This window comes from Streptosporangium sp. NBC_01755 (assembly GCF_035917995.1).
In the GTDB taxonomy this organism is placed as follows: domain Bacteria; phylum Actinomycetota; class Actinomycetes; order Streptosporangiales; family Streptosporangiaceae; genus Streptosporangium.
In genome coordinates this window covers 5,117,018-5,172,073 of record NZ_CP109131.1, presented here as the reverse complement: position 1 = coordinate 5,172,073, position 55,056 = coordinate 5,117,018, and the positions used below count along the sequence as shown (strand labels likewise).

Genomic DNA, 55,056 nt, shown 5'->3' with positions numbered 1-55,056 from the left:
GGCCTCCCGCTGCAGGCGGGTGAGCTCGGCGCAGCCGGCCGCGCCGAGGTCGAGCAGCTCGTCGAGGGCGGCACGGTTGAACGGCTTGCCCTCGGCGGTGCCCTGGACCTCGACGAACTCGCCGGAGCCGGTCATCACCACGTTCATGTCCGTCTCGGCGGCGACGTCCTCGGTGTAGCAGAGGTCGAGCAGCGGCGTGGAGCCGACGATGCCGACGGAGACGGCCGCGACCGAGTCGATCAGCGGGTCGGCGCCGCACATCTTCCGCTCGCGCATCCAGGCGATCGCGTCGGCCAGCGCCACGTACGCGCCGGTGATGGCGGCGGTGCGGGTGCCGCCGTCCGCCTGGAGCACGTCGCAGTCGATGACGATCGAGTTCTCGCCCAGGACCTTGTAGTCGACGCAGGCGCGCAGCGAGCGGCCGATCAGGCGGGAGATCTCGTGGGTACGACCGCCGATCTTGCCGCGTACCGACTCGCGGTCGTTGCGGGTGTTCGTGGCGCGCGGCAGCATGGCGTACTCGGCGGTGATCCAGCCCTGACCGCTGCCCCGGCGCCAGCGCGGCACGCTGTCCTGCACGGAGGCGGCACAGAGCACCCTGGTGCCGCCGAACTCGACGAGCACCGAACCCTCTGCGTGGGTGATCCAGTCGCGGGTGATGGTGACAGGGCGGAGCTGATCGGGAGAACGTCCATCTGCACGAGCCATGAAGTTCACCCTAGGTCATACCGGAGCCCGCTTCGTGCGAGTTCCATGCGCCCGCCGAACCCACCGCGGGAGGCGTCCTCCCTGACGCGGTCGTGATCGTTCCAGGGCACCAGGTGGGTCAGCACCAGGGTGTCCACCTCCGCCCTGGCCGCGTGCTCGGCCGCCTGGCGGCCGCTCAGGTGCAGGCCGGCGGGGAGTTCGGGCCGATCGAGGTGTGACGCCTCACACAGGAACACGTCCGCCCCGGAGGCGAGCTTGACCAGCTCGGCGCTCTCGCCGGTGTCGCCCGAGTAGGCCACCGAGCGCCCGCCGTGGGAGACCCTGAACCCGTAGGTCTCCACCGGGTGGTTCATCAGCGCGGTCGTCACCTCGAACGGGCCGACCTCGAACGTTCCCGGCATCAGTTCCACGAAGTCGAAGGCCGTGTCGAGCGACGGTTCGTCCGGCATCGCGTAGGCCGAGTTCAGGCGCCGGCGCGCGTCGGCGGGCGCGTACACCGGCACCCTGGGCAGCGGGCCCTCGGGCGAGTAGGTGCGGACCACGTGGTACGGGCACATGTCGAGGCAGTGGTCGGCGTGCAGGTGCGACAGGCAGATCGCGTCCACGTCGTACAGGCCGAGGTGCCTCTGGAGCGCGCCGAGCGCGCCGTTCCCGAAGTCCAGCAGCATGCGGAACCCCTCCGCCTCCAGCAGATAGCAGGAGGAAGGGCTGTCAGGGCCGGGAAAGCTTCCCGAGCACCCGATGATCGTCAATCTCACGGCGGCCTCCTACGGTTCACAGTGCGGCGCCGCGCCGCGCGGCACGGCGCGGGCGCCGGTGGCCGCCCCGCCCTTTCCGGCGCTCCCCCTACGGAACGCCGGAACACCGTCACGCGCGATGCCCGTTGTTCGAAACATCACCCACCACCGCCACCTCGACCGCATCGATCTCCGGTCCGAGGAAGCGTCGTCCGAGGTCAGCGAAGAGGCCCGCGTCACCGGTGGCGCGGAAACGGTGTCTGGGCGCACCCCCTACGGCGGCCAGACCCCGGTCGTGCAGGATGCGGTACACGTCCTTGGCCGTCTCGTCGGCGCTGGACACCAGCGTGACGCCGTCTCCCACCACGTAGGAGATCGGCCCGATGAGGAGCGGGTAGTGCGTGCATCCCAGGATCAACGTGTCGCACCGGTCGGCGAGCACCGGCTCCAGGTATTCGCGGATGACGTCGATGAGCTCCTCGCTCATGGTCTCCCCGCGCTCGACGAACTCCACCAGGCGCGGCGCCGCCACTCCGGTCAGCCGGACGTCGGGGGCCGCGGCGAACGCGTCGTGGTACGCCATCGACTCGATGGTGGCCCTGGTCCCGATCACCCCGACCCTGCCGTTACGGGTGGCACGTACGGCACGGCGGGTGGCCGGCTGGATCACCTCGACGACCGGCACGTCGTAGCGCTCGCGGGCATCGCGGAGCACTGCCGCGCTGGCGCTGTTGCACGCGATCACCAGCATCTTCACGTCGTGCTCGACAAGGTGATCCATCACCTCCAGCGCGTAGGCGCGGACCTGCGCGATGGTCTTGGGGCCGTACGGCTGCCTCGCCGTGTCCGCCACGTAGAGGATCGACTCGTTGGGCAACTGGTCGATGATCGCCCGAGCCACCGTGAGGCCGCCGACACCGCTGTCAAAGATTCCAACACTCGCTTGCGACACAGTTCCCAAGGCTAGGCGACCTGGGACGATCGAACACGGTAAGAATCCTCACAACGCCTATTACCGATTCGGCCTTGTGTTTTCCCGCTCTGCGGGGCCGCTCACCCGGCCGGCCCCGCGGGTGTCAGATGGCGTAGTCGACATGGAAAGTCGCGCGATAGGCGCGGGGCCGCTCGCCCGACCGGCCCTGCGGGTGTCAGCCCCGCCCGACGCGAGCCAGCTGGCGGGACTGGGCGACCAGGCGGCCCGCGGAGTCCCAGACCTCGACGTCCTCGTCGAACCAGCCGTCGTTGATCAGCCTGCCTCCGGCGATGAGGGTCAGCCAACCGGGGGCGGGCAGGGCGCGCAGGTGCCAGGTGAGGTCGACGGTGGGGGCCCAGCCACGCTTTCCGGCGGAGAAGACCACCGGCGGCAGGCAGTCCACGGCCAGTGCCAGCACGTACGGGTCGGGGTCCTGTGGCTCGGCCATCCGGAAGTAGGCGCGGGCCTCGGGGCGGCCGCTGGGCTTGCCGTCGAGCCACCCGATGGTGGGAGGGTCGAACGCCAGGTCCATCTGGGCGTTGAGCGTCATGTTCGACTCGGTCTTGGGAGCGGGCAGCCGGAGGCACCGCTCCATCGGCGGCATCGCCGCCGATGGTCCGTCCGTCCAGTCGGGGGCGGCGCCGTCGAGGGTCGCGGTCGTGACGAGGGACTCGATGATGGAGTCGCCGTCCCTGACCAGGCTGGCCCGGGTCATCGTGACGGTGCGGCCGGTCTTGATCTGCTCCAGGCGCACCTGCGCGGGGCCTGGGACGGCGGCGCGCAGGAACTGGGCGCCGGTGGTCACCGGGTGCTCATGGGGGGAGGCGTCCACGACCGCGCGCAGCAGCACGGCCATCAGGTAGCCGCCGTTGAGGGGCCCGCCGACTGAGTATCCGGGGTCGAGGCACACGTCGTAGGTGGTCTCGTCCACCCGGATCGCCTCTGTCGCCTCGTCGAACTTCGTCATCCACACTCCCGAACCTTGTTCTAGAGAGCTCACTTTACCTACCCCCCGCGACCTCCGTTTCCCCGCCCCCCTGACGCTTCACCAGCCGAGCCGCACCCGAGCCGAATCCGAGCCGTACCCAAGCCGCACCCGAGCCGCACCCGAGCCGCACCCGAGCCTGACCCCGAGACCGATCCGAATCCAAACCGAGCCCGAAACGGGTCTGAAGGCAACCGGGTCGCGAGATTCCCCACGGTTTCCGGAGCCGCCCGAGCCCCAGGAAAGGTCAGAGCCGGCCGGAAGAAGGCCTGGCGACCACCTGCGGAAATAGCATGACAAAGCCCATAAGGCCGAATGAAGCCCCAGAGAGCGGGCTCGATCCCGCTTAGACGTACCAATCACATGGTTAGTTCAATGCAAGCGGGTTGCTAGCAATGTGCACTAGCTTCTTTATATCCACGAAGTCCACATTGTGAGTGATCATGCCTGCCAACAATCCCCCCGACCAGTCGCCCACCCCGGATCAGCAACCCGACAGGACGATCGCCTACCGCTGGAATGAGGGCGCGCAGCGAAGCGACCAACCGCACACGCAGGCCTATCCTCAGAACGGCCAGCCCGGATACCCCCAGCCCCAGCAGGGCTACCAGCAGGGGCAGCCCTACCCGCAGCAGGGCCAGCCCCAGTACAACCCCCAGCAGAACTACGGCCAGCAGAACTACGGCCAGCAGGCCGGCCAGCCCTACGGCCAGCAGCAGCAGAACTATGGCCAGCAGGCCTACCAGCAGCAGGCGGGGAACTGGCAGCAGGGCCCCGACTTCCTGGGCTCGGGGCAGCCGACCGGAACTCCCCCGCGCAAGGGCGGTAAGGGCTGGCTGCTCGCGGCGATCGCCGCGCTGGTCGTGGTCCTGGTGGGCGGCGGCGGCGTCTTCGCGGTCAACCTGCTCAGCGGCGGCGGCACGCAGCCGCACGACGTGCTGCCCGCCAACGCCATCGGCTACGTACGCCTTGACCTCGACCCGGCCGCGAACCAGAAGCTGGCGCTGTTCGACATCGCCAGGAAGTTCACCACCACCAAGGACTCCTTCAGCGGCGACGACCCGCGCCAGGCCATCTTCGACCTGCTGAAGAAGGAGTCCGACAGCCTCAGCAAGGTTAACTACGCCACCGACATCGAGCCGTGGCTCGGCGTTCGCGTCGGCGTGGCCGCGACTCCGGCCGCCAAGGGCGCCAAGGAGCCCGGCGCCGTGGTGGCCGTCCAGGTCACCGACCAGGACAAGGCCAAGGCGGGCATCGCCAAGCTGATGGGCGAGGAGAAGTACGGCATCGCCTTCCGCGACGACTACGCGCTGCTCAGCCCCACCCAGGCGGAGGCCGACCAGGCCGCGGCCGCCGCGCCGCTGTCGGAGAACGCCACCTTCTCCGAGGACCTGAGCGCCCTCGGCGAGACCGGCGTCCTCTCCTTCTGGGCGGACGCCGGCAAGATCGCCCAACTGGCTCCCGAGCTGACGACCCAGGACCCCACCGCCCTCGCCCAGATCAAGAACGTCCGGGTAGCCGGTGCCCTCCGCTTCGACAGCGGGTACGTCGAGCTCGCGGGCATCAGCCGCGGCGCCCAGGACCTGGACATGGGCACCCTCGAAGCCTCCCGGATCAGCGCGCTTCCGGCCTCCACCGCCGGCGCGGCCTCGTTCTCCGGTCTCGGCGAGATGATCGGCAAGCAGTGGACGCAGCTCATGAAGTCGGCCGACACGGCCGGCGGCGGTGGCGTGCAGCAGCTCGTCGACCAGGCCCAGCAGCAGTCCGGGCTGGCGCTTCCCGACGATCTGGTGACGCTGCTCGGCAAGAACATCACCCTCGCGCTGGACGCCAACGGCCTCGACGGCGACCAGCCGAAGTTCGGCGCGAAGATCGTCACCGACCCGGCCAAGGCGCAGGAGATCGTCGGCAAGATCGAGAAGTACCTTGCCGGCACCGGGACGACCGTCCCGCAGCTCGCCAAGGTCCCCGGTGACGGCACCTTCGTCCTGGCCAGCTCGCAGGAGTACGCCGCCGAGCTCGACAAGGACGGCACCCTGGGCGACAGCGAGACCTTCCAGCTCGCGATCCCCAACGCCGACGAGGCGACCTTCGCCGTCTACGTCGACCTGGACAAGGTGGAGAAGCTCTATCTCAACGGCCTGCAGGGCGACGAGAAGGCCAACCTCCAGGTGCTGCGCGGCATGGGCATGAGCGGCACCCAGTCGGGCAGCGAGGCGACCTTCTCGCTGAGGCTCCTGTTCAACGACTAGCTCTCCGAGGCTCCTGACCGATCAGACCTCCCCCGATCCCCGGCCGGGCTTCCGCCCGCCGGGGATCGGTCCCCATCGTGAACGGCGAAGGGCGGGCGTCCCACCGGGACGCCCGCCCTTCGCCGTTCACCTGCCATTCGCCGCCCGGCCCCATGCCCACCGATCCCGGCTCCGCTTCCCACGACGGGCCTCACGGATCCGGCCGCTCCGGTCGTCCGCCGCGGAACTCGCGTCAGGCCCAGAGCTGGCCTTCGAGCCGCTCCTCGGCCTCCTCCAGCGTCCCCTCGTAGGCGCCGGTGGACAGGTACTTCCAGCCGCCGTCCGCGACCACGAAGACGATGTCGGCCCGTTCCCCCGCCTTGACGGCCTTGGCCGCCATGCCGAGCGCGGCGTGCAGCGCGGCCCCGGTGGAGACCCCGGCGAAGATGCCCTCGGCGGCCAGCAGTTCCCGGGTGCGCCGGAGCGCGTCGGCGGAGGAGACGGAGAAACGCGTGGTCAGGACCTCGGCGTCGTACAGCTCGGGGATGAAGCCCTCGTCGACGTTGCGCAGGCCGTACACCAGCTCGCCGTAGCGCGGCTCGGCGGCGACGATCCGCACGTCGGGGACCTGCTCGCGCAGGAACCGGCCGACGCCCATCAGGGTGCCCGTGGTGCCCAGACCGGCCACGAAGTGGGTGACGGACGGCAGGTCCGCCAGGATCTCCGGCCCGGTCGACTCGTAGTGCGAGCGCCAGTTGGCCGGGTTGCCGTACTGGTAGAGCATCACCCAGTCGGGGTTCTCGGCGGCCAGGCCCTTGGCGACCCTGACCGCCTCGTTGGAGCCACCCGCCGCGGGCGAGGAGATGATCCGCGCCCCCCACATGCGCAGCAGCTGGCGGCGTTCCTCGGAGGTGTTCTCCGGCATCACGCAGATCAGCTTGTAACCCTTGAGCCGGGCGGACATCGCCAGCGAGATGCCGGTGTTGCCGCTCGTGGGTTCAAGAATGGTGCAGCCCGGCTGGAGGAGCCCGTCCTTCTCCGCCTGCTCGATCATCCACAGCGCCGGACGGTCCTTGATCGAACCTGTCGGGTTGCGGTCTTCGAGCTTGGCCCAGATCCGCACGTCCTCCGAGGGCGAGAGCCTGGGCAGGCCGACCATCGGGGTCCGGCCGACCGAGTCGATCAGTGAGTCAAAACGCATGGTGTACGGCTTCCGCCTCTGTAGTCCTACCAACGACAGCGAGGTGCGCCGCCCGCCTCTCGCGGGACCCTTCGAGGTCCCGCGAGAGGCGGGCGGCGCCGCGCGGCTAGCGGGGCGTCTCCGAACCTTGACCGGGCTTTTCCGGGCCGGAACGTCTGTTCCCCGCTGCGGGTTTCCCGGTCAACGTTCGGTGTGGGGCCACTAGCGGGAGCCGCCGGCCACGGCGGGCAGAACGGTGACCGTGTCGCCGTCGGCGACCGGGGTCTCCAGCCCGCCCAGGAAGCGGACGTCCTCGTCGTTCAGGTAGACGTTCACGAAGCGGCGCAGCGCGCCCTTGTCGACCAGGCGCTCCTTCAGCCCGGGGTGCCGGGCCTCCAGGTCGCCGATCAGCTCCTCAAGCGTGGCGCCCTTGGCGTCAACGGCCTTGGCACCGTCGGTGTAGGGGCGCAGGATCGTCGGAATGCGAACCTCAATGGCCATCGCGGGTCAATCTCCTTGTGTCGTCATGGGAGTAAGGCCCACCGGTTTCAGAACACCGGCGAGCACCGGAGGATTCCAGAAAAGCCGGTCAGCGACAGTCGTAGACGACGACGAAGGGCGTGTGCGCGAACAGGAAGTTCTGCACGGGCGCGACGTCCGCGTGCCGTGCCCATAGGCCGGGACGCGAGAGCACGACGTCCTCCTGGCTCGGGGCGGCGGTCAGCATGCCCACCAGCTTACCCAAAGGGACAATCCACCTCACGGCCGTACACCCGGGACGGTCACCCGGAGGTGATCGTCACCTTCTCCTCGCTCACGACACCGTCGACGATCCGGTACGAGCGGAACTCGGCCTCCTCACCCAGTTCCTCGCGGGTGGAGACCAGCACGTAGTGGGCTCCTGGTTCGGAGGCGTAGGAGATGTCGGTGCGGGAGGGGTACGCCTCGGTGGCGGTGTGGGAGTGGTAGATGACCACCGGCTCCTCGTCGCGGTCGTCCATCTCCCGCCAGACGCGCAACTGCTCCAGAGAGTCGAACCGGTAGAACGTCGGCGACCGCTCGGCGTTCTCCATCGCGATGAAGCGTTCGGGGGAGTCGGAACCGACGGGCCCGGCGATCACGCCGCAGGCCTCGTCGGGGTGGTCCGCCCGAGCGTGCGTGATGATCTTGTCAACCAGTTCCCGAGAGATCGTGAGCATGTCTGAAAGCTACCAAAGGGCTCGGACCAGGGTGTCTTGGAGGTAGGTCAGCCAGTCGTAGATGACGTACGCCGGGTAGCGGGGGTCGTGCTCCGACATGTCGGCGATCTCGTCGTGCACCTCCTCGGTCACCTCCAGCCGGGTGCCGAGCGCGAGCCGCACGTCGTTCAGCGCGCGCATCCACGCCTGCGCCTGCTCCCTGGTCAGCTCGACCTGGCCGGGCTCGGCGCTGTCGAGCATCGCCTTGGCGTCGGCCCGCTTGCCCTCGCGCAGCGTCACCTCGGTGTACCGGCGAAACTCCGCGGCCGCCTCACCGTCCTCGTACGCGGAGGGAAACAGCCTGGCCAGCACCGGATCGTTGGACTGTTCGGACGTGCCGATGCCGAGCGCCTTCTCCAGAGGGTCGTCGCCGGTCTCCCCCGGCTCTATCAGGCCCAGGATCTGGGTGACCAGCGAGCGCAGGATCGACACCTCGGCGGCGTCGAAGCCCGTGATCACACCGCCCTCGCGCCCTGGCTTGAACCCCGAACTCATCTCTCGCCCACCATTCCTCGTGGATTCCGCCCAAGACCCGCCCGTCGCCCAGAACCGGCCCGCTGCCCGCCACCGCACGGCGCCGGGTGGGGGCGGACCGCCCGCCCGCTCACGAATCCCGCTGGACCGTGGCCCACAGCCCATAGGAGTGCATGATCTGCGCGTCGCGCTCCATCTCCTCACGGGTGCCGCTGGAGACCACGGCTTTACCCTTGTGGTGCACGTCGAGCATCAACTTCTCCGCCTTCTCCTTGGAATATCCGAAGACGGTTCGGAAGACGTACGTCACGTAGGACATCAGGTTGACCGGGTCGTTCCAGACGATCGTCAACCATGGCAGATCGGGCCTTACGTCGATTGACGGACGCTCGACCTCTGTTGGAGCGGTGCTACCCACATTCACCAGTCTGCCCTACCCCGGGATTAGTCTTCGACTCGTGACAAAGAGCATGAGCACCGCGTTGCTTACCGATCACTATGAGCTGACGATGCTGGAGGCGGCGCTGAGAAGCGGCGCCGCCTCCAGGCGTGCGGTCTTCGAGGTGTTCGCGAGGCAACTGCCCGGTGGACGGCGCTACGGGGTCGTCGCGGGCACCGGACGGGTGCTGGAGGCGCTGGAGTCCTTCCGCTTCGACGAGGAGTCGCTGGCGTTCCTCGAAGACAATCAGGTTGTCGACGAGCCCACCCTGGCCTTCCTCGCCGGGTACCGGTTCTCGGGGGACGTGGACGGCTACGCCGAGGGCGAGTGCTACTTCCCCGGTTCCCCGATCATGACGGTGGAGGGCACGTTCGCCGAGTCGGTGCTGCTGGAGACCGTGATCCTCTCGGTGCTCAACCACGACTGCGCGATCGCCGCCGCCGCCGCCCGCATGGTCGGCGCCGCCGGGACCAGGCCGATCATCGAGATGGGCTCGCGACGCACCCACGAGGCGGCCGCTGTGGCCGCCGCGCGAGCCGCCTACCTCTGCGGGTTCTCCTCCACCTCCAACCTCATGGCGGGCCGCGTGTACGGCGTGCCGACGGCCGGGACCGCGGCCCACGCGTTCACCCTGCTCCACGACTCCGAGGAGCAGGCTTTCCAAGCCCAGATCACCTCCCTCGGTACCGGCACCACGCTGCTGGTCGACACCTACGACGTGGCCCAGGCCGTACGGACCGCGGTGGAGCTGGCCGGCCCCTCCCTCGGCGCCGTCCGCCTCGATTCCGGCGATCTCGTCCAGGTGGCCCACGAGGTACGCGAGCAGCTCGACGCGCTCGGCGCGCACAAGACCCGGATCATCGTCACCAGCGACCTCGACGAGTACGCCATCGCGGCGCTGTCGGCAGCGCCCGTGGACGGCTACGGCGTCGGCACGTCGCTGGTCACCGGCTCCGGCTCGCCCACCGCCGCCCTGGTCTACAAGCTCGTCGCCCGCCAGGACGCCGACGGGGTCATGCGGCCGGTGGCCAAGAAGTCGGTGGGCAAGCCCAGCAGGGGCGGCCGCAAGAACGCCTTCCGCAGGCTCGACCCGGCGGGCACGGCGGTCGCCGAGCTGGTCACCACCTCCGGTGACCTTCCCCCCGACGCCCGTCCGCTGCAGGTCCCGCTGGTCAGGGAGGGCGAGGTCGTCGGCCGCGAGAAGCTGGACGCGGCCCGCGCCCGGCACCGCGTAGTCCTCGCCGAGTTGCCCGCCAACGCCCACCAGCTGTCCCGGGGCTACGCCGCGCTCCCCACCGTGTTTGACTGACCACATGCCAACCGCACTGATCATCGTTGATGTCCAGAACGACTTCTGCGAGGGCGGCAGCCTTCCGGTCGGCGGCGGCGCCGAGGTGGCCGCCGCCATCTCCCGGCACACCGCATCGCACGGCTACGACCACGTCGTGGCCACCCGCGACCACCATGTGGACCCCGGCTCCCACTTCGCCGCCGAACCCGACTACGTGAACTCCTGGCCCGTCCACTGCGTCGCCGGGACGTCCGGCTCCGACTTCCATCCCGCCCTCGACACCGGACGGGTGGAGGAGGTGTTCAGCAAGGGCGCCCACGCCGCCGCCTACAGTGGCTTCGAGGGCGTCACCTCCGACGGTACGAGCCTGGCCGACTGGCTCGGTGAGCGCGGCGTGGAGGCGGTGGACGTCGTCGGCATCGCCACCGACCACTGTGTGCGGGCCACCGCCCTGGACGCGCTCGCGCACGGCCTCTCCGTCCAGGTGCTGCTGGACCTCACCGCCGGGGTGGCGGCCCCGACCACCGAGGCCGCCCTCGCCGAGCTCGGCTCCGCCGGGGCCCGTCTCACCGGCACCCCCGTGGTCCGCCCGGCCTGACGGCTCCCCACCCGAGCACCGTAGCCGCGTACCCACCGCGATCTCGGTACGGATCACCCCGGCCGGCACCCGTCCCGGATGAGCCCTGAGCATTCGAACGACTACCGGACCGGCATGGGTGGGTAAACACAACCACCACCCGCCGCGACAGGAGTATCACGGAGAGCTGAGACCTCTTACTCCCGGTGGTGACCTCATATGTTCGTGCTCGGTGTCTCCTGGCTGGTCCTGACCCCGCTGTGCCTGTGGAACCTTTTTCGCGGCGGGACGCTGGTGCGGCTGACGAGCGTGCTGGCGCTGGTCTCGCTGGAGGTGGCCACGATCTGGACCACCAGCACAGTCCAGATCCCGCCGCGGACCCTCATCGCCGCGCCCCCGCAGCCGGCGGCCCGAACACCGGCCCCGGCCCCATCCCCGGCCCCATCCCCGGCACCGTCCCCGTCCGCGCAGGCGGCTCAGCGGGGTGCGCGGGCAGAGCCTGCCGGTCAGGACCGGCAAAGCGCATCCTGCCCGGGCAGGATGCCCGCTCCCGAGCGGGTGCGTCTGGCCCGCCGCCAGGGCGCGCTGCGGGGCGTGACGCTCTTCTGGACGGCCAGGACCGACGAGTGTGACACCGCGACCGTGGTCCTGCGTCACCGGAACCGCACGATCAGGGTCTGGATGCGCGAGGGCGAGGCGGAGAGTCGCACCTCGGGCGCCACTACGCGGCCGGTGAGCGTCACCGGCGGCGTCGCCTCCCTGCAGGTACCACTCGCACAACCGGTGCGCGCCGAGGGAGGGTTCCGGGCGATCGACGGCCGGACCGGCAGGCCGATCGCCCTCGGCTGACCCGATCGCCTTCGGCTAACCGGTCGCGCATGGCTGACCGGTCGCGCACGGCTGACCGGTCGCGCACGGCGCCGGCGCCGTGCGCGACCCGGTGGCCGGGTCAGTGGGAGCGCTGGGTGGCCCAGTGGCGGATCTTGTCGATCCGCTCCTGGATCTGCTCGGCGGAGGCCTGCGCGATGGCGGGGCCACCGCAGGACCTGCGGAGCTCGGCGTGGATGACGCCGTGGGGCTGGCCGGTGCGATGGTTCCAGGCGCCGACGAGGCCGTTGAGCTCCTTGCGCAGGTTGGCGATCAGCTCGTGCGGGGCAAGCTGAGGCTCCTTGGGCTCGGGCCTGGTCCGCCTGGCCTTCAGCTGGTCGGACTGGCGCTTGCTCAGCAGGGTCCGGACCTGGTCCGGCTCCAGCAGGCCCGGCAGGCCGAGGAAGTCCTCCTCCTCGGGGGAGCCGGTCTCTGCGGCGCTGCCGAACTCGCCGCCGTCGAAGAGCACCCGGTCGAAGGTGGCGACCGCTTCCAGGGTCTCGAACGGCAGCTCGTCGCCCAGCACGTCGGGGTTGTCCTTCTTGCGCTGGGCGTCCTCCAGGAGGAGGTCGTCCAGTCCCTCCTCGGGGGGTTTGCGGTCGAGCACATGGTCGCGCTCGGCCTCCAGCTCCGCCGCCAGCCCCATCAGGGTCGGCACGGAGGGCACGAAGACGGACGCGGTCTCGCCTCTTTTACGGGCCCGGACGAAGCGGCCGACGGCCTGGGCGAAGAACAGCGGGGTCGAGATGCTCGTGGCGTAGACGCCGACGGCCAGGCGCGGGATGTCGACGCCCTCGGAGACCATCCGGACGGCGACCAGCCAGCGTTGCCCGGAGGCGGAGAACTCCTTGATCTTCTTGGAGGCCGCCGGGTCGTCGGAGAGCACGACCGTGGCGCCCTCACCGGTGATGGTCCTGATGTGGCGGGCGTAGGCGCGGGCGGTCTCGTGGTCGGTGGCGATGACCAGGGCCCCGGCGTCCGGTACGCCCCTGCGCACCTCGGTCAGGCGCCGGTCGGCCGCCCGGAGGACCTGGCGAATCCACTCGCCCTTCGGGTCGAGCGCGGCCCGCCAGGCCTGGCCGAGCTGGTCCTTGGTGAGCGGGGTGCCGAGGGTCGCGGCGATCTCGTCGCCGGCGCGGGTCCGCCAGCGCATCTCACCGGCGTAGGCGAGGAAGATGACCGGGCGGACGACACCGTCGGCGAGCGCGGGACCGTACCCGTAGGAGTAGTCGGAGACGCTGCGCCGGATCCCGTCGCCGTCCTCGGCGTAGGTGACGAAGGGGATCGGGTTGATGTCGGACCTGAAGGGGGTGCCGGTCAGGGCGAGGCGCCGGGCGGCGGGCTCGAACGCCTCCCGTACGCCGTCGCCCCAGGACTTCGCGTCGCCCGCGTGGTGGATCTCGTCGAAGATCACGAGTGTCTTGCGCGCCTCGGTGCGGGCGCGGTGCAGCGCCGGATGCATGGACACCTGAGCGTAGGTGATGGCCACCCCGATGTAGTCGCGGGAGGTCGCGCCCTGGCTGTTCTTGAACTCGGGGTCGATCGCGATGCCGACCCTGCCCGCGGCGTCCGCCCACTGCTGTTTGAGATGCTCCGTCGGTGTGACGATCGTCACAGCCCGGATCATCCCTCTCGACAGAAGGTCGCCGGCGATGCGGAGCGCGAAGGTCGTCTTGCCCGCGCCCGGCGTGGCGACCGCGAGGAAGTCGCGTGGCTCACGGCTGGAGTACAGGTCAAGGGCCTCCTGCTGCCACGCGCGAAGCTTCGGCGCGGTGCCCCAGGCGGCACGGTCCGGATATGAGGGCGAGAGGTGGGATGCGGCGAAAGTGCTCACAGTGTCCCCAGGGTAATCTGCGTCGCCGACAAGACGTGCCGATCGGCCGAGATCCTCGCCAAGGTCGTCTCCACGTGCTAGGCCCTGTCCTGCAGATCTTTTGCCTACTGTGGTCGGTCAGGCGGCGGCTCGCGGAGGCCGGGCGTCAGCGCAGGCCCCCGATCACCGTATCGATCTCGGCCCGCGACACGGGGTCGTCCGGCTGGGTCATCGCGACCACGACCACCGGGCGCACTCCGGCACCTGTGAGGAAGACCACGCGAAGGTAGGCCGGCCGGTTCACCACATCCAGGTACTCGGCGCGCAGGGAGCGGGCGTGCCCGGTGCGCGCGCCCACGGTGATCTCCGTGTCGTCCACGACCTTCACCTTGTCTCCGTGGAGCAGGAGCCTCTCGTACAGGTCACTGAGCTCGGCCACGGTGGCGCGCACGTCGGCCGCGGGCTCCGCCGGCATGACCATCACCGTCGTGTTGACACCGTCGCCCGCGGCCGAGCTGAACGCCGTGACAGGCGGTGCCGTGCCCACGCGCCAGCCGTCGGGCAGCGGGTAGCCGACCCCCGCGACCGGATCGATCACCTGTCCCGGCGGCGGGGCGGGCACCGATCGCAACGCCACCGCGACCGCGCCGGCGACGACGCCGCCGCCGACGGCCAGGGTGAGCAGTACGAGCAGCAGGCTGCGCAGACGCCCCGGGCGGGGCCGGGGCGGGGCGATGGGCGTGCCGTACCAGCGGGCCGAGGGTGGGAGGTCGTCGCCGGGCTCGGGTATCCGGGGAGGCCAGGTGAGGTGGGAGCGGTCATCGGACGGCTCGGACTCCGGCGGCGGCCAGGGGCGGCGCTCGTCGTCGAGGTCCGGATCTCCGGGCGGCCAACCCTGGTCCTCGGCTTCCCGTGCGGCCTTCCGTGCGGCCTTCTGGGCGGCCTTCTGGGCGGCCTTCTGTTCGGCCTTCTGTTCGGCCTTTCTGGCCCGCCGGGACCGGTGCTCCCCGTCATGGCCGGGCTCGTCCAACGGGTCCGACCGGCGAGGTCGTTCGTGCACTGGGCCTCCTCCCGGCGGTCACGGTCCTACCGTCCTACCATGCATCCCGCGGCGTGGTCCGGCTATGGGTGATCGCTGTTACAGGAGTGACCAATGAGTCATGAGATGTCACGCATGCGCCGTGCCGCGATCACCCCGAAGAGCCCCAGGGAGGCCATCAGGACGACGATCGTGGTGTAGCCGGTGGCGATGTCGTCATGGCCGATCAGGTTGATCAGAACCCCGCCGAAACCGATGGTGAGCGCGCCGCCCAGGGTGTCGACGACCTGAAGCGCGGCGGAGTTGGCGCCCTGCTCCGCATCGGGCGACTGGCGCATCGCGGTGATGTTGACGCTGGTCGTGCCGATGCCCATGCCGAACCCGGCGACGACCCAGGCGGGCACGGTGACCCAGCCGGTGATACCGGGTACGAGCGCGAGCAGGGTCAGCAGGATGCCCGCGGTGATCGCCGCGGAGCCGACCCCGACCAGCAGGGGACGATCGTATGAGCGGCGGCTCTGCAGGTAGGAACCGGTGGTCCAGCCCAGGGCACCGGTGGTGAGCGCGACCCCCGCCTCGGCGACGGAGAAGCCTCGCACCTCGGTCAGGAGCAGCGGGATGAAGGAGTTGACCGCGAAGAAGGCCGAGGCGAGCACCCCGCGCATCATGATCGTGGTGGGCAGACCGCGGCCGAATCCGAGTGCCCTGGGCGGCAGCAGCCTGGGCAGCCCCACGGCGAGGAACACCAGCCCGGCCACGACGGCGACCCCGGCGGGCACCGGGGTGTCCTGCAGGCGGTCCACGCCGTACAGTAGCGCCCCGCCACCGCCCGCTGTGGCGACTGCGGCCAGGGTCATTGCCAGCGGCCTGGACCGGGGTCCGGTGGAGGGCTCGGGTGTCCGGCCCTCCCGGGTACGCAGCGCGGGCAGCAGCATCACGAGGGCGGGGACGACGAGCGGCACGATGCCGTAGAAGACCCACCGCCAGCCGACCGTCTCGGCGATGATCCCGCTGAGGGCCGGCCCGAGCAGGGCGGGGAGCACCCAGGCGGCCGACAGCGCGGCGAACACCCGAGGCCTGGTCTCGGGGACGTAGACCCGCGCGATCATCACGTAGATCGCCACGATGACGGCGCCGCCACCGAGGCCCTGCACCGCCCGCGCCACGATGAACAGTTCCTTGGTCCCGGCTGCTCCGGCCAGGACCATACCTGCGGTGAACAGTCCCACGCCGAGCAGGAACGGCCAGGCGTGTCCCCGCCGGTCGGACCAGAGGCCGGCCACGACGTTGGCGAGCAGGCCGGAGATGAGAAAGGCCGAGAAGCTCATTCCGTACAGGCCCAGGGCGTCGAGATCCGCCGAGACGGCGGGCATGACCGTGCCCACGGACATGCCCTCAAAAGCGATCAGCGTGACGACGAGCAGGATGCCGAGGGAGGCGGTGCGGTACTCGGGGCCGAAGAGCCGAGGGGATTCGTATGGAGCGTCAAGTGCCTTCGGTACTGTCACCTGTCAAGGGTAGTGTCCGCCCCGCATCTCGGTGGACGACCCACATCTCCTGCATCCTGAGAGCCTGACCGGGCGTGAACCCGGACATGCAGCGGTCGTCGGAGTAGTCCATGAAGTTGTGGATCGGATCCGGCCCACCCCCCTCACAGGTGTCCTTGACCAGCGGACAGCCCTCGGTGGGCTGCCCCTCGGGCGAGGTGTCGGCGACGCCGTCGCCCGCGGCCTCGCAGCCCTTCTCGAAGGTGTGCAGCAGTCCGAGCCAGTGGCCGATCTCGTGGACCCCGGTGAATCCCTTGTCGAAGCTGCGCATCGCCCCGCCGGGCAGGCTGCGCCAGTCGACGACCACGCCGTCGAGAGCGGGCGCCTTCCGGTATCCGTGGGGGTAGGTGGAGTAGCCGAGCACCAGCTCGCTGAGCTGGGCGAGGTAGAGGTTGAGGGTCTCGGGGCCGCCCCTGCGCATCTGTTTGATCGACCGCTCGTGGGTGACGGGGGCGCGGAACCAGGTCGCGTTGACGGTGCGGGTGATGCCCTCCAGCCTGAACCGGATCCCGGTGTCCGCCCCGCCGAGCCGCCCGGAGTAGGCGGCGTTGAGCGTGGCGACCTGGTCGCGTACGGCGGCGTCGGACGCACCGAGGCGACCGTCGGTGATGACGTGCACCCAGGTGGGCACCGTGATGGGAAGCACGAGCGGGAGCGGTCTCGACCGGGACCCTCCGTCGACGGGCACATGGGCGAACGGCACCGGAGACGGCTCGGGAGACGGCACGGGCCGGGCCGCCCCCCGCACCATGACGTGAGCGGCTCTGGAGGCGAGGACGCACCCGGGCGCGGCGGGTTCCCTGCCGGGGGTGGGCGCCGTCAACAGGCATGCGGAAACAACGGCGATCGCACGCCGAAACATGGATTCCCCCGACAGATCCCAGCCACTGGTCGCTCGCCGCCCCCCGGCGACATCCCGACCGTAGCCTCATCGGTGGCGATCACCCACGAGCAACACTCACTCCTTGTTGCCGTCTTCACCCTTCGGCAGACCCGAGTAGATCTCCTTGCACTCCGGGCAGACAGGGAACTTCTGGGGGTCGCGGTTGGGCACCCAGACCTTCCCGCAGAGCGCGCGGACCGGGGTCCCGCTCAGCGCACTCTCCATGATCTTGTTTTTCTCGACGTAGTGGGCGAAGCGCTCGTGGTCGCCGTCGCCGTGCGACAGGTCCGGCCGGACGTCGCTCTCAGGGAGAATCTTCGTACTCACCCTGGTGATTTTATGCCCGCACCGCCGCGCCCCGGTCATCGGCGCGACATCCCGGGCCCGGCGATCGAGCGCCGGGCCCGGGATGTGAGCCGTGTTCGAGGGCCTTCAGCCCATGTGGATCGCGGCACCCTCGCTCTTGCGGCCCGCCCTGACGAAGAGCGCGAGCAGCGCCGCGAGGACGGCCACCCCGGTGCTGACCGTGAAACCGAGGTGCATGCCCTCCAGGAAGGACGAGTGCACGACGCCGGTGATGGCCTGCACGATCGGCTCGGGCGTGCCGGGGGCCGCGCCGGCCTGAGCGTAGGAGGCACCCTGCTTGACCAGCTCCATCTGCTCGGCGGGGAGTTCCGGGAGCTTGGCGGCCGTCCAGTAGCCGGGAAGCACGTCGGCCACCTTGGCCGCGACGATCGCGCCGAGCACCGCGGTGCCCATCGAGCCTCCGACCTGCATCGCCGACTGCTGCACGCCGCCCGCCACGCCGCTGAGCTCCTCCGGCGCGTTGCCCACGATGATCTCGGTGGCGCCGACCATCACCGGGGAGAGTCCGAAGGCGAGCAACACGAACGGGATCGCGCTGTCGACGTAGCCCGCGTCCATGCCCAGGCGGGAGAGGAGGAACATGGCCACGGCCGTGATCAGCATGCCCGCCGAGATCGTGATCTTCGGGCCGAGTCTGCCGATCGCCAGACCCGCCAGCGGTGAGGCGACGATCATGCCCGCGCTCATCGGGAGCATCCGCATCCCCGAGTCGAGCGGTGACAGGCCGTGCACGCCCTGGAAGTAGAAGGTGAGGAAGAACATCGCGCCGAACATCGAGAACGCCACCAGCACCATCAGCACGGTGCCGATCGCGACCGAGGCGTTGCCGAACAGGCTGAGCGGGATGAGCGGCTCGGCGGCCTTGGTCTGCCAGTAGACGAACGCGGCGCCGAGCACCACGGCACCGGCCAGGAAGCCGAGCGTCCTGGTGTCGCCCCAGCCGTACTCGGGGGCCTTGATGATCGCCCAGACCATGCAGAACATGGCGCCGGAGAGCAGGACCACGCCGAGCCAGTCGATCCTGGACAGGGAGGCCGCCTTGCTCTCCTTGATCACCAGGAACCCGACGGCCAGGGCGACGATGCCGACCGGGACGTTGATGAAGAAGACCGACTGCCAGTTGACGTGCTCCACCAGCAGGCCGCCGACGATGGGACCGGCGGCGCTGGACAGGCCGATCACCGCGCCCCAGACCCCGATCGCCATGTTCAGCTTCTCGGCGGGGAAGGCCGCGCGGAGCAGGGCCAGGGCCGCGGGCTGCAGCAGGGCACCGAAGAGCCCCTGCAGGACGCGGAAGGCGATCAGCCAGGTGATGGAGTCGGACAGGCCGATGGCCAGGGAGGTGAGCGCGAAGCCCGCGATGCCGATCACGAAGATCCGCTTGTGCCCGAACAGGTCACCGAGCTTGCCGGCGGTGATCAGGAACACGGCGAGCGCGAGGAGATAACCGCTGGTCACCCACTGCAGGTCGGCGAGGGAGGCGTTGAGCTCCTTACCGATCACCGGATTGGCGATGGCGACGACGGTGCCGTCGAGCATCACCATCATCACGCCGAGGGAGACCGCCAGCAGCGTCAGCCACGGGTGCCCCTGCCTGGATGATCTGCCCGGATCCGGTGGTGGTGTCGCGGCCACCGTCTTGGCCTGTGCCATGGAAGGGTCCCCCTCGATCTTTCGTCCGCCCCCGCGTGGGACGTCAACCCGGGGTAATTTATGACAGTCACTGACAAATGACAAATTCTTTCAAAGGGCAGACCACGACTTATGGCAGACTATGAACTATACGTTTCGAGAGGATGGCGAGTATGGGTCGGCTCGGCCTACGCGAGCGCAAGAAGCAGAAGACCCGGCTGGCACTCATCGACGCCGCCCTCTCCCTGTTCCTTGAGCAGGGGTACGAGGCGACGACCGTCGACCAGATCGCCGCGGCCGTGGACGTCTCACCGCGCACGTTCTTCCGCTACTTCGCCACCAAGGAGGCCGTCGCCCTCTCCCTGCCCGCCGACGGACAGGAGATCGTGCTCGCCGAGCTGACCGCCCGCCCGGACGACGAGTCCCCGTTCACCGCGCTCTCACACGCCGCACGCGCAGTGGTCACCATGCTGGAGAAGGGGGACCTCGACGACACCGCCAGGTTCCTCAGAGCCCGCGAAGTGATCGACGGCACCCCCGCGCTCTTCGCCGGAAGCGTGCGCCAGATGATGGAGAACGAGCAGCGGCTGATCGCCGAGATCGCCCGGCGCCAGGAAGCCAGCCCCGACGACCTGCTGCCCCACTTCGTGGTGGCACTCTTCACCACCGTCACCCGGGTCGGTTTCGAACTCTGCGATCCCGCCGACATCAACAACATCACCGCCCTGTCCGCCCGCCTGGAGACGACACTCGCTCTCGCCGAGCGCTCCCTGCGCCCCGGTTGGGACCGCCCCGGGCACCCGGCGGGCTAGGTGTACCCGCCCAGGCGGGTCAGTGACGCGGCCTGCGAGTGGAAGTCCCTGCGAGACACCACCTGACCGATCCTCGCCACGGCGAGATCCGCCAGGCAGGGCCTAGTTCATCGACGGGTCGTCGGGGCAGGTGGCCACGTAGGCGAGCTCGCCCCGCTGGCGGCGGAGCACGGCCCGCCAGAGCGACTCGGGCTCGTGGTGGAAGGTGTCGCCGGGCTCCGAGTCCACGACGTACCAGGCGCCCTCGCCGATCTCACTCTCCAGTTGCCCGGCCGACCAGCCGGCGTACCCCGCGAAGATGCGCATCTCGGCGATCTCTCCGGCGAGGATCTCCGGCGGCGCGTCGAGATCGACGGTGCCGAGCCTGGAGACCGCCGCGGTGCCCGCGTGCAGCCGCCGCCAGCCGAGCGGCTCCTGCCCGCTCGGAACCGCGGCCAGCGCCAGGGCACTGTCGGTCTGGACAGGCCCCCCCTGGAACAGCACGGACGGACCGGTGACCATGGTGTCCCAGGTCGGGAGCACCTGGGTCACCGAGATGTCACTCGGTCTGTTGAGCACCACGCCCAGGGTGCCGCCATCGAGGTCGTGTTCCAGCACCAGGACCACGCTGCGCCGGAAGTTGGGATCCTCCAGCTGCGGCGTCGCCACCAGAAGCCCACCGACGTAGATCGCCTCCGCCATACCTCCATCATGGGGGGTGAACACCCCTTCGCGCTGCTCCCCCCGCTCTTCCAATGACCCGGACCTCACGTGCTCGTCACGCGACGCGCACGTGAGAGAACTCCTTGGAGCGAGGGTCGCGGAACGGGGCGGGAACGACGGCCTCAGGCCTCCGTCATGCCGGTACGCGCACGGCCGCCGGCCGACTCACGCACGGCCGCCGCGACGGCACCCGACACGTCCGGGTGGAACACGCTGGGGACGATGTAGTTGGGGCCGAGCTCCTCGGTGGTCACCACGTCGGCCAGCGCCTTGGCCGCGGCCAGCAGCATCTCCTGGCTGACCACGGTGGCCTGCGCGTCGAGCAGACCGCGGAAGACGCCGGGGAAGGCCAGCACGTTGTTGATCTGGTTCGGGTAGTCGGAGCGGCCGGTGGCGACCACGGCGGCGTACTCGCGAGCGATGTCGGGCGAGATCTCGGGCTCGGGGTTGGCGAGCGCGAAGACCACGGCGTCCTTGGCCATCGTGGCGATGTCGTCGCCGTTGAGGATGCCGGGTGCGGACACACCGATGAACACGTCGGCGCCCTTGACCGCGCCGCGCAGGTCACCCGCGTAGCCGGCGGCGTTGGTGTGGTCGGCGATCCACCGGAGCGAGTCGTCCAGGTCCTGGCGCCCGCGGTGCACCGCGCCCAGATAGTCGCAGACGACCACGTTACGGGCGCCCGCCGCGAGCAGCAGTCGCAGCACCGCCGTCCCGGCCGCGCCCGCGCCCGCGAGGGTGATGCGGACCTCGCCCAGATCCTTGCCGACCACGCGCAGCGCGTTGGTGAGCGCGGCCAGCACGCAGATCGCGGTGCCGTGCTGGTCGTCGTGGAAGACCGGGATGTCCAGCAGCTCGCGCAGCCGCCGCTCCACCTCGAAGCAGCGCGGCGCCGAGATGTCCTCCAGGTTGATGCCGCCGAAACCGGGAGCGATGATCTGCACGGTCCGCACGATCTCGTCGACGTCCTGGGTGTCCAGGCAGATCGGCCAGGCGTCGATGTCGGCGAACCGCTTGAACAGCGCGGCCTTGCCCTCCATGACGGGGAGCCCGGCGGCCGGACCGATGTTGCCCAGGCCGAGCACCGCCGAGCCGTCGGTGACGACGGCGACGGTGTTGCGCTTGATGGTCAGGCGGCGGGCGTCCTCGGGGTTGCGGGCGATGGCCATGGAGACCCGGGCGACACCGGGCGTGTAGGCCATGGAGAGCTCGTCACGGTTGCGCAGCGGCACCTTCGAGCGCATCTCGATCTTTCCACCGAGGTGCATGAGGAAGGTCCGGTCGGAGACCTTGTGGATGACGACGCCCTCGACGCCCTCCAGCTTGTCGACGATCGCCTGCGCGTGATCGGTGTCACGCGCGGCGCAGGTGACGTCGATGCGCAGCGTCTCATGCCCGGCCGTGGTCACGTCGAGCGCGGTGACCACACCTCCGGCGGACTCTACGGCGTGGGTGAGCTGGCTGACGGCCTTGCCGCCGGCGGGCACCTCCAGGCGCACGGTGATGGAGTACGACACACTCGGCACGGTGGCCACAGCCAATCCGCTCCTTTGCGACTGACTTTGGATGGGATGCCTCCATCGTGCCATCACCGGGGGAGTATATGCACCGGAGGTGGCGGACCCGCACGTGTGGATACGGCCACAGAGCCGCGCTCATCCTCCGGGGACGGTTCCGGTGGACGGCGCCCGCCCCGCCCCACGGCCGGCAGGCCGCCGGGCCGGGTGCTCAGAACAGGGCGCTGGCCAGATTCCTGCGGGCCCTGGCGATGGACGGGTCGTCCCCGGGGAGCGTGTCGAACAGGCCGAGCAGGTGCACCCTGGCCCTGTCCCGCTCGGCCCCCGAGGTGCGGCGCACCACGTCGACGAGCCGGTCGAAGGCCCTGTCCACGTCGCCGGAGAGCGTCTCGAAGTCGGCGGCCAGGAGCTGGGCCTCGATGTCGGCGGGATCGGCCAGCCGGCTCTGCAGGTCGGCCGGATCGACGTCCTGCGTCCGGCGGATCAGACCGAGCCCGGCCAGGCCCAGCTTCGCGTCCTGGTTGTTCGGCGAGCGAGCCAGCAGCCGCTCGTACGCGGCCACCGCGCCGTCGAGGTCGCCGGCGTCGACGGCCTGCTCGGCGGCGAGCACGTCCGGGTCGACCGGGGGCTCCTGCGGCTGCTCCTGCTGGTCCTGCTGGTCCTGGGCCTCCTCGCCCGGGGGCGGGAGATACTGCGCCAGTGCCTCCATGAGCTGCGACAGCCAGTCACGGAGTTGCGGCTCCGTGGCGATGCCCGGGACGACGGCCACCGGCTGTCCCTGGAAGATGGCGTACAGGGCGGGCACGTTCTGCACCCGGAGCGCCTGTGCGATCTGCTGGTTGACCTCGACGTCGACCCTGGCCAGGACCCACCGGCCGGCGTTCTCGGCGGCCAGTTTCTCCAGCAGCCGGCTGTACTGCTTGGCCTGCTCGGCACGGGTGACGGTGAGCTCCAACAGCACGAGGCCGTTCATGGAGCGTTCTACGACCTCGGTCGCGAAGTTGGCGTCGTCGACGTCGATGACCGGCGCCGGAACACCGCCGGTTTCCTGCGCGGCGCTCTCCCGCCGCGCCTGCGCCTCCAGTGCCTGCTTACGAGCGCCGAGATCGACGGCGCCGTAGAGCGATCCGGGTCGAGTGAAGTCCGCTGGGCTCATACCCCAATCCTGCCGTATCCCGGTCGGTGCCCCGACGCGCCCTCGCTAGAAACGGGCCGGTTCCGTGTAGACGCCCCACTCGTCGCGCAGCGCGTCGCAGATCTCGCCCAGCGTGGCCTCGGCCCTGGCCGCGTCGAGCATGGCGGGGATCATGTTGCCCTCACCCCTGGCCACCTGCGTCATCGTGGCCAGGGCGGCGTCCACGGCCGTCTGGTCACGGGCGGCGCGGCGCTCGGCGAGCACGCGGTTCTGCTCGCGCTCGACCTCGTGGCCGACCCGGAGAATTTCCAGCGGCTCGTCGATGGACGCCGTGTGGCAGTTCACCCCGATGATCCTCTTCTCACCCTTCTCCAGCTTGCGCTGGTAGTCGAAGGCGGCCTCGGCGATCTCGGACACGAACCAGCCGTCCTCGATGCCACGCAGGATGCCCGAGGTCATCGTGCCGTCGGCGCCCATGTCCCGGATCCTCGTGAAGATCGCCTCGGCCTCGGCCTCCAGCCGGTCGGTCAGCGCCTCCACATACCAGGATCCGCCGAGCGGGTCGGCGACGTTGACGACCTCGGTCTCCTCCATGAGCACCTGCTGGGTGCGCAGCGCGATCTCCGCCGCCCTCGTCGAGGGCAGCGCGAGGACCTCGTCCAGCGCGTTGGTGTGCAGCGAGTTGGTGCCGCCGAGCACCGCCGCGAGCGCCTCGACCGCGGTGCGCACCACGTTGTTGTACGGCTGCTGCGCGGTCAGTGACACGCCCGCCGTCTGGGTGTGGAAGCGCAGCCACTGGGCCTTCTCCGTAGTGGCCCCGTAGACGTCTCGCAGCCACCGCGCCCAGATCCGTCGGGCGGCCCTGAACTTGGCGATCTCCTCGAAGAAGTCGATGTGCGCGTCGAAGAAGAAGGACAGGCCGGGGGCGAAGACGTCGACGTCCAGGCCGCGCGACAGGCCGAGCTCCACGTAGCCGAACCCGTCGGCCAAGGTGAAGGCCAGCTCCTGGGCGGCCGTGGACCCGGCCTCGCGGATGTGGTAGCCGGAGACGCTGAGCGGCTTGTACGCGGGGACGTCCGCCGCACAGAACTCCATCAGGTCGCCGATCAGCCGCAGGTGCGGCTCGGGGGCGAACAGCCACTCCTTCTGCGCTATGTACTCCTTGAAGATGTCGGTCTGCAGGGTGCCGTTGAGGTCGGCGGCCGGCACCCCCTGCCGCTCGGCGGCCACGACGTACATGCAGAAGATCGGGACGGCCGGACCGCTGATCGTCATCGAGGTGGTGATCTCGCCGAGCGGGATTCCATCGAAGAGCAGATCCATGTCCAGCGCGGAGTCGATCGCCACGCCGCAGTGGCCGACCTCGCCGAGCGAGCGCGGGTCGTCGGAGTCGCGGCCCATCAGCGTCGGCATGTCGAAGGCCACGCTCAACCCGTCGCCGCCGGCGGCGAGGATCATCTTGTAGCGCTCGTTGGTCTGCCGTGCGTTGCCGAACCCGGCGAACTGCCGGATGGTCCATGTCTTGCCCCGGTAGCCGGTGGGATGCAGACCGCGGGTGAAGGGATACTCCCCCGGCCAGCCGATGCGCTCCATGCGCGGGTCACCGCCACCTGGCCCGTAGACCGGCTCGACGTCGAGCCCCGACAGGGTGCGGAACTCGGACTCACGCCTGCGAGCCCTGTCGAACCGCGCCTGCCAGCGCGCACGCCCCGCCTCGACCTGCTCGGCGTCCATGGCCAACCCCCTTGTACGGCAGCGGCTCACACCCGGCTTGTGGCCTCCCTCAAATACTAGGACGCCCTACTAATTCTTGGCCGACGTGAGGCCGCACAACTCGCCATCAGCACTTACTGGAAATCGCCGGCGGCGACGCGGAGGGTTCTGAGGAGGCCGAACATCTGCTCCAGGTCCTCCTCGCCGTACATGGGCATGGCGAAGTCGGCCTCCATCAGGTCGGCGGTCGCCCCGCGGGCGACCTCCCGGCCCCGGTCGGTGATCTCGGCGAGCACCCCCCGGCCGTCCTGGGGGTTGGGCATGCGGCGTACCAGACCGGCACGTTCCAGGCGGCTCACGGTGTTGGTCACGCTCGTGGGATGGACCATCAGACGCTCACCGATCCTGGAAAGCGGCAGCGCTCCAGTCCTGCTGAAGGTCAGCAGCACCAGGGCCTCGTACCGGGCGAAGGTCAAGTCATGCGGTTTGAGCAGCGTGTCCAGTTGCGACAGCAGGATCTGATGCGCTCTCATGATCGATGTGACGGCGGCCATGGCCGAGGAGGGCCCGAAGTGAACGCGCCACGTCTCCGCGGCACGTTCGATGGGGTCAAACGGGAGATTCAGCCGACCTGTAACCACAGGGCTACGGTAGCGCGACCTCATCCCGGTTCGCCCATATACGTAGAGTCACCAGACTGATGGCTTCACCAAGAACCCGGACGCCAAACGTCACGCTCCGTTATGGTTCCCACATCGAATGGTGAGGCCGTGGCCAAGTGGCCACGCTGACTCAGTCCGGCCTGCGGGGGACGCGAGCCGGACCGGTGCCGAGGGGACCGGCATCCGCACATTCACGGCACGGGGGGTGCTTGATGAACGACAACTTGACGGCGTTCGAACGCCGGACGCACTTCGGCTACACCGGCTCGGCGTGGGTTCTCACCACGCCCACCGGTGCGTGAGCACAGGGGCGTTTCACGCGAGGAACTCCAGCAGAGTGGGTTGATGGCGGTCGCCATCCTGCTCGTGCTCGGGGTGGTCGCGGCGTGGAGCGTCCTGGTTCCCGGTGTCAGCGCGTGGGAGAACATCGTCGTCGCGGTGATCGGCTCGCTCCGGTTGACCGGCCCGGTGGCGGCCGCGTTCGCCGCGTGGGTGGCGGTGCGCAGGCGGCGTGGAACGGGCGGCCGATCGCTGACCCCGTGGCAGGCGGTGCGTGCGCCGCTGGCGATCCTGGTGGTGACGGGAGGCGCGTTCACCGCCACCGTCATGGTCCTGGCGGTCAGAACCATGATCACCGAGCAGGCCGGGCGGCTGCTGCCCAGCGGCCTGGTGATGGGCGTGGCCGGGCTGGCACTGTACGTCGTCATCGGCTGGGTCACCGGCTGGCTGATGCCGTGGACGATCACGCCGGTCCTGGCCGGGCTCGGCTGCTACAGCCTGTTCACCTGGCTGTGCCACGGCCCGACCTGGGGTGACCGGCTCGCCCCCGCCACCCGGGAGCCGTACGACCCGTTTCAGGGGCTGAACGCGGCGGCGTTCACAGACCAGACGCTCTGGCTGGTGGGGATCAGCGCGGCTCTCCTACTCGGCTGGGCCGCGGTCGTGACACGCCAGGCGCTGGTGCTGGCCGCCGCGCTGATCGCGGTGCTGGCGGCGGGGACCGGCATGGCCCGCCTGTTCACCGAGGAGCAGCCGGTCTCGGCCCAGCAGATCGTCTACAGCTGCCAGGAATGGCCGATCATGGTCTGCGTGCACCCGGGGATGCGCGCCGGACTACCCGATCTGGGCTCGGAGTTCATCAAGATCGCCTCCCGGCTGGCCGGGACCCCCGGGGAGTTCTCCCGGGTGGAGCAGCACCCCAGGCGTGACGCTGCCGCCCCCTCCGCGGGCGTGATCTCGATCCACGTGGACGATCTGGCCACGGGGTTCGCCGAGAAGGCGGCCGACGAGTTCGTCGACGGCCTGGCCGCGCGGTGCGACGCCACTCCGGCGGCGGGCTACCGCGACATCGTGGCCGCGTGGCTGCGGGGCGAGCCGCTTCCCGGTGGGCCGCTCGCGGAGCACCGATACGCCGCGGCGTGGTTCTCGGGGCTCACAGACGTCCAGCGACGCGACTGGCTCCGGCTCTACTACATGGACTTCACCGGCTGCCGGTTACAAAGCACTCACTTCGGGGGCCAGTCCGAGCAGACCGCCCAGACAGGGCAGTACGGCCTCCCGGGGCAGGGTGCGGGTGGCACCTCGACCGGGCCCGAGCCCAGGTCAGGCCCCGCCCCCCAGGCACCCGGCAGCCCGCCACCGCCCGGGGCGGGCAGCTCGCCCGCCCCGTGGCGCCTCCCCTTCGCCGAAGGCGGCACGCCGCCGTCGCCACGGGGCTGACAAGATCGGCATAGGCTCGGCGTGAGAAGGTCGCCCCCCGGGGAAGGAGAGCTTCGTGAAAGCCTCCCAAGAAGCTCCGCCCGAGGCCCCCCCGGCGGCGCCTCGCAGGCGTCGCCGGCGTTTCCTCGCCGGACTGCTCGTCGTCATGGTCCTCCTCGTCGTGGGCGCTCGCGTGACCTGGTCGTGGTTGAACCCGTTCGGTGAGGCCACGATCGACCGCAGCCAGCCCGTGCTGCTGGAGTCCATTCACAACCTCAGCCGTTTCGAGGCCGCCACCGGCAACTTTCAGGTCGTGGTCGACCTGGAGAAGGACGCCGCCTTCCTGCCCGACGCGGTCAAGGGCAGCCGGACGCTCTTCGTCGGTGCCGGTGGCGTCGACGCCTACGTCGACTTCGGCGGCATCGGCAACGGCGGGCTGACGGTCTCCGGGGACCGCACCGAGGTCACGGTCAGGCTGCCCCGCGCCCAGTTGGAGAAGCCGAACCTCGACAACAAGCGCTCCTACGTCTACGCCCAGCAGCGCGGCCTGCTGGACCGGGTCGAGGATTTCCTGTCCTCCTCCCCCTCCGACCAGCAGGAGCTCTACGTGCTGGCCGAGAAGAAGATCGCCGAAGCCGCTCAGGCCAGTGATCTGCGCAACCGCGCCGACCAGAACACCAAGATCATGCTTGAGGGCATACTGAAAGGCCTCGGCTTCGAGAAGGTCACCGTCAAGTTCGCCGACGAGACCTGACCGTTCACCGCGTGCCGGCCCTTCGTGACCGGCGCGGCCGTCGGGTCCGGTGCGGCCGTCGGGTCCGGTGCGGCCCCGGGCGGCGGCGCGGGCAGGAGTGGGATCAGCCCACGGCCGTCAGAAGCTCGTCCGCCGCGGTGTAGGGGTCGAGTTCCGCGTCCAGGACGCGGGTGGCGAGGGCGTCGAGGCGCCGGTCTCCGTGCAGGTGGGCGAAGCGGGAGCGCAGGGCGGTGAGGGCGATCGCCTCGATCTCGTCCCTGGCCCTGGCGTGGCGGCGGCGGGCGAGCTCTCCCGACTCCTCCAAATAGGTCAGGTGGCCGTCGAGGGCCGCGACCACCTCCTCGCCCCCTTCCCCCCGAATCGCCACGGTCGGCACGATCGGCGGCCTCCATGGCCGCTCGACCAGGGCGATCATGTTGCGGAGCTCGCGAATCGTGGCCTGGACGTCCTCGCGGTCGGCCTTGTTCACCACGAACACGTCGGCGATCTCCAGGATGCCCGCCTTGGCCGCCTGGATGCCGTCGCCCATCCCCGGGGCGAGCAGCACGACCGTGGTGTCGGCCAGCGAGGCGATGTCGACCTCCGCCTGGCCGACACCGACGGTCTCGACGAGGATGACCTCGCAACCGGCCGCTTCCAGGACGCGCAGCGCCTGGGGCGCGGCCCACGACAGCCCGCCCAGGTGCCCCCGGCTCGCCATCGACCTGATGAACACGTCCGGATCGGTGGCGTGGTCCTGCATCCGGACCCGGTCGCCCAGCAGCGCCCCGCCGGTGAACGGTGAGGAAGGGTCGACGGCGAGCACGCCTACCCTCATGTCCCGCCCGCGGAACGCGTGGACCAGCATCCCGGTGGAAGTCGACTTGCCGACACCGGGAGGGCCGGTGAGGCCGATGATCCGGGCCCGGTGCGGCCGGTCGGCGCAGAGCAGCTCGGTGATCTCCCTGAGCCCGGGGGAACCGTTCTCGACCATGGAGATCAACCGGGCCACGGCCCGGGGCCGGCCTTCCCTGACCGTCGCGACCAGGTCGGAGACCTCCGAGGTCATGCCGATGGAATGCGGATGATCAGAGCGTCACCCTGCCCGCCGCCGCCGCAGAGGCCGGCCGCGCCGAGGCCGCCGCCCCTGCGCCTGAGCTCGTGGGCGAGGGCGAGGACGATGCGGGCGCCGGAGGCGCCGATCGGGTGGCCGACCGCGATGCCGCCGCCGTTGACGTTGACTTTGTCGAGGGGAACGTCCAGCTCCTTGACCGACTGGAGGACCACCTGGGCGAAGGCCTCATTGATCTCCAGCAGGTCGAGGTCACCGGCGACGAGCCCCTGCTTGCCGAGGGCATGCTTGATCGCGTTGGCCGGCTGGGACTGGAGCGAGTTGTCGGGCCCGGCGACGTTGCCGTGGGCGCCGATCTCAGCCAGCCAGTCAAGGCCGAGCTCCTCGGCCTTGGCCTTGGACATCACGACGACGGCGCAGGCGCCGTCGGAGATCTGCGAGGCGGACCCGGCGGTGATCGTGCCGTCCTTCGCGAACGCCGGTCGCAGCCGCGACAGGGCCTCGGCCGTGGTGTCCCCGCGCACGCCCTCGTCGGCGGAGAGGACCGTAGGCTCGCCCTTGCGCTGCGGGATCGCCACCGGCACGATCTCGTCGTCGAAGGTCCCGTTCTTGATCCCGGCGGCGGCGAGCGCGTGGGAGCGGGCGGAGTACTCGTCCTGCTCCTGGCGGGTCAGGCCGAAGCGCGCGTTGTGCCGCTCGGTGGACTCGCCCATGGCCACCTGGTCGTAGGCGTCGGTGAGGCCGTCGAAGGCCATCGAGTCGATGATGCCGGCGGCGCCGTACTTCACTCCCTTGCGCAGGCCGGGCAGCAGGTGCGGGGCGTTCGACATGGACTCCATGCCGCCCGCGACCACGATGTCGAACTCACCTGCCCGGATGAGCTGGTCGGCCAGGGCGATGGCGTCCAGGCCGGAGAGGCAGACCTTGTTGATCGTCAGGGACGGCACGGTCATCGGGATGCCCGCGGCGACGGCGGCCTGGCGGGAGGGCATCTGACCTGCCCCCGCCTGGAGCACCTGTCCCATGATCACGTACTGCACCGCCTCCGGAGCGACGCCGGAACGCTCCAACGCGGCTTTGATGGCGATGCCGCCCAGCTCGACGGCCGACAGGCCGGACAGCGAGCCGAGCAGGCGGCCGATGGGGGTTCGAGCCCCGGCGACGATGACGGAAACGGACATAACAGGGGGCCTCCCTGACAGAGCTTGGAACGACTTTGCAACCATACCCGTGAGTACCTTGGTGACCTTGAAGGAGGATGGCCCTATGTTCATGCGCATCGACCATGTGGGAATCGCCTGTCACAACCTTGAAGAGAAGATCTCTTTTTTCGAACAGACTTTCGAACTTACGGTGGTGGCCCGCGAGGTGAACGCCGAGCAGGGGGTGAAGGAGGCGATGCTGCACATCGCCGACGGTGAGGGCGGTGGGTCTTACATCCAGCTCCTCGAACCGCTCGCCCCCGACACGCCGGTCGGCAAATTTCTCGCGAAGCGCGGGGAAGGCGTTCATCATGTCGCCTTCGGCGTTCCGGATGTCGTGCAGACCCTGGAGACGATCGGTGGCAGGGGAATCCGGTTGCTCGACGAACGGCCGCGCCACGGCTCCATGGGTTCGTCCATCGCCTTTCTTCACCCCAAAGACGTGGGCGGAATGCTTACCGAACTCGTCCAGGCTCCGGAAAGGCAAGCTGGGACCATGTCGAATGCAAGAAACGCTGATACGTAACAAGTCGCGCATAAAGTCGGACGAGACCGCCAACTCGGCAACGGCGGAGTACGCTGGCGTACCACCGGACGTGGATCCCGCCCCGGCTCCCGCTTCGGATGCCTGAAACCCCCCGTCCGGCCCGTGTAGCCGTCTCGACAACCCAGGATCGAGCCTCCATGCAGTCCGACATCGACGCCCAGCTCAACAATTTCTTTGAAGACGCCCCCGCTCGGGAATTCGACGTGGTGCTCCGTGGCTATGACCGGCACCAGGTCCACGACCATCTGAAGCAAATCGACGGTGAGCTTCGGCAGTCCCGTGAGCAGGTTCAGGGCCTGCAGCGGGATCTGTCCGACTCCCAACGCCAGCTTCAGGAGCAGGAGCGTCCGACCTACTCCGGCCTCGGCGCCCGGATCGAGCAACTGCTCCGCCTGGCGGAGGAGCAGGCCACCGAACTGGTCCAGGCAGCCAGGTCCGAGGCGAACGAGATCAAGGCGGCGTCCAAGGTCGAGGCCGCCGACCTGCGCGCCGCCGCTGAGAACGAGGCCGCGGAGAAGCGCGCCCTCGCCACCCGCGAGGTCGACGAGATGCGCACCACCGCGGAGCGCGAGGCCGAGGAGATCCGCTCGACCGCCCGCCGCGAGGCCGACGAGCTGACCGCCACCACCGAGCGCGAGGTCTCCAAGCTGCGGGCCACCGCCGACCACGAGGTGGCCGAGAAGCGCGCCGACGCCGAGCGCGAGATCGCCAAGCTGCGCACCACCACCGAGCGCGAGGTGGCCCAGCTGCGCGCCTCGACCAAGCGTGAGCGCGATGAGGTCCTCACCACCGCCAAGCGCCAGGCCGACGAGATGCGCGCCCAGGCCCAGCGGGTGCTTGAGGAGTCCGAGGCCAAGCGGGCCCAGGACGAGGCGGAGTTCGAGATCCAGCTCGCCGCCCGGCGCGAGGAGGCCGAGCGCCAGGAGGCCGAGCGCCACGCCACGGCGCAGGCCGCCACCCAGAAGCTGGTCGCCGAGGCCGAGCAGCGTGCGGCCACCGCCGAGCAGCGCGCCACCAAGGCCACCCAGCAGGCCGAGCAGACCCGCCGTGAGGCCGACACGCACGCCAAGCAGCTGCTGGCCAACGCGCGTAAGAACGCCGACCAGGTCGTGTCCGAGGCCAAGTCGAGCGCCGAGTCCATCGTCTCCGAGGCCAAGTCGGAGTCCGAGCGGAGCCGCTCCGTCGCCCAGCGCCAGGTCGACGAACTGACCCGCCAGCGCGACAGCATCACCAGCCACCTCGCCCAGCTGCGCCAGCTGCTCGGTGGCGCGCCGCTCCCGGCCGCCGACCCGGAGCCCGCGATCGCCGCGGCCCCGCCGAAGCCGGCCATCCCCGCCGCCACCAACGGCGCCGAGAAGCCGGTTCCGACTCCCGCCAGAGCGGAGAAGGACGACGACGCGGAGTGGTGGCAGGAATAGGCAGCCGCTGACTCCGGGGCGTTGACGACGGCTGTCGAGAGCCTGGCGACCTTCACGGTCACCAGGCTTTCTTCCCGTCTACCGCCCCGCTTACCTACCCCCTTACCCACAGTCAGGAGCGGTCGTCCCCGAAGCGTCACCGGTGTCCGACGACCCTGGGGCTCCCGCCCCGAGTCAGGAGCCGGTCCCGCCCTCCGGGGGCCCGATCCGCGCGCAGCACCCGCCGGTGTCCCGTACGTCGAGAACTACCTGATCCATCCCCGGGTGATGAGGCACTCGGTGGACGTGACCCCGGCGGTCACCGTCATCGCCACGCTGTTCGGCGGCGCGCTGACGGGCATTCCCGCACCGTCACCGCCGCGCTGACGGGCATTCCCGCACCGTCACCGCCGCGCTGACGGGCATTCCCGCACCGTCACCGCCGCGCTGACGGGCATTCCCGCACCGTCACCGCCGCGCTGACGGGCATTCCCGCACCGTCACCGCCGCGCTGACGGGCATTCCCGCACCGTCACCGCCGCGCTGACGGGCATTCCCGCACCGTCACCGCCGCGCTGACGGGCATTCCCGCACCGTCACCGCCGCGCTGACGGGCATTCCCGCACCGTCACCGCCGCGCTGACGGGCATTCCCGCACCGTCACCGCCGCGCTGACGGGCGGTGCGCTGACGGGCGGTGCGGTGGACGCGGCGATCGCCCTGCTCATCCGCGAGGTGGTGATCCCCCGGCAAGCTCGGCAATGAAGTCCGACACCGCCCGGTTGAACGCCTCGGGCTGCTCGATCGCGCTGAGGTGGCCGGCCTTCTCGATGACGGCCAGCCGCCCGTCGGGCACCGCCTCGACCATCGCGCCCGCTTCCGCCGGCGGGGTGATCTCGTCCTCCTCGCCCACGATCACCAGGACGGGTGTCTTGATCGCCCGCAGCGTGTCGAAGGAGTCGGGACGGGCGGCCATGGCCCGTTGCGCCCAGGCCGCGGCCGTCGGCGGAGCCGACTGGACCAGCCCCCGTACCCGGCCGAACACCATCGCCCTGCTCCGCACCGTGGTCTGCCCGACCAGCCCCGGCAGCAGCTCCTTCAGCAGGACGGACGTGCCCTCCCGAAGCACCGCGGCGGCGATCCGCTCGCGGTTGGATCTCGCGGCCTGCGGGTCGGCGCCCGCCTTCGTGTCGGCGAGGATCACCCCCAGCAGCCGGTCGGGGTGGCGGCGGCACAGGGCCATCGTCACGTAGCCGCCCATGGACAGGCCGCCGACGACCGCGCGGTCGACGCCCTCGCTGTCCAGCAGGCGCACGACGTCGTCGGCCATCACGTCGAGGGAGGGATCGTCCCCGCCCAGCAGCGAGCCACCGAAGCCGCGCAGGTCGGGAGTGATGACCTTGCAGACCGCGGCCAGGCCCTCGCGCTGGGCCAGCCACATGGCCGACGACAGGGGGAACGCGTGAAGGAGGACGACCGGAAGCCCCTCTCCAGCCGATCGCGTGTACAACTGCACGCCGTCCACCGTATTCCCGGAGCCCCCATCTGGCACCCCCGCTTCCACAACCGTTTATGACGTTGCGGTAACTCCGAGGTCAACGAACGGGACCCGACCGGCGATACGGCGACGAGGCTTCCGGGACGGGTCCGAACCGGACGGGTCCGAACCGGACGGGTGCCTACGAGTCGGCGACCTCGGTGGGGAGGGGGTGGGCGGCCGGATTGACCCGCAGGACGATCTCGTTGAGGACGATCCGCACGTACGGCTCGCCGACCCACAGGTGCTTGGCGTCGTCCACCCCGACGACCTCGGCCTGGGGCACCCTGGCGAAGCGCTCGCGGGCCTGCTCGGGGCGGAGGTAGTCGTCGAACTCCGGAACCAGCGCGGTCAGCGGCCGCCCGAACTCCGCCCACCCGTCGAGGTCTGCGTCGGTAGCCCTGTGCAGCGGCGGGGAGAGGAGGATCGCCCCCTCCACCAGCGGGTCGCGGCCCCACTTGAGCGCCAGTTCGGTACCGAAGGACCAGCCGAGCAGCCAGACCCGGGGCAGGTCGTGGAAGTCGGCGTACTCCAGGGCCGCGGCGACGTCCAGGCGCTCGTCCTCCCCCTTGCCGAAGGCGCCCTGGGATGTTCCCCGCTCGGAGGTGGTGCCGCGCGTGTTGAACCGCAGCACGGCCAGGTCGGCGAGGGCGGGCAACCGGTTCGCCGCCTTCTTGTAGACGTGGCTGTCCATCATGCCGCCGTGGGTGGGCAGCGGATGCAGGCAGACCAGTGTGGCCGCCGGAGGCCGGTCGGCGGGAAGGGCCAGCTCGCCGACGAGCGTCAGCCCGTCACCGGTGTGCAGCTCGATCGGCTCCCTGCGCGCGGGCAGCACCGTAGAGGCCCGGATCTCCATGTCTCTCCTCACCACGACCGGCGATTCACGCCGGTCAGTATCTGCTTCTGCCAGGACCGCGCCTGACCCGGTTGCGCCAGCACGCGGTGTGCCAGTGCCTGCGTTCCTGCTCGCCGCCCTGCCAGGCGGGCCAGCTGACCAGGTGCGGCAGGCCCGGCCTGATCTCCTGGTCGCAGCCGGGGCAGCGGTAGACCTTGTCCGCCGCGCCACCGGTGACCCGGCGTACCTGCCAGTCTCCGTCGGGCCACTCTTCCGTCTGGTCGGCACCTGGCACGGATCCGCCGACGGGACGAGCCGACCCCCGGTTGCCGCCGCGGTCGAACGGGTCGGCCCGACGGGCCCTGCGGGGGCTCACGGCAGGTCTCGGAGGCTCCGGACCCCCGCCGCGACGAGCTGCCCCGGCAGCGGTACGGGCGCGAGGAACGGTTCGCGGCACTTCGCATACTTCGCATACTTCGCGCACTTCGCGACCGCGCGGCCCGTGGAGTCCTCCAGATGGCCCCGGCCTCGCGTCAACGTCTCAGGACCGGCCTCCACCCCGATCACAGCGATCCCGGCACGGGCGAAGCACTCGGCGATCCCGGCGCCCATAGTGCCGAGGCCGGCCACGCCGACCGTCTCAAAACTGCCCGTCATCGCTCTCCCCACCCTGCCTGCGGATCCCGCTCCGCACGACAAACCGCCCGTCCTCGAACCGCAACAGTCTCCCAGAGAGGGATCGGCTACCCAAAAGCCGGGCATGCACCGCGGGAGGGGAAAGAAAGTACTTGAATGGAAGTTGAGTAGTAATTACTATTTGAGTACATGAACAGAGGAGGAGGCATGGGAGACGACCTGACGCCGGAGGAGGCTCTGCGGCAGATCGGCGAGGTCGACCGGCGCCCCCGGCGGCCGGCGCGTGTCGCCGGCCTGCTCTACGCGCTCCTCGGCCTGGGCACGATCGCGTACTGGCCGATCATGTATCTCGGCCCTGGCTGGTCCCGGGCCACGGCCGGGGTGGCGTGGATCGTCCTGACCTTCGTGTTCGCCTGGCACCTCGGCCGCATGCGGGTCCAGGACCGCGAGGTCACCTGGGTCAACAAATTCACCGGGCCGGTGACGGTCACCTACTTCGTCGCCTTCCTGGCCGTGTTCGTGTTCGGGACGTTCTTCCGCCCCGACGACCCGGACGGCGGCTGGATCGCGACGCTGGTCACGCTGGCGGCCTGTGCGAGCATCCCGCCCTTCTACGCGGCATGGCGCGTGCTGCGGGCGGAGCGGTGAGCGGCAGGAACGGAGCCGGAGAGACGAGTCGTGCCGGGGATGGTACGGGCTCGCACCCCCGGCACGACCTCGACGACGTCATCCACGCACCCGTCCGACTGTCGATCATGGCCGCCCTGGCGGCCACCGACAGGGCGGAGTTCCGCTTCCTGCGCGACACGATCGAGGTCAGCGACTCCCTGCTCTCCAAGCATGTCATCACCCTGGAAGAGGCCGGCTACGTGCGCGTGGAGAAGGCCTTCGTGGGTAAGCGCCCACGCACCTGGCTGGCTCTCACCGACGAGGGCCGCCAGGCGTTCCACGACTACGTCTCCGTGCTGAGGCGCCTTACCGAAGGATCTCCCCCATGATCGAGATAGCCGACCTGCACAAACGATACGGCGACAAGACCGCCCTGAGCGGGGTGACGTTCTCCGTGAAACCCGGCGAGATGTTTGGTTTCGTCGGAGCCAACGGCGCGGGCAAGACCACCACGATGCGCATCCTGATGGGCGTGCTGACCGCCGACTCGGGCTCGGTGCTCCGCGACGGCCGGCCTCTGACGTTCGAGGACCGGCGCCGGTTCGGTTACATGCCCGAAGAGCGCGGCCTCTACCAGAAGATGAAGGTCGCCGAGCAGGTCGAGTACTTCGGCAGGCTCAGCGGCCTGACCGCGAGCGGGACGAGGAAGGCCACCGGCGACCTGCTCGAACAGCTCGCACTCACCGAACGCGCGAACGACACGGTGGACGCGCTCTCCCTGGGCAACCAGCAGCGCGTGCAGCTCGCGGTGGCGCTGGTGCACGACCCCGAGGTGCTCGTGCTGGACGAGCCCTTCTCCGGGCTCGACCCGCTCGCCGTCGACGCTCTGGCCGAGGTGCTCGCCGCGCGGTGCGAAGCGGGCGTGCCCGTGCTCTTCTCCAGCCACCAGCTGGACCTCGTCGAGCGGCTCTGCCACTCGGTCGGCATCATCTCCGCGGGCCGCGTGGTGGCCAGCGGCACGGTCGAGAGCCTGCGCGACCGGGAGGGACGCGGCCGGCTCAGAGTGATCGTCAGGGACGCCTCCCCCGGCTGGGCCGCGTCCCTGCCGGGGGAGGTCGTCGAGACGGGCGACGAGGTCCTCGTCGCGGGCGTGGACGGCGACGGCCAGGAGATCCTGCACCTCGCGGTCAAGGCCGGAAAGGTCGAGCACTTCGGCTGGCAGCGGCCCACACTCACCGAGATCTTCAGGGAGGCGGTCGCGTGAGCGGGCTGTGGCTGGTCGCACGGCGGGAGATCATCACGCGCGGCCGTACGAAGGCGTTCGTCATCGGGCTGGTGGTGAGCGCCGTGCTGGTCGCCGCGCTCGCGTTCCTGCCCAAACTCTTCTCCGGGCCCGACTCCTACACGGTGGGGCTCGTCGGAGCGCAGTCGCAGGTGCTGCGACCGGCTCTGACCGGCACGGCCAAGGACGTGACGATCACCGTCAGGGAGTTCCCCGACGAGGCCGCCGCGAGCGGCGCGGTCAACGCGGGCGATGTGGACGCCGCGGTGGTGGACGGCCGCAGGCTGCTCGCCGACGGCGAGGTCGACCGCGAGCTGGGCCTGCTGCTGGAGAATGCGCACCGGGCCGCCCAGACCCAGCGGCAACTGGCCGACGCGGGCCTGGACCCGGCCAAGGTGGCCCAGGCGATGCGGGTCACCCCCCTGGAGACGGTCTCGGTCGGCGCCGACGCCCGCTACGCGGGCGTGCGGGTGGGCATCGCGTCCCTGCTGGTCATGGCCCTGTTCTTCCTGATCATCTACTCCTCCATGTACGTCGCCATGGGGGTGATCGAGGAGAAGGGCAGCCGGATCGTGGAGATCCTGCTGACCTCGATCCGCCCCTGGCAGCTGCTCGGCGGCAAGATCGTCGGGCTGGGCGCCCTCGCGCTGGCCAACCTCGTCGTGATCATCGTGGCCGGTCTCGGCGCGGCGGCGGCGACCGGCTTCGCGGCCGACCTGCCTCCGGGCATGACGGGCATCGTGATCAGCACCCTGTTCTGGTTCATCCTCGGCTACGCGTTCTTCGCCGCCCTGGCGGCGGCGCTCGGGTCGCTGGTCTCCAGGCAGGAGGAGGCGAACAGCGTCCTGACACCGATGACGATGCTCATGATGATCACCTACGTGGTGGCCTACTTCGCGGCGGTCCAGCCGGGCAGCGCGGTGGCCAGGATCCTGTCGCTGGTGCCGCCGTTCTCCTCGATGGTCATGCCGGTCCGGATGGCCGGGGGCGAGGTGCTCGCCTGGGAGATCGTGGTGGCGGCGGTCCTGATGTTGCTGGCCACGGTGGGCACGCTCCTGCTCGGTGCGCGCATCTACCAGCGCGCGGTCCTGCGTACCGGCGCCCGCGTCAAACTCTCCGAGGTGGTCCGCTGACCGCACCCGTGACCGCCCGTGACCGCCCGTGACCGTACGCGTGAGCCGCCCACCGGCTCACGCGTACGGTCACGGGCGGTGCGATGGAGACCGCCGTGGCCGGATCACGGGGATCGGGGCACCGTCAGGCCGATAGTCTTCGGTAATGCGTCTGGTCATCGCGCGGTGCAGCGTGGATTACGTCGGAAAGCTCACCGCCCATCTTCCGATGGCGCCTCGGCTCATCCTCATCAAGGCCGACAGCAGCGTCTCCATCCACGCCGACGACCGGGCTTTCAAACCGCTGAACTGGATGAACCCGCCGTGCAGGCTCCGCGAGGAGGAGGGCACCTGGACGGTGACCCACGGCAAGACCGGCGAGAAGCTCGTCCTCACCATGGAGGAGATCATCCACGACACCAGCCATGAGCTGGGCGTGGACCCCGGGCTCATCAAGGACGGCGTCGAGGCCCACCTACAGGAGCTGCTCGCCGAGCACATCACCACCCTGGGTGCGGGCTGGACGCTCGTCCGCCGCGAGTACATGACGGCCATCGGCCCGGTGGACATCCTCTGCCGCGACCAAACGGGCGCCTCCGTGGCCGTGGAGCTCAAGCGCCGCGCCGGCATCGACGCCGTGGAGCAGCTCACCCGCTACCTGGAGTTGATGAACCGCGACCCCCTGCTCGCCCCCGTGACCGGCATCCTGGCCGCCCAGAGCATCGCGCCGCAGGCCAAGACGCTGGCCCAGGACCGCGGGATCCGCTGCGTGACCCTCGACTACGACGAGCTACGCGGCATCGAGCGCAACGACACCCTGTTCTAGCGGGGCTTACGGGTCGAGCGTGCCAGGCTACGGGCCGGGCGCGGTTTCCCACCGCCGCCGAGGCCCGGCCCGCCACCGGAATTCCCATCTTCGAGCTCTTGCAGCATGCCGTTAAACGGTATTGCCCTCAGGCCTCATCCGGAGACGTGATTTCCGGCGTCGAGAACAGGTAGCGCACGGCATCACAGTCCATACTCTCCGTGCCGCACCAGTAGAAGTGAGACACATGAAAAACTGGAGAAAGGCCACCACCGCACTCGTGCCATGGTCACGCCGACCGGATTCACTTTCGCCCCGACAACCGCATCGACCGCCCGGGAGAACGCGCTGGACTGTCGGCAGACAAGCAGATCCGTACGGTACATATTCTACAGATCCGATAACAACGTCGGGGCGTTGCTCAGGGGGTGCAGCGGATTCCACTCGCCGAACTCCAGGGGATACCGCGTGGAGGCGGGAGGCCGATCCGGATACATCGAGCACAGAGACGGTTCGACAACGAAATTCTGTGAATGGGACAGCCTCTCCCTGCGAAACAAAGCCCGGACCTCGGGCCTCTGCATAAGCGCCGGGAGGGCAGCCTGGTGTAGATAGGCACGGCGGCGCGGGTTCACCCGCCGGGGCCTCGCGGGCCGCGGCCCGTCAACCGACCCGCGGCGAACCGGCGGCGGACCCGCACGAGAAATCCGGGGCACCCGAGCGGCGTTTCGCCTTCCGGGGCACCCGTCACGGCACAGAGTAGACGACCTTGACCGCGGCGACCGGACAGCGCACCTCCGACTGGGCCGCCAGGAACGCGCACAGGGTGCTCGGGTCGCGGCAGGTCCCCCTCATTCACCCGCAGCTAGAAGGAACTTGACCGACTAGTCAGACTTGTCACCTTCCCGCATGGGCAACGCAGGTAATAGCACAATGCCCCTTCCACAAAAAGGATCTTGCACCCATAATGGTTAATTCTGGGGGCTAGAACCATGAGATGGTTGATTCTGGGGGCTAGAACCATGAGGTGGAAGTGACAAAGCGATTATCCGTCAACCCCACACCGACTCTCAGGGGTTTGACATGAACGGACGGCCGTATCGTGGAATGTCAGCGGAGGAGCGACTGGCGGAACGCCGGGAACGTCTGATCTCCGCGGCGTACATCCTTTACTCCGATATCGGATTCCCCGAAACCACGATCGAGAGGTTGTGCGCCGCGGCACGTATCTCCAACCGCGCCTTCTACGAGTGCTTCTCCGGGCGCAACGAGTTGATGCGGGCCGTGCACGACCGGTGCGTGCACGAGACGCTGCAGTCGGTGGCGAAGTCCATAGAGCAGGCCACCGACACTCTGACCACCCGAGTTGAGGCGGGAATCTCCGGATACATCAACTTCGTCACCGAAGACAGGCGTCGCGCCAGGATCATGCACCTGGAGGTGCGCAGGGCCGGTGACTGCCTCGTCAGCTCACGGCAGCTGGCCGTCACGGCCTTCACCGACATGATCGAGCTGAACGTCGCAGACCTGCCGGAAGCGGTCAAGGCCAACCGGCATCTGCTCGCACTGGGCATGATCGGGGCGATCCAGGAGCTGCTCATCGAGTGGGTGCTGGCCGACGACCCGCCCTCGACCGAGAGCATGATCAGCACTGCCGTTCACTTCTTCTACCGGTTATTCACCGCGTAACCGGATCACCTCGGCACGAAATCGACAAGGCATGGGCGAGGACGGGCCTCAGCCGACCCGTCCTCCGATATGTTCCGGCGGCACCGACGTCATCCCGCACTTCGACGGGCGGCCGGATCAGGCCACCGTGGCCACGGGGAGTTCGACGGTGAGGACCCGGTTGAGCCGGGTCACCGCCAGCACCCGCATGATCCTCGGTGGCACTCCCCTGAGAACAAGGCGGCGTTCCGCACCCACAGCGCGGCGATGCGTACCCACCAACACCCCCAGCCCGGTGGCGTCGATCATTTCCAGCTTGGAAAGATCCACGATCAGGTCGCCGCGCCCGGAGTCGACCGCCTCGTGCAGCCGCGGGCGTACTCCGGTGACGGTTCCCACATCAAGACGGTTCCCGACAGCGACCACCTGGGCCTGGGGGTTACCAGGGACGCGCATACCTCCCCCTCACACCTGGCCACGGAGTAGACGTGGCCGGGCACAACGGCGGTGCGTCACCGCAGCCAGTCGATCACGCACCGCATCCATATGATGGCACAGCGTGTAAGAAGCCGTGAACCTCCCCCGCTTCCGAATTCACCCTTCTTACACACATGAGAACCCCTTGCCCGAATGAACGGATAAAACGCGGCCCAAAGCCAACCTTTTCCCTGAGCCAACCGGATGGCGATGATCCGGTTGGTCACGCCTGTCGCCTATGGGCGGGGTGGCAGCGCGGGGCGGCGACGGGACGGCCGGGTGGAGGCGTCGGGCGGGGTCGCCGCCGGACGCTCGTCCAGCGCGGCCAGCGCGAGCCGTACCGCCTCCTCGACCTGCGGATCCCTGCCGGCCGCCCAGTCGTCGGGGGTGATGTCGATCTCGACATCCGGATCGACGCCGTAGTTCTCCACCCCCCAGCCGAATTCCTCGAACCAGAAGGAGTACCTGGGCACGGTGATGTGCGACCCGTCGACCAGCCGGTGGCCGCCCTCGATGCCGATGACGCCACCCCAGGTGCGGGTGCCCACCACCGGCCCGAGCTTGTAGATCTTGAAGGCCGCGGTGACGATGTCGCCGTCGGATCCGGCGTTCTGGTTGGTGATCGCGACCAGCGGTCCGCGCGGCGCGTCCTCGGGATAGGTGATCGACGTCATACCCCTGGGCAGGTCCCAGCCGATGACCCGGCGGATCAGCCTCTCGATGACCAGCTCGGAGGTGTGACCGCCTCGATTCCCCCGCACGTCCACCACGAGCCCCTCGAAGGTCATCTCCCTGCGCAGGTCGCGGTGGAACTGCGCCCACCCCTCGGCCACCATGTCCGGGATGTGCAGGTAGCCGAGGCGGCCATCGCCGAGCTCCCTGACCCGCGCCCGGCGCCCGGCCACCCAGTGCTGGTAGCGCAGGCGCCTGTCGTCACCGAGCGGCGTGACGACCACCCTCCGGCCACCACCCAGGGTCAGCTCGACCGGCTTGTCCGCGGCGCCGACCAGCAGCCTGGCCGGACCCTGCGGCGGCACCGGGCGGCCGTCGACCGCGAGCAGCGTCTCTCCCTCCATGACCGTCGCCCCAGGCCCGGCCAGCGGCGAGCGGGCGTGCACGTCGGAGGACTCGGCGGGCAGCACCGTCTCCACCTGCCAGCGGCCGTCGGCCCCCCTGGAGAGATCGGCGCCGAGCAGGCCGACCGGCTCCGAGGCCGGGTAACCCCAACCGGCCGCGTCGACATAGGCGTGCGAGCTGCCCAGCTCCCCCACGACCTCCCAGAGCAGATCGGCGAAGTCGTCGGCGGTGGCGACGCGGTCCACCAGCGGCAGGTACTCCTCCAGCACTGCCTCCCACTCGACGTCGGCCATGTCCTCGACCCAGAAGTCGGCGCGCATCCGGCGGCCCGCCTGAGCGTAGGCGTGACGCCGCAGGGCCCGAGGGTCGCCGGTGATCCGGATCCTGGACAGGTCGACGGTCGCCTCGTCGCCGTTCTTGGCGCCCGCCTTGCCACTGGCCGGCCGGACCGTGAGCGTGCCCTTGTCACTGACGACGAGCTGCGTGCCGTCACCGCTCACCCGATACCAGTCGAGTTTGTCGACCACCTCCTCCCACTTGCGCTTGTCCAGGTCGTAGCGGTCCAGCGCCGCCCGGGGCGCCTCGCCTCCCACCTCGTCCCTGTCCTCGCCGAGCTCCCCCGCCAGTGGCTCGCGCAGCCAGACGAACCCGCCCTTGACCGCCCGCAGGTCCGAATAGCGCCCCTCGGGCACCGGCACCCGCACGACCCTGGCGGCGATGCCGTCCAGGTCCACGGTGATCGCGGCCTCGTCCCGCTTGTCGTCGTCACCGGAGTCGGCGATGGGCCGCCCCGCGGCGCTGGGCGCGAACGGGGACGGCGTGGACGCGGCCAGCGGCACCAGATAGGGCCGGTAACCGAGAGGGAAGGACATGTCGAAGGAGTGCGCGTCATAGATCGGGTCGAAACCACGCCGAGACAGGAACGCCAGGTAGTCACCCGCGAAGGCGGGCGAGGTGTCCAAGAACCTGCCGTCCGTGACATCGGTCATGACCCGGTCCGCCACCCTGGCCAGCCTGATCCTGCGCAGTTGCGGGCCGTCCGGGTGCGACCAGGCCAGCCAGCCGGAATCCGGCGACCAGGCGAGGCCGTGCACCTCGCCGTCGGCCCTCGCCAGCTCCACGACCTCGCCGGAGGCCACGTCGACCAGGAGCAGCCGCCCGTCCCTGGCGCTCACCGCGATCGTGTTCCCGTCCGGCGCGACCGCCAGGTCGCCGACCTCTCCCAGCCTGCCCTCGGCGATCCTGCGGCTCTCCCCGCCCCCGGTGGGAACGATCTCCAGCCCCTGTGTCGCACCGTCGTCGAAGACCCACACCACCCGGTCGTCACCGAGGACGCGGGGCCGCCCCGCCGACAGGCCGTCACTGAGCTGCCGCGCCGGTCCGTCCCGGTGGGTCACCCAGTGCACCGTCCCCTGGACCTCCACCGCACTGGCCCGCCCGGTCGCGTCCACGGCCAGGTCGTGCAGCCGCCTGCCCGCGTTGACCTGGTAGGGCTGCCGTCCCCGCAGCGGGGAGCCGAGCGTGACGTCGAGCTTGCGGGCCTCGGCGTCAAGATCGTCCAGTAGGTAGAGATCACCGGCGTTCTGGTAGACGATCCGCCTTCCGTCGGTGGTGGCGTGCCTGGCGTAGAAGGCCTCGTGGTCGGTGTGACGGCGCAAGCCGGTGCCGTCCGGCTCGCAGGAGTAGAGGTTGCCGACGCCCTCGTGGTCGGAGAGGAAGGCGAGCCGCCCGCCGACGAGCATCGGGCCGGCCAGGTGGCCGTTCAGGTCGGCCAGGAGCCGGGTGAAGTCCCCCTCGCCACGCCGCACCCACAGGCGACCCGCCGTACCGCCTCGGTAGCGCTTCCAGACCGCCGGATCGCGGGGCAGCCCCCCGGCGAGCAGTGCCACCGCCTCACCCGTGACCGACAGGTCGTTGATCGGACCGTACGGCAACCGCTCGACGGCTCCGTCTCCGAGCGCGTAGGCCCAGGTCTGCCAGATGAACGGCTGGCCGGTCGCGCTGATCGCGAGGATCTCCCCCTCCGGTGTCCAGCCGCGCGTGCGCGTCCGCGCGTCACCCCAGTAGGTCAGCCGCTCGGCGGACCCGGAGTCCAGATCCGCCAGGTAGATCTCGGGGGCGCCGTCGCGAACGCTGGTCCAGGCGACCCTGGTGCCGTCGGGCGAGAGACGGGGATGGCTCGCGGGGGCCCGGTCGGCGGAGAGGCGCCACGCCCGGCCGCCGTCCGCCGGAGCCATCCAGACGTCGTCGTCCGCGACGAACGTCAGCGTCTCGTGGGAGATGTGGGGGAATCGCAGGTAGAAACCAGAAACCATTGACAAATCATATTGTCCACTATCAGGTAAATCGGGGGCAATTTTCGCACCGATAGGCTGGACGGCATGACGCGAGCTGACAGAGACAACCCGGTGGTGCTCTCCAAGATCTACACCCGTACCGGGGACGACGGCACGACCGCGCTCGGCGACATGAGCCGCACCCGTAAGACCGACCCGCGCCTGGCCGCCTACGCGGACGTCGAGGAGGCCAACGCGGCGATCGGCGTGGCACTGGCCACGGGTTCCCTGGAGGCGGACGTCACCGCCGTTCTCGCCCGGATCCAGAACGAGCTGTTCGACGTCGGAGCCGACCTCTGCACCCCGATCACGGAGAACCCCGAGTTCCCGCCACTGCGGGTCGAGCCCTCCTACATCGAGTGGCTTGAGGGACGCTGCGACGAGTTCAACGAGCGCCTCAAGCCGCTGCGCAGCTTCATCCTGCCCGGCGGCACCCCCGCGGTGGCCTGGCTGCACGTCGCCAGGACCGTGGTCCGGCGGGCCGAGCGGACCGTCTGGTCGGCGCTTGAGGCCCACGACGACGTCAATCCGCTGACCGCGAAGTACCTCAACCGGCTGAGCGACCTGATGTTCATCCTCTGCCGGGTGGCCGCCGGCGGCGACGAGATCCTCTGGAAGCCCGGCGGCACCCGCTGAGGGGCCCGCCGTCCTCTGGAAGCCCGGGCACCCGCTGAGGGGCCCGCCGTCCGGTAGGACGGCGCGGGAGATCAGGCGACGTCGAGATGGGCGCTGGGCGGAGCGGACTCCAGCCAGGCCACGAAACCGGTCAGTGCGCGGTATCCCATGGCGAGTTCGAAGGCGCTCTGCCCGTTGCGGCACTCAAGCGCCGTCACGCCCTCGATGAACCCGAAGAACTCACCGGAGCCGACCCTACGACGACCGGAAACGACAAGGCCGCGCCTCACGATAACGTGGCGCGGCCTTGGAAGCAGACCTATGAGCGGGATCCAGTTGAGGTGGCCGTCGGCGTAGCGGGCCACCCCGACCCGCCACCCCCGCTCCCTCGACATGGGGCGCAGGCAACACAGCACCGATCCTCGGAAGCGGGTCAGGATGAGCACCCGGAGTGCCAGGAGGGCGACGAGCAGCCCCACCACGATGAGTACGTCCAGCACTACCATGTCTGCCCGCCCCCCAACAAGCCCTTACCGTTAAGAAGCCGAATTTATCCGACTTCTTCTCCGGCCGCGCGCAGCCGGGCCCTGGCACGCTTGGCCTCGGCGGCCGCCTCTGCCGCCGCGTCCGCGTCCTCCATGCCGGCCTCGACCGAGGCCTGAGCCCGCTCCAGCGCACTCTTGGCTCGGGCGACATCGATCTCGGAACCAAGCTCGGCGATCTCGGCCAGGATCGACACCTCGTCGTCGGCCACCGAGAGGAATCCTCCGTGGACGGCGGCGACGAGGTCGGCCTCGCCACCTCGCTTGATCTTCAGCAGCCCGCCCTCGACGAGAACGCCGAGCACGGGTGCGTGTTTAGGCATGATACCGATCTCGCCGTCGACGGTCTTGGCAATCACCATGTCGGCCTCGCCGGACCAGATCTCCCGCTCCGGGGAGACGACGCCTACTCGCAGCTTCGCCACTTTCTCTCCAGTTCCTTATCGAACCAGGCGCCGGTACGGCCGCATGACCGCACCGGCACCGAAGGCGACTAGCGGGCGAGTTCCTTGGCCTTGGCCACGGCCTGGTCGATGCCACCGACCATGAAGAACGCCTGCTCGGGCAGGTGGTCGTAGTCGCCGGCGCACAGACCCTTGAACGAGGCGATGGTCTCGTCCAGCGGCACGTTCTCGCCGGGCTGACCGGTGAACGCCTCGGCGGCGTACATCGGGTGGGACAGGAAGCGCTCGATGCGACGGGCCCGGTTGACGGTGACCTTGTCCTCTTCGGAGAGCTCGTCGATACCGAGGATCGCGATGATGTCCTGCAGTTCCTTGTACTTCTGCAGGATCCGCTTGGTCTCCTGAGCCACGCGGTAGTGCTCCTCGCCCACGATCAGCGGGTCGAGGATCCGCGAGGTGGAGTCGAGCGGGTCCACCGCGGGGTAGATGCCCTTCTCCGAGATCGGCCGCGAAAGCACGGTCTGCGCGTCGAGGTGCGCGAACGCGTTGTGCGGGGCCGGGTCGGTGATGTCGTCCGCGGGGACGTAGATCGCCTGCATGGAGGTGATCGAGTGACCGCGGGTCGAGGTGATGCGCTCCTGCAGAACACCCATCTCGTCGGCCAGGGTCGGCTGGTAACCCACCGCGGACGGCATGCGGCCGAGCAGGGTGGACACCTCGGAACCGGCCTGGGTGAACCGGAAGATGTTGTCGATGAAGAGCAGCACGTCCTGCTTCTGCACGTCACGGAAGTACTCCGCCATGGTCAGGGCGGAGAGCGCGACGCGCAGACGGGTGCCCGGGGGCTCGTCCATCTGGCCGAAGACGAGGGCGGTGTCCTTGAGGACGTTCGCCTCCTCCATCTCCAGCCAGAGGTCGTTGCCCTCACGGGTGCGCTCGCCGACGCCGGCGAACACCGAGGTGCCACCGAAGTTACGGGCGACCCGGCGGATCATCTCCTGGATCAGCACGGTCTTGCCCACGCCCGCGCCGCCGAACAGGCCGATCTTGCCACCCTGCACGTACGGGGTGAGCAGGTCGATGACCTTGATGCCGGTGGTCAGCATCTCGGTGCGCGACTCAAGGGTGTCGAAGGCGGGCGAGGGACGGTGGATGCCCCAGCGCTCCTCGATCTTGAGCGACGCGGTGGGCACGTCCAGTGCCTCACCGAGCGTGTTCCACACGTGGCCCTTGACGACGTCGCCGACCGGCACGGAGATGGCCGCGCCGGTGTCGGCCACCGCCGCGCCACGGGTCACGCCGTCGGTGGGCTGCATGGAGATGGCCCGGACCAGGTTGTCACCCAGGTGCTGGGCGACCTCCAGGGTCAGCAGCCTGACCTCCCCGCCGAGGGTGACCTCGGTGGTGAGCGCGTTGTAGATCTCGGGCATCGCCTCGACGGGGAACTCCACGTCGACGACGGGACCGGTGACCCGCGCGACGCGGCCCACGCCGGTCTCAACAGTCTGTGCAGTCATTTCACTCTTTCCCCGCTGCGGCGTCAGCCAGCGCGCTCGCGCCACCGACGATCTCGCTGATTTCCTGGGTGATCTCGGCCTGGCGAGCTTGGTTCATCTGCTGGGTGAACGTTCGGATGAGCTCGTTGGCGTTGTCGGTCGCCGACTTCATCGCCCGGCGGCGCGACGCCTCTTCCGAGGCCGCCGACTGGAGCAGCGCGCTGAAGATGCGCGACTCCACATAGCGCGGCAGCAGCGTGTCGAGAACATCGGCCGCGCTGGGCTCGAACTCGAAGTACGGCAACGGCGTGTCCACCGGCTCGACGGTCTCCTCGACCTCCAGCGGCAGGATTCGCTTGATCACGACTTCCTGCGTCAGCATCGAGACGAACTGGGTCGAGACGATGTGGATCTCGTCCACCCCGTCCTCGGCCGAGAACGAGTCGATCAGCACGCCGGCGATCTCCTTGGCGTCCGAGTAGGAGGGCTTACGGGAGAACCCCGTCCACTGCCCGCTCATCTCGCGGCCACGGAAGCTGTGCCAGGCGACACCCTTGCGGCCGGTCACGAAGGGCACGGGCTCGATGCCCTTGTCCTTCAGCAGACCGGCGAGGGCCTCGGCCTCACGCAGGATGTTCGCGTTGAAGCCGCCGCAGAAGCCGCTGTCGCTGGTGACGATGAGCACGGCGGCCCTGGCGGGCCGCTCCTTCTCCACGGTCAGCGGGTGGTCGACGCTGCCGGTGTTGCTGACGACGCCCGTCACGGCACGAGTGATCTCGCGCTCGTACGGTACCGCCGCCTGCATCCGCAACTGCGCCTTCACGATGCGCGATGAAGCGATGAGCTCCTGGGCACGCGTGATCTTCGCCGTTGACTTGACCGACTTGATCCGCCGCCGCAGCAGTCTTAGCTGGGCACCCATCGGCTACTTCTTCTCAGCCGGACGGACGCGCTTGGTGATCTTTTCCTGGCCGACCGCTTCGGCGCCGAGCGCCTCGATCGGCTCCTCGTTGACCAGCAGCTCGCCCGCGGAGGTCTCGAAGGTCTTCTTGAACGCGGTGACGGCGTCCTTGAGAGCGGTGACCGTGTCCTCGGACAGGGCCTTGGTCTCGCGGATGCTGTCGAAGATGCCCTTCCTCTCTCGACCGATGTAGTCAAGGAAGTCCGCCTCGAAGCGGCGGATGTCCTCGACCGGGACCTCGTCGAGCTCACCGGTGGTGCCGGCCCAGATCGAGACGACCTCGTGCTCGACCGGGAAGGGGCTGTACTGCGGCTGCTTGAGCAGCTCGACCAGGCGCTGACCGCGCTCCAGCTGAGCCTTGGAGGCCGCGTCCAGGTCGGAGGCGAAGGAGGCGAAGGCCTCCAGGTCACGGTACTGGGAGAGCGACAGGCGCAGCGTGCCGGCGACCGACTTCATCGCCTTGGTCTGGGCCGAGCCGCCGACTCGGGAAACCGAGACACCGACGTTGATGGCGGGACGGACACCGGCGTTGAACAGGTCCGTCTCCAGGAAGACCTGGCCGTCGGTGATGGAGATGACGTTGGTCGGGATGAACGCCGAGACGTCGTTGCCCTTCGTCTCGATGATCGGCAGACCGGTCATCGAGCCGGAACCCATCTCCTTCGACAGCTTCGCGCAACGCTCCAGGAGGCGGGAGTGCAGGTAGAAGACGTCACCGGGGTAGGCCTCACGGCCCGGCGGGCGACGGAGCAGCAGGGAGACCGCGCGGTAGGCGTCGGCCTGCTTGGTCAGGTCGTCGAAGACAATGAGAACGTGCTTGCCCTGGTACATCCAGTGCTGGCCGATGGCCGAACCGGTGTAGGGGGCGAGGTACTTGTAACCGGCCGGGTCGGACGCCGGAGAGGCGACGATGGTGGTGTACTCCAACGCGCCCGCCTCCTCAAGGCGAGCCTTGACCTGGGCGATCGTGGAACCCTTCTGGCCGACCGCGACGTAGACGCAGCGGACCTGCTTGTCGGGGTCGCCGGAGAGCCAGTTCTCCCGCTGGTTGAGGATGGTGTCCACGGCGATCGCGGTCTTGCCGGTGCCACGGTCACCGATGATCAGCTGGCGCTGGCCACGGCCGATCGCGGTCATCGCGTCGATCGCCTTGATGCCGGTGGCGAGGGGCTCCTTCACCGGCTGGCGCTGCACGACGGAAGGCGCCTGAACCTCAAGGGGACGAACGCCCTCGGACTCGATGGCACCCTTGCCGTCCAGCGGGATGCCCAGCGGGTCGACCACTCGGCCGAGGAAGCCGTCGCCGACCGGCACGGACAGGACCTCGCCCGTCCGGCGGACCGACTGGCCCTCCTCAATCTTGCTGAAGTCGCCCAGAACAACGACACCGATCTCCCGGACGTCCAGGTTCAGTGCCAGGCCACGCGTGCCGTCCTCGAACTCAAGCAGCTCGTTCGCCATCGCCGAGGGAAGGCCGGAGACATGGGCGATACCGTCGCCGCAGTCGACGACGGTCCCGATCTCCTCACGCGCGGCGCCTTCCGGCTCGTACGCCTGGACGAAGCGCTCAAGGGCGTCCCGGATCTCGTCCGGCCGGATCGTAAGCTCCGCCATCTCTCTTCAGTCTCCCTATTCGCCTAGCCGGCCAACCGGCGGCGGACTTCTTCGATTCGTCCCGCGATGGTGGTGTCGATGAGATCGTCCCCGATGTGCACCGAGAACCCTCCCAGCACCCGCGGATCCACCTCGACGTTCAGATGAACGTCGCGGCCGTACGAGGTGCGCAGCCACGTGGCGAGACGCTGCTTCTGCTCCTCTGAGAGCACGATGGCGCTGCGCACCACCGCGACGAGGCGCTGCCGCTGGGCGGCGACCAGCCTGCCGAATTCCTCCAGCCCACTGTCCAGACTACGTCCTCGCGGATGTACCACGAGCTGCGTGATCAGGCGGAGAGTGGTGGGGGCGACCTTGGCGGCGAGGAGGGAGCCCAGCAGCTCCCGCTTGGCCTGCTCCGGTGCCGCCGAGGAGGTCAGAGTCCGGTGCAGTTGCAGGTTCGAGGCGACGATACGCCCGAACCTGAACAGCTCGTCCTCGACGTCGTCAAGCCTGCTCTGCGCCTCGGCCTCCGCGGAGGCGGCGATGACGCCGAGACGCTCAAGGGCGTCGGCCAGGTCGCCGGATCGGGCCCACCGTGCGGACACGGCCGCGACGACCGTCTCCAGTGCGGCATCGCTGATCTTGCCCTCCAGCAGCACCCGTACGACCTGCGCCTTCTGGGCCGCGGGCCGGGCGGGGTCGGAGAGGTTGCGGCGGAGCCCGTGCTCACGGTCGAACAGGTCGGCGACCGAGAAGAGCTCGTCGGCCAGCGTGCCGAGGTCGGCGCTTCCCGCGACGGCGTTGAAGCGCTCTTCGACCTCGGCCAGCGAAGCCCTGCTCAGACCTCTCATCAGCGGACCGCCGCGCTGCTCGACTCGAGCTCCTCAAGGAACCGGTCCACGGTGCGGCGCTGGCGCGCCTCGTCCTCAAGGGACTCGCCGACGATACGGCCGGCCAGATCGATCGACAGACGGCCGAGCTCGGTACGGAGCTGGGCGAACGCCTGCTGACGGTCGGCCTCGATCTGCAGGTGCGCGGCCTCGACGAGACGACGGGCCTCGGCCTGCGCCTCCTCGCGGAGCTCGGCCTTGATCTGCGCACCCTGCTCGCGAGCTTCCTCACGCAGGCGGGAAGCCTCGTGACGAGCCTCGGCGAGCTGGTCCTTGTACTGCTTGAGCAGCGCCTGGGCCTCGGTCTGGGCGTCCTCGGCTCGCTTGATGCCGCCTTCGATCGCATCGGTCCGCTCGGCCAGGGTCTTCTGGATGCGCGGGGTGAGGATCTTACCGACGACGAAGAGGACGACGAAGAACGCGAAACCGCCAACGACCAGCTCGTAGAGGTGCGGCATGATCGGGCTGGTGCCCTCTTCCGCCGCCAGGAGCGTAGCTGCGGTTGTCATCGATGCAGCCTTCCGTCAGAGGTGTTTTCGATCAGCCGTAGATGAACGGCGCGACAAGACCGATCAGAGCCAGCGCCTCGACGAGCACGAAGCCCAGCAGCATGTTCTGGCGGATCAGGCCGTAGGTCTCGGGCTGGCGGGCGATGGCCTGCAGACCGTTACCGAAGATGAGGCCGACACCGATGCCGGGGCCAAGCGTGGCGAGACCGTAACCGATGGAGCCGATGTTGCCGGAGACCTCAGCGAGGATGCTCATTGCTGTTTCCTTTACGGGACGGCCGGTGAACGGATCTCACCGGTCTGAACTGGAGAAAAGAGTCTTAGTGCTCGGCGTGCAGGGAGTTGCCGATGTACATCGCGGCGAGCAGCGCGAACAGGAAGGCCTGGAGGAACTGGATGAACATCTCGAACCCGGTCATCGCGATCGTCATGATGACGCCGACCACACCGACCGGGGCGCCGAGCGGCGTGAGCTTCTCGAAGAGGAACCAGAAACCGACGGCACTGAAGAAGGCCAGGATGATGTGGCCCGCGAACATGTTGGCGAAGAGTCGCACGGCGTGGGTGAACGGCGCCACGATCATGGTCGAGAGGAACTCGATCGGCGCGAGCAGCACGTAGATCGGCTTGGGCAGCCCCGGGGGGAACATCATGTTCTTGAAGTAGCCGACCGCTCCCTGGTGCTTCATGCCCAGGTAGATCTTCAGCGCGTAGACGCTGATCGCCAGGACGATCGGGAAGGCGATGTGCGAGGCGATCGGGAACTGCAGGAAGGGGACGACACCCATCAGGTTCCAGACCCAGACCAGGAAGAACAGGCTCAGCAGCAGGCCCATCCAGCGGTCGGCGTCCTTACCCAGGAAGGGGCGGGCGACCTGGTCGCGGACGAACATGTAGCCCATCTCACCGATGTTCTGGATGCCCCGGGGCACCAGCTTCGGGTTGGCGAAGGCCGACCAGCAGAAGGCCACGACCACAAGCGAGCTCAGCAGGGCGAGCAGCACCGGCTTGGTGAACCAGGTGACGCCGGCAATGATCGGGGGGAAATCGAACAGCTCAAGCCCTGGGGCCTTGAACTCGTCGGCGGCGAGGACCGTCAGCGCCTTCACGCGGCGTTCCCTTCAACGTGGTAGTGGATCAAGATTGCTTCCTCAGCGAAGCGACCGCCGCGCGAGGTCAGCGACCGTATTTCCGGTAGACCAGGTAGATGGCGAGAACGGCACCGACGATCACTCCGATCGGTGTGAACACGGCCACGCCAGTCCAACGGCTCAGCAACCAACCGCCGCCGCCGTAAAGGATGATCCCGGAGAGAATGTAACTGGGAACCGACCAGGCGGCGTTGGCGAAGTCGCGGCCATCGCTCTCGGGCCTGCGTTCTTGTTCGCTCATTGCGGGCATGACAATAGCAGCCGGGGAGATGACTAGTCATATCGGGTCCCGTAGCCCGGTCATGATACGCCTCATCGGGGGCCGCCCTGTCCGGGAACCGCGGCACCCGGGTCAACGTAGAGCATCTTCGTTTTCACGAAGCCCCACATCTCGCCGGCCGTCCAGACGACGGTGCAGATTATCGTCGACCAGCCGAAGGCGCGCGACTCGAACGCCGTGGCGCTCTCGAACATCTTCAGGAGCGCCATGATGATCAGGACCTTCACCGCGTAGCCGACGATCGCGGTGACCATCATCACAACGGGAGAGACCCGGCTCGCGGAGGAGACCGCGACCAGACTGACCGTGAAGAAGACCGCCACCACCAGGAGGCCGATCACGGCCCCCAGAGCGCCCTTGGCCCCGGAGAGCAGAGCCGCCGCGAGGATGACGACCGCGCCCGCGGCGGCGGTGGGTATCACGGCCCCTTTGAGGACGCGCACGTCGTTGGCCTGCATCGGCACTCCCAGTGACTGTTATCAAGCGAGCGATTGCTACCTCGCAGATCCAGCTAAACCATGGACCCGTTAGTGAAAGCTATCACAAGCTCATGGAAGAGCGCCTTTACCTGCCGTTTCAAGTAAACGATCAAAGGGCTGACGCGGGCGGCTCAGCTCCGCGTCTCAGGGTTTGAGAAACCTTGCCGGGGAGCGGTGAGTGACAGGTCGGGCAGCGCCGACAGCGTGGCGGTGTCGTCACCGTCGTCGTCGTCGGCGGCGACCGGACGGGGCCCCTGCGTCTCCGACGGGTAGGGGTGCGGCCGGACCCGGGCCGGCGGCTCGCTCGGCCACACCTGCCGCCCCGGCACCTCGGCGGGGTCGCTGGATCCCGTGGGAGCCGAGGGGCCGGCAGGCCCGGCGGTGCCGGCCGGGCCTGCCGGCCCCCCGGACCCGCCGACGTCGCGGCGGGCCCGCCAGCGGGGCAGCGCCATCATCACCAGCACGCCGATGGCGAGCAGCACGGTCAGCGGGAACAGGATGAGCGGGACACCCTCGATGGACAGTGCCACGACCGCGAAGGCGAACAGGAAGGTCCACGCATACATGATCATGACGCTACGACGGTGCGAGTGGCCGATGTCCAGCAGGCGGTGGTGGAGATGCCCTCGGTCGGGCGCGAACGGCGACAGGCCGTTGGACGTGCGCCGGACCACCGCCATGATCAGGTCGAGCAGCGGAAGCACCAGGATCGCGACCGGCACGAGCAGGGGGAGGATGACGGGGAAGCGGTTGATGCTGCTGGAGTCGAGCGGCGTCACCAGAATCATCGTGGAGGCGAGGACCAGGCCGATCAGCATCGCCCCCGTGTCACCCATGAAGATCTTCGCCGGGTGGAAGTTGTGCGGCAGGAAGCCCAGGCAGATCCCGATGAGCACCGAGGCGATGACCGCCGTCGCGTTGATGCTGGTGTTGCCGTAGTCCTTCGACAGGGCCACCGAGTACGTCCACGTGGCCATCGCGGCGATGCCCACGATCCCGGCGGCCAGCCCGTCGAGCCCGTCGACGAAGTTGACCGCGTTGATCATGACGACCACGATCAGGATCGTGATCAGCGGGCTCAGCGTCGAGTCGAGGATGGTCTGCCCGCCCAGCGCCGTGGGCAGCGGGAGCCACGGCAGGCTGACGCCGAAGGCGACGAGCACACCCGCCGCGCCGATCTGCCCGGCGAGCTTGACGAGGGCGTCCATGCCCAGCCAGTCGTCCAGAAAGCCGGTCAGCGTGATCAGACCGCCTGCGGCGATCAGCGCGATCACGGTCTTGCCCTCACCCTCGGCCGCCAGCTTGCCCCCGGCGTAGGGCAACTCGCCGGCGATCAGCAGGCCGGCGACGAGACCGCCGTACATCGCCAGGCCACCGAGTCTGGGCGTTGGCGTGGTGTGCACGTCACGGTCGCGGACCTCGGGCATGGCACCGATACGGACGGCGAAAACGCGGACCAGCGGGACCAGCAGGTATGTCACCGCGGCCGCGACGAGCGCCATGAGTAGGTATTCGCGCACGGAACCAGTTTCGCGGATAGTCCGGCCACCTGTGACCGGAAAACGACACAGAACAACTCATAGTTCGCTG

At 69.3% G+C, this 55,056-nt stretch carries 58 protein-coding genes (2 of these 58 only partly in view); 16 read left to right on the top strand and 42 right to left on the bottom strand.

The genetic code is table 11. The annotated features are described in order from the left end of the window. The 4 genes from rph to OG884_RS24625 form a co-directional block, all read right to left on the bottom strand. On the bottom strand, positions 1-708 hold the 5' portion of the coding sequence (rph, locus tag OG884_RS24640) for a ribonuclease PH (RefSeq protein ID WP_326636628.1). The gene continues 9 nt to the left of window position 1, outside the view; only the first 708 of its 717 coding nucleotides appear in the window; it begins with the start codon at positions 706-708; its stop codon lies beyond the left edge, outside the window. Between the two features lie 5 nt (positions 709-713). Next, positions 714-1,466 carry an MBL fold metallo-hydrolase gene (locus OG884_RS24635; protein WP_326636626.1) on the bottom strand — a complete coding sequence of 251 codons (753 nt, stop codon included), beginning with the start codon at positions 1,464-1,466 and terminating at the stop codon, positions 714-716. A gap of 109 nt (positions 1,467-1,575) precedes the next feature. Continuing rightward, positions 1,576-2,397: a glutamate racemase gene (gene murI, locus OG884_RS24630; RefSeq protein ID WP_326636625.1), complete on the bottom strand. Its 822-nt coding sequence runs from the start codon at positions 2,395-2,397 to the stop codon at positions 1,576-1,578. Positions 2,398-2,593: 196 nt separating this feature from the next. Further along, positions 2,594-3,385: a thioesterase family protein gene (locus tag OG884_RS24625; protein ID WP_326636623.1), complete on the bottom strand. Its 792-nt coding sequence runs from the start codon at positions 3,383-3,385 to the stop codon at positions 2,594-2,596. A gap of 461 nt (positions 3,386-3,846) precedes the next feature. Between OG884_RS24625 and OG884_RS24620 the strand changes: the two genes are divergently transcribed. Then, positions 3,847-5,655 carry a DUF3352 domain-containing protein gene (locus OG884_RS24620; RefSeq protein WP_326636621.1) on the top strand — a complete coding sequence of 603 codons (1,809 nt, stop codon included), beginning with the start codon at positions 3,847-3,849 and terminating at the stop codon, positions 5,653-5,655. Positions 5,656-5,887: 232 nt separating this feature from the next. Here OG884_RS24620 and OG884_RS24615 read toward each other — a convergent pair whose 3' ends face one another. The 6 genes from OG884_RS24615 to clpS form a co-directional block, all read right to left on the bottom strand. Then, the gene (locus OG884_RS24615) at positions 5,888-6,835 is read right to left on the bottom strand and encodes a PLP-dependent cysteine synthase family protein (protein WP_326636619.1); all 948 of its coding nucleotides are present in this window, start codon (positions 6,833-6,835) and stop codon (positions 5,888-5,890) included. Between the two features lie 201 nt (positions 6,836-7,036). Beyond that, on the bottom strand, positions 7,037-7,315 hold the full coding sequence (locus tag OG884_RS24610) for a MoaD/ThiS family protein (protein ID WP_326636617.1): 279 nt from the start codon (positions 7,313-7,315) through the stop codon (positions 7,037-7,039). A gap of 88 nt (positions 7,316-7,403) precedes the next feature. Further along, a complete protein-coding gene (locus tag OG884_RS24605; protein WP_326636615.1) occupies positions 7,404-7,559 on the bottom strand; it encodes a hypothetical protein in 156 nt (51 codons plus the stop codon). A gap of 37 nt (positions 7,560-7,596) precedes the next feature. Beyond that, entirely contained in the window at positions 7,597-8,013 is a 417-nt protein-coding gene (locus OG884_RS24600; RefSeq protein WP_326636613.1) for a M67 family metallopeptidase, read from the bottom strand. A gap of 9 nt (positions 8,014-8,022) precedes the next feature. Then, positions 8,023-8,547: a DUF2017 domain-containing protein gene (locus tag OG884_RS24595; RefSeq protein WP_326636611.1), complete on the bottom strand. Its 525-nt coding sequence runs from the start codon at positions 8,545-8,547 to the stop codon at positions 8,023-8,025. Between the two features lie 109 nt (positions 8,548-8,656). After that, entirely contained in the window at positions 8,657-8,944 is a 288-nt protein-coding gene (gene clpS / locus OG884_RS24590; protein ID WP_030906445.1) for an ATP-dependent Clp protease adapter ClpS, read from the bottom strand. A gap of 52 nt (positions 8,945-8,996) precedes the next feature. Here clpS and OG884_RS24585 point away from each other — a divergent pair, with 52 nt between their 5' ends. The 3 genes from OG884_RS24585 (at position 8,997) to OG884_RS24575 (ending at position 11,682) form a co-directional block, all read left to right on the top strand. Next, positions 8,997-10,274: a nicotinate phosphoribosyltransferase gene (locus tag OG884_RS24585; protein WP_442811741.1), complete on the top strand. Its 1,278-nt coding sequence runs from the start codon at positions 8,997-8,999 to the stop codon at positions 10,272-10,274. A 4-nt stretch (positions 10,275-10,278) separates the two neighbouring features. After that, positions 10,279-10,854 (top strand): nicotinamidase, encoded by a 576-nt coding sequence (locus tag OG884_RS24580; protein ID WP_326636605.1) that lies wholly within the window; start codon positions 10,279-10,281, stop codon positions 10,852-10,854. 198 nt (positions 10,855-11,052) lie between these two features. Then, positions 11,053-11,682, top strand: a complete 630-nt coding sequence (locus OG884_RS24575; protein ID WP_326636603.1) for a hypothetical protein — start codon at positions 11,053-11,055, stop codon at positions 11,680-11,682. A 100-nt stretch (positions 11,683-11,782) separates the two neighbouring features. Here OG884_RS24575 and OG884_RS24570 read toward each other — a convergent pair whose 3' ends face one another. From OG884_RS24570 to OG884_RS24545, 6 genes are all read right to left on the bottom strand, one after another. Beyond that, positions 11,783-13,534: a DEAD/DEAH box helicase gene (locus OG884_RS24570; protein ID WP_326636601.1), complete on the bottom strand. Its 1,752-nt coding sequence runs from the start codon at positions 13,532-13,534 to the stop codon at positions 11,783-11,785. Between the two features lie 145 nt (positions 13,535-13,679). After that, on the bottom strand, positions 13,680-14,573 hold the full coding sequence (locus tag OG884_RS24565; protein WP_326636599.1) for a hypothetical protein: 894 nt from the start codon (positions 14,571-14,573) through the stop codon (positions 13,680-13,682). A gap of 98 nt (positions 14,574-14,671) precedes the next feature. Continuing rightward, positions 14,672-16,060, bottom strand: a complete 1,389-nt coding sequence (locus tag OG884_RS24560) for an MFS transporter (protein WP_326636597.1) — start codon at positions 16,058-16,060, stop codon at positions 14,672-14,674. Next, entirely contained in the window at positions 16,038-16,922 is an 885-nt protein-coding gene (locus OG884_RS24555; protein ID WP_326636595.1) for a zinc metalloprotease, read from the bottom strand. Before OG884_RS24555 ends, OG884_RS24560 begins: the two co-directional genes overlap by 23 nt. Positions 16,923-17,057: 135 nt before the next feature. Continuing rightward, positions 17,058-17,309: a DUF3039 domain-containing protein gene (locus OG884_RS24550; RefSeq protein ID WP_030906465.1), complete on the bottom strand. Its 252-nt coding sequence runs from the start codon at positions 17,307-17,309 to the stop codon at positions 17,058-17,060. Between the two features lie 105 nt (positions 17,310-17,414). Next, entirely contained in the window at positions 17,415-19,001 is a 1,587-nt protein-coding gene (locus OG884_RS24545) for an MFS transporter (RefSeq protein WP_326636591.1), read from the bottom strand. A gap of 152 nt (positions 19,002-19,153) precedes the next feature. Between OG884_RS24545 and OG884_RS24540 the strand changes: the two genes are divergently transcribed. Further along, a complete protein-coding gene (locus tag OG884_RS24540; protein ID WP_326636589.1) occupies positions 19,154-19,792 on the top strand; it encodes a TetR family transcriptional regulator in 639 nt (212 codons plus the stop codon). A gap of 102 nt (positions 19,793-19,894) precedes the next feature. Here the strand turns inward: OG884_RS24540 and OG884_RS24535 are convergent, their stop codons facing one another. From OG884_RS24535 to OG884_RS24515, 5 genes are all read right to left on the bottom strand, one after another. Next, positions 19,895-20,473, bottom strand: coding sequence for a YqgE/AlgH family protein (locus tag OG884_RS24535; RefSeq protein ID WP_326636587.1), 579 nt, complete (start codon positions 20,471-20,473; stop codon positions 19,895-19,897). A 143-nt stretch (positions 20,474-20,616) separates the two neighbouring features. Continuing rightward, on the bottom strand, positions 20,617-22,029 hold the full coding sequence (locus OG884_RS24530) for an NAD-dependent malic enzyme (protein WP_326636585.1): 1,413 nt from the start codon (positions 22,027-22,029) through the stop codon (positions 20,617-20,619). A 193-nt stretch (positions 22,030-22,222) separates the two neighbouring features. Next, positions 22,223-23,167 (bottom strand): tetratricopeptide repeat protein, encoded by a 945-nt coding sequence (locus tag OG884_RS24525; RefSeq protein ID WP_326636583.1) that lies wholly within the window; start codon positions 23,165-23,167, stop codon positions 22,223-22,225. A gap of 45 nt (positions 23,168-23,212) precedes the next feature. Continuing rightward, entirely contained in the window at positions 23,213-24,880 is a 1,668-nt protein-coding gene (locus OG884_RS24520; RefSeq protein ID WP_326636581.1) for an acyl-CoA mutase large subunit family protein, read from the bottom strand. Positions 24,881-24,993: 113 nt separating this feature from the next. Then, positions 24,994-25,524 carry a MarR family winged helix-turn-helix transcriptional regulator gene (locus OG884_RS24515; RefSeq protein WP_326636579.1) on the bottom strand — a complete coding sequence of 177 codons (531 nt, stop codon included), beginning with the start codon at positions 25,522-25,524 and terminating at the stop codon, positions 24,994-24,996. Positions 25,525-25,866: 342 nt separating this feature from the next. Here OG884_RS24515 and OG884_RS24510 point away from each other — a divergent pair, with 342 nt between their 5' ends. Beyond that, the gene (locus OG884_RS24510; RefSeq protein WP_326636577.1) at positions 25,867-27,240 is read left to right on the top strand and encodes a hypothetical protein; all 1,374 of its coding nucleotides are present in this window, start codon (positions 25,867-25,869) and stop codon (positions 27,238-27,240) included. A gap of 55 nt (positions 27,241-27,295) precedes the next feature. Further along, a complete protein-coding gene (locus OG884_RS24505) occupies positions 27,296-27,973 on the top strand; it encodes a DUF4230 domain-containing protein (RefSeq protein ID WP_326636575.1) in 678 nt (225 codons plus the stop codon). A 103-nt stretch (positions 27,974-28,076) separates the two neighbouring features. Here OG884_RS24505 and meaB read toward each other — a convergent pair whose 3' ends face one another. After that, the gene (gene meaB / locus OG884_RS24500; protein WP_326636573.1) at positions 28,077-29,021 is read right to left on the bottom strand and encodes a methylmalonyl Co-A mutase-associated GTPase MeaB; all 945 of its coding nucleotides are present in this window, start codon (positions 29,019-29,021) and stop codon (positions 28,077-28,079) included. Then, complete coding sequence (locus tag OG884_RS24495) at positions 29,018-30,205, bottom strand: acetyl-CoA C-acetyltransferase (RefSeq protein ID WP_326636571.1); 1,188 nt, start codon at positions 30,203-30,205, stop codon at positions 29,018-29,020. The genes meaB and OG884_RS24495 overlap by 4 nt, the downstream gene beginning before the upstream one ends. An 85-nt stretch (positions 30,206-30,290) precedes the next feature. Here OG884_RS24495 and mce point away from each other — a divergent pair, with 85 nt between their 5' ends. After that, positions 30,291-30,752: a methylmalonyl-CoA epimerase gene (gene mce, locus OG884_RS24490; RefSeq protein ID WP_326636569.1), complete on the top strand. Its 462-nt coding sequence runs from the start codon at positions 30,291-30,293 to the stop codon at positions 30,750-30,752. 158 nt (positions 30,753-30,910) lie between these two features. Further along, the gene (locus tag OG884_RS24485) at positions 30,911-32,191 is read left to right on the top strand and encodes a DivIVA domain-containing protein (RefSeq protein ID WP_326636567.1); all 1,281 of its coding nucleotides are present in this window, start codon (positions 30,911-30,913) and stop codon (positions 32,189-32,191) included. A gap of 702 nt (positions 32,192-32,893) precedes the next feature. On the opposite strand, the gene OG884_RS24480 is transcribed toward OG884_RS24485, so the two are convergent. The 4 genes from OG884_RS24480 to OG884_RS24465 all read right to left on the bottom strand — a co-directional run bounded on the left by OG884_RS24480 (position 32,894) and on the right by OG884_RS24465 (position 35,198). Beyond that, on the bottom strand, positions 32,894-33,685 hold the full coding sequence (locus tag OG884_RS24480; protein ID WP_326636565.1) for an alpha/beta fold hydrolase: 792 nt from the start codon (positions 33,683-33,685) through the stop codon (positions 32,894-32,896). Positions 33,686-33,848: 163 nt separating this feature from the next. After that, positions 33,849-34,562, bottom strand: coding sequence for an alpha/beta hydrolase (locus OG884_RS24475; RefSeq protein ID WP_326636563.1), 714 nt, complete (start codon positions 34,560-34,562; stop codon positions 33,849-33,851). 34 nt (positions 34,563-34,596) lie between these two features. Then, positions 34,597-34,917, bottom strand: coding sequence for an ATP/GTP-binding protein (locus OG884_RS24470; RefSeq protein ID WP_326636561.1), 321 nt, complete (start codon positions 34,915-34,917; stop codon positions 34,597-34,599). Then, positions 34,914-35,198, bottom strand: coding sequence for a 3-hydroxyacyl-CoA dehydrogenase NAD-binding domain-containing protein (locus OG884_RS24465; protein ID WP_326636559.1), 285 nt, complete (start codon positions 35,196-35,198; stop codon positions 34,914-34,916). The genes OG884_RS24470 and OG884_RS24465 overlap by 4 nt, the downstream gene beginning before the upstream one ends. Positions 35,199-35,384: 186 nt before the next feature. Here OG884_RS24465 and OG884_RS24460 point away from each other — a divergent pair, with 186 nt between their 5' ends. From OG884_RS24460 to OG884_RS24435, 6 genes are all read left to right on the top strand, one after another. Beyond that, positions 35,385-35,825: a hypothetical protein gene (locus tag OG884_RS24460; protein WP_326636557.1), complete on the top strand. Its 441-nt coding sequence runs from the start codon at positions 35,385-35,387 to the stop codon at positions 35,823-35,825. Then, complete coding sequence (locus OG884_RS24455; RefSeq protein ID WP_326636555.1) at positions 35,822-36,175, top strand: winged helix-turn-helix domain-containing protein; 354 nt, start codon at positions 35,822-35,824, stop codon at positions 36,173-36,175. The genes OG884_RS24460 and OG884_RS24455 overlap by 4 nt, the downstream gene beginning before the upstream one ends. Further along, positions 36,172-37,050, top strand: a complete 879-nt coding sequence (locus tag OG884_RS24450) for an ABC transporter ATP-binding protein (RefSeq protein WP_326636553.1) — start codon at positions 36,172-36,174, stop codon at positions 37,048-37,050. Before OG884_RS24455 ends, OG884_RS24450 begins: the two co-directional genes overlap by 4 nt. Next, positions 37,047-38,201 carry an ABC transporter permease gene (locus tag OG884_RS24445; protein WP_326636550.1) on the top strand — a complete coding sequence of 385 codons (1,155 nt, stop codon included), beginning with the start codon at positions 37,047-37,049 and terminating at the stop codon, positions 38,199-38,201. Before OG884_RS24450 ends, OG884_RS24445 begins: the two co-directional genes overlap by 4 nt. A gap of 145 nt (positions 38,202-38,346) precedes the next feature. Next, positions 38,347-39,006, top strand: coding sequence for an endonuclease NucS (gene nucS, locus OG884_RS24440; RefSeq protein WP_326636548.1), 660 nt, complete (start codon positions 38,347-38,349; stop codon positions 39,004-39,006). A gap of 1,062 nt (positions 39,007-40,068) precedes the next feature. Beyond that, the gene (locus OG884_RS24435) at positions 40,069-40,674 is read left to right on the top strand and encodes a TetR/AcrR family transcriptional regulator (protein ID WP_326636546.1); all 606 of its coding nucleotides are present in this window, start codon (positions 40,069-40,071) and stop codon (positions 40,672-40,674) included. A gap of 117 nt (positions 40,675-40,791) precedes the next feature. Here the strand turns inward: OG884_RS24435 and OG884_RS24430 are convergent, their stop codons facing one another. Next, complete coding sequence (locus tag OG884_RS24430) at positions 40,792-41,109, bottom strand: STAS domain-containing protein (protein ID WP_326636544.1); 318 nt, start codon at positions 41,107-41,109, stop codon at positions 40,792-40,794. Positions 41,110-41,366: 257 nt separating this feature from the next. Continuing rightward, the gene (locus OG884_RS24425) at positions 41,367-44,522 is read right to left on the bottom strand and encodes a S41 family peptidase (protein WP_326636542.1); all 3,156 of its coding nucleotides are present in this window, start codon (positions 44,520-44,522) and stop codon (positions 41,367-41,369) included. Between the two features lie 66 nt (positions 44,523-44,588). On the opposite strand from OG884_RS24425, the gene OG884_RS24420 reads away from it, so the two are divergent. Beyond that, positions 44,589-45,179 (top strand): cob(I)yrinic acid a,c-diamide adenosyltransferase, encoded by a 591-nt coding sequence (locus OG884_RS24420; protein ID WP_326636540.1) that lies wholly within the window; start codon positions 44,589-44,591, stop codon positions 45,177-45,179. Positions 45,180-45,250: 71 nt separating this feature from the next. Here the strand turns inward: OG884_RS24420 and OG884_RS24415 are convergent, their stop codons facing one another. The 13 genes from OG884_RS24415 to glyA form a co-directional block, all read right to left on the bottom strand. Next, complete coding sequence (locus OG884_RS24415) at positions 45,251-45,664, bottom strand: DUF2550 domain-containing protein (RefSeq protein WP_326636539.1); 414 nt, start codon at positions 45,662-45,664, stop codon at positions 45,251-45,253. Between the two features lie 44 nt (positions 45,665-45,708). After that, the gene (locus OG884_RS24410) at positions 45,709-46,125 is read right to left on the bottom strand and encodes a F0F1 ATP synthase subunit epsilon (RefSeq protein WP_326636537.1); all 417 of its coding nucleotides are present in this window, start codon (positions 46,123-46,125) and stop codon (positions 45,709-45,711) included. A gap of 68 nt (positions 46,126-46,193) precedes the next feature. Then, on the bottom strand, positions 46,194-47,621 hold the full coding sequence (atpD, locus tag OG884_RS24405; RefSeq protein WP_326636535.1) for a F0F1 ATP synthase subunit beta: 1,428 nt from the start codon (positions 47,619-47,621) through the stop codon (positions 46,194-46,196). 1 nt (position 47,622) lies between these two features. Then, positions 47,623-48,522 (bottom strand): F0F1 ATP synthase subunit gamma, encoded by a 900-nt coding sequence (locus OG884_RS24400; protein WP_326636533.1) that lies wholly within the window; start codon positions 48,520-48,522, stop codon positions 47,623-47,625. 3 nt (positions 48,523-48,525) lie between these two features. Continuing rightward, positions 48,526-50,175, bottom strand: a complete 1,650-nt coding sequence (atpA, locus tag OG884_RS24395) for a F0F1 ATP synthase subunit alpha (protein ID WP_326636531.1) — start codon at positions 50,173-50,175, stop codon at positions 48,526-48,528. Between the two features lie 23 nt (positions 50,176-50,198). After that, positions 50,199-51,008 (bottom strand): F0F1 ATP synthase subunit delta, encoded by an 810-nt coding sequence (locus OG884_RS24390; protein ID WP_326636529.1) that lies wholly within the window; start codon positions 51,006-51,008, stop codon positions 50,199-50,201. Beyond that, the gene (locus OG884_RS24385; RefSeq protein ID WP_326636527.1) at positions 51,008-51,556 is read right to left on the bottom strand and encodes a F0F1 ATP synthase subunit B; all 549 of its coding nucleotides are present in this window, start codon (positions 51,554-51,556) and stop codon (positions 51,008-51,010) included. Before OG884_RS24385 ends, OG884_RS24390 begins: the two co-directional genes overlap by 1 nt. Positions 51,557-51,587: 31 nt before the next feature. Continuing rightward, positions 51,588-51,812: an ATP synthase F0 subunit C gene (gene atpE / locus OG884_RS24380; RefSeq protein ID WP_326636525.1), complete on the bottom strand. Its 225-nt coding sequence runs from the start codon at positions 51,810-51,812 to the stop codon at positions 51,588-51,590. A gap of 64 nt (positions 51,813-51,876) precedes the next feature. Beyond that, positions 51,877-52,665 carry a F0F1 ATP synthase subunit A gene (gene atpB / locus OG884_RS24375; protein WP_326636523.1) on the bottom strand — a complete coding sequence of 263 codons (789 nt, stop codon included), beginning with the start codon at positions 52,663-52,665 and terminating at the stop codon, positions 51,877-51,879. A 67-nt stretch (positions 52,666-52,732) separates the two neighbouring features. After that, positions 52,733-52,948, bottom strand: coding sequence for an AtpZ/AtpI family protein (locus OG884_RS24370; protein WP_326636520.1), 216 nt, complete (start codon positions 52,946-52,948; stop codon positions 52,733-52,735). Between the two features lie 71 nt (positions 52,949-53,019). Continuing rightward, the gene (locus OG884_RS24365; protein ID WP_326636518.1) at positions 53,020-53,445 is read right to left on the bottom strand and encodes a hypothetical protein; all 426 of its coding nucleotides are present in this window, start codon (positions 53,443-53,445) and stop codon (positions 53,020-53,022) included. A gap of 152 nt (positions 53,446-53,597) precedes the next feature. Continuing rightward, positions 53,598-54,986, bottom strand: a complete 1,389-nt coding sequence (locus OG884_RS24360; protein WP_326636515.1) for a glycosyltransferase family 4 protein — start codon at positions 54,984-54,986, stop codon at positions 53,598-53,600. A gap of 57 nt (positions 54,987-55,043) precedes the next feature. Continuing rightward, on the bottom strand, positions 55,044-55,056 hold the 3' portion of the coding sequence (glyA, locus tag OG884_RS24355) for a serine hydroxymethyltransferase (RefSeq protein ID WP_326636513.1). Its footprint extends 1,253 nt past the window's final position; only the last 13 of its 1,266 coding nucleotides appear in the window; its start codon lies off the right edge, out of view — the gene reads right to left on this strand; it ends in the stop codon at positions 55,044-55,046.

What these genes read in the sequence shown, in the direction of transcription:
- OG884_RS24625 (WP_326636623.1), bottom strand. Translation starts at nt 3,385, where the DNA reads ATGACGAAGTTCGACGAGGCGACAGAGGCGATCCGGGTGGACGAGACC.
- OG884_RS24620 (WP_326636621.1), top strand. Translation starts at nt 3,847, where the DNA reads ATGCCTGCCAACAATCCCCCCGACCAGTCGCCCACCCCGGATCAGCAA.
- OG884_RS24615 (WP_326636619.1), bottom strand. Translation starts at nt 6,835, where the DNA reads ATGCGTTTTGACTCACTGATCGACTCGGTCGGCCGGACCCCGATGGTC.
- OG884_RS24610 (WP_326636617.1), bottom strand. Translation starts at nt 7,315, where the DNA reads ATGGCCATTGAGGTTCGCATTCCGACGATCCTGCGCCCCTACACCGAC.
- OG884_RS24600 (WP_326636613.1), bottom strand. Translation starts at nt 8,013, where the DNA reads ATGCTCACGATCTCTCGGGAACTGGTTGACAAGATCATCACGCACGCT.
- OG884_RS24595 (WP_326636611.1), bottom strand. Translation starts at nt 8,547, where the DNA reads ATGAGTTCGGGGTTCAAGCCAGGGCGCGAGGGCGGTGTGATCACGGGC.
- OG884_RS24585 (WP_442811741.1), top strand. Translation starts at nt 8,997, where the DNA reads ATGAGCACCGCGTTGCTTACCGATCACTATGAGCTGACGATGCTGGAG.
- OG884_RS24580 (WP_326636605.1), top strand. Translation starts at nt 10,279, where the DNA reads ATGCCAACCGCACTGATCATCGTTGATGTCCAGAACGACTTCTGCGAG.
- OG884_RS24575 (WP_326636603.1), top strand. Translation starts at nt 11,053, where the DNA reads ATGTTCGTGCTCGGTGTCTCCTGGCTGGTCCTGACCCCGCTGTGCCTG.
- OG884_RS24545 (WP_326636591.1), bottom strand. Translation starts at nt 19,001, where the DNA reads ATGGCACAGGCCAAGACGGTGGCCGCGACACCACCACCGGATCCGGGC.
- OG884_RS24540 (WP_326636589.1), top strand. Translation starts at nt 19,154, where the DNA reads ATGGGTCGGCTCGGCCTACGCGAGCGCAAGAAGCAGAAGACCCGGCTG.
- OG884_RS24535 (WP_326636587.1), bottom strand. Translation starts at nt 20,473, where the DNA reads ATGGCGGAGGCGATCTACGTCGGTGGGCTTCTGGTGGCGACGCCGCAG.
- OG884_RS24525 (WP_326636583.1), bottom strand. Translation starts at nt 23,167, where the DNA reads ATGAGCCCAGCGGACTTCACTCGACCCGGATCGCTCTACGGCGCCGTC.
- OG884_RS24520 (WP_326636581.1), bottom strand. Translation starts at nt 24,880, where the DNA reads ATGGACGCCGAGCAGGTCGAGGCGGGGCGTGCGCGCTGGCAGGCGCGG.
- OG884_RS24515 (WP_326636579.1), bottom strand. Translation starts at nt 25,524, where the DNA reads ATGAGGTCGCGCTACCGTAGCCCTGTGGTTACAGGTCGGCTGAATCTC.
- OG884_RS24510 (WP_326636577.1), top strand. Translation starts at nt 25,867, where the DNA reads ATGGCGGTCGCCATCCTGCTCGTGCTCGGGGTGGTCGCGGCGTGGAGC.
- meaB (WP_326636573.1), bottom strand. Translation starts at nt 29,021, where the DNA reads ATGACCTCGGAGGTCTCCGACCTGGTCGCGACGGTCAGGGAAGGCCGG.
- OG884_RS24495 (WP_326636571.1), bottom strand. Translation starts at nt 30,205, where the DNA reads ATGTCCGTTTCCGTCATCGTCGCCGGGGCTCGAACCCCCATCGGCCGC.
- mce (WP_326636569.1), top strand. Translation starts at nt 30,291, where the DNA reads ATGTTCATGCGCATCGACCATGTGGGAATCGCCTGTCACAACCTTGAA.
- OG884_RS24485 (WP_326636567.1), top strand. Translation starts at nt 30,911, where the DNA reads ATGCAGTCCGACATCGACGCCCAGCTCAACAATTTCTTTGAAGACGCC.
- OG884_RS24475 (WP_326636563.1), bottom strand. Translation starts at nt 34,562, where the DNA reads ATGGAGATCCGGGCCTCTACGGTGCTGCCCGCGCGCAGGGAGCCGATC.
- OG884_RS24465 (WP_326636559.1), bottom strand. Translation starts at nt 35,198, where the DNA reads ATGACGGGCAGTTTTGAGACGGTCGGCGTGGCCGGCCTCGGCACTATG.
- OG884_RS24460 (WP_326636557.1), top strand. Translation starts at nt 35,385, where the DNA reads ATGGGAGACGACCTGACGCCGGAGGAGGCTCTGCGGCAGATCGGCGAG.
- OG884_RS24450 (WP_326636553.1), top strand. Translation starts at nt 36,172, where the DNA reads ATGATCGAGATAGCCGACCTGCACAAACGATACGGCGACAAGACCGCC.
- nucS (WP_326636548.1), top strand. Translation starts at nt 38,347, where the DNA reads ATGCGTCTGGTCATCGCGCGGTGCAGCGTGGATTACGTCGGAAAGCTC.
- OG884_RS24435 (WP_326636546.1), top strand. Translation starts at nt 40,069, where the DNA reads ATGAACGGACGGCCGTATCGTGGAATGTCAGCGGAGGAGCGACTGGCG.
- OG884_RS24430 (WP_326636544.1), bottom strand. Translation starts at nt 41,109, where the DNA reads ATGCGCGTCCCTGGTAACCCCCAGGCCCAGGTGGTCGCTGTCGGGAAC.
- OG884_RS24425 (WP_326636542.1), bottom strand. Translation starts at nt 44,522, where the DNA reads ATGGTTTCTGGTTTCTACCTGCGATTCCCCCACATCTCCCACGAGACG.
- OG884_RS24420 (WP_326636540.1), top strand. Translation starts at nt 44,589, where the DNA reads ATGACGCGAGCTGACAGAGACAACCCGGTGGTGCTCTCCAAGATCTAC.
- OG884_RS24415 (WP_326636539.1), bottom strand. Translation starts at nt 45,664, where the DNA reads ATGGTAGTGCTGGACGTACTCATCGTGGTGGGGCTGCTCGTCGCCCTC.
- atpD (WP_326636535.1), bottom strand. Translation starts at nt 47,621, where the DNA reads ATGACTGCACAGACTGTTGAGACCGGCGTGGGCCGCGTCGCGCGGGTC.
- OG884_RS24400 (WP_326636533.1), bottom strand. Translation starts at nt 48,522, where the DNA reads ATGGGTGCCCAGCTAAGACTGCTGCGGCGGCGGATCAAGTCGGTCAAG.
- atpA (WP_326636531.1), bottom strand. Translation starts at nt 50,175, where the DNA reads ATGGCGGAGCTTACGATCCGGCCGGACGAGATCCGGGACGCCCTTGAG.
- OG884_RS24390 (WP_326636529.1), bottom strand. Translation starts at nt 51,008, where the DNA reads ATGAGAGGTCTGAGCAGGGCTTCGCTGGCCGAGGTCGAAGAGCGCTTC.
- OG884_RS24385 (WP_326636527.1), bottom strand. Translation starts at nt 51,556, where the DNA reads ATGACAACCGCAGCTACGCTCCTGGCGGCGGAAGAGGGCACCAGCCCG.
- atpE (WP_326636525.1), bottom strand. Translation starts at nt 51,812, where the DNA reads ATGAGCATCCTCGCTGAGGTCTCCGGCAACATCGGCTCCATCGGTTAC.
- OG884_RS24370 (WP_326636520.1), bottom strand. Translation starts at nt 52,948, where the DNA reads ATGAGCGAACAAGAACGCAGGCCCGAGAGCGATGGCCGCGACTTCGCC.
- OG884_RS24365 (WP_326636518.1), bottom strand. Translation starts at nt 53,445, where the DNA reads ATGCAGGCCAACGACGTGCGCGTCCTCAAAGGGGCCGTGATACCCACC.